48 protein-coding genes and 1 tRNA gene (2 of these 49 cut by a window edge) are annotated in these 57,272 nt (G+C 68.2%); 25 read left to right on the top strand and 24 right to left on the bottom strand.

Translation table 11 applies throughout. The features are described 5' to 3' along the window. A protein-coding gene (locus V5F75_RS13415) for an apolipoprotein A-IV repeat region-like domain-containing protein (protein ID WP_509212074.1) crosses the window boundary here: on the top strand, positions 1-2,260 show its 3' portion. 2,711 nt of this gene lie to the left of the window's left edge; the window shows 2,260 of its 4,971 coding nt (coding positions 2,712-4,971); its start codon lies off the left edge, out of view; its stop codon occupies positions 2,258-2,260. A gap of 129 nt (positions 2,261-2,389) precedes the next feature. Continuing rightward, complete coding sequence (locus V5F75_RS13410; RefSeq protein ID WP_394034498.1) at positions 2,390-3,163, top strand: hypothetical protein; 774 nt, start codon at positions 2,390-2,392, stop codon at positions 3,161-3,163. An 86-nt stretch (positions 3,164-3,249) separates the two neighbouring features. Here the strand turns inward: V5F75_RS13410 and V5F75_RS13405 are convergent, their stop codons facing one another. The 5 genes from V5F75_RS13405 to V5F75_RS13385 form a co-directional block, all read right to left on the bottom strand. After that, complete coding sequence (locus tag V5F75_RS13405) at positions 3,250-3,855, bottom strand: hypothetical protein (RefSeq protein WP_394034499.1); 606 nt, start codon at positions 3,853-3,855, stop codon at positions 3,250-3,252. A 311-nt stretch (positions 3,856-4,166) separates the two neighbouring features. Beyond that, complete coding sequence (locus tag V5F75_RS13400; RefSeq protein WP_394034500.1) at positions 4,167-4,802, bottom strand: ABC-type transport auxiliary lipoprotein family protein; 636 nt, start codon at positions 4,800-4,802, stop codon at positions 4,167-4,169. An 8-nt stretch (positions 4,803-4,810) separates the two neighbouring features. Then, positions 4,811-5,734 carry an MlaD family protein gene (locus tag V5F75_RS13395; protein WP_394034501.1) on the bottom strand — a complete coding sequence of 308 codons (924 nt, stop codon included), beginning with the start codon at positions 5,732-5,734 and terminating at the stop codon, positions 4,811-4,813. An 18-nt stretch (positions 5,735-5,752) separates the two neighbouring features. Next, the gene (locus V5F75_RS13390) at positions 5,753-6,562 is read right to left on the bottom strand and encodes an ABC transporter ATP-binding protein (protein WP_394034502.1); all 810 of its coding nucleotides are present in this window, start codon (positions 6,560-6,562) and stop codon (positions 5,753-5,755) included. 7 nt (positions 6,563-6,569) lie between these two features. Then, positions 6,570-7,697, bottom strand: coding sequence for an MlaE family lipid ABC transporter permease subunit (locus V5F75_RS13385; protein WP_394034503.1), 1,128 nt, complete (start codon positions 7,695-7,697; stop codon positions 6,570-6,572). Positions 7,698-7,977: 280 nt separating this feature from the next. Here V5F75_RS13385 and dgcA point away from each other — a divergent pair, with 280 nt between their 5' ends. Next, positions 7,978-8,955 carry an N-acetyl-D-Glu racemase DgcA gene (gene dgcA / locus V5F75_RS13380; RefSeq protein WP_394034504.1) on the top strand — a complete coding sequence of 326 codons (978 nt, stop codon included), beginning with the start codon at positions 7,978-7,980 and terminating at the stop codon, positions 8,953-8,955. Here the strand turns inward: dgcA and V5F75_RS13375 are convergent. The 4 genes from V5F75_RS13375 to V5F75_RS13360 form a co-directional block, all read right to left on the bottom strand. Then, positions 8,925-10,145 (bottom strand): MFS transporter, encoded by a 1,221-nt coding sequence (locus V5F75_RS13375; protein ID WP_509212073.1) that lies wholly within the window; start codon positions 10,143-10,145, stop codon positions 8,925-8,927. The genes dgcA and V5F75_RS13375 overlap by 31 nt on opposite strands. A 178-nt stretch (positions 10,146-10,323) precedes the next feature. After that, the gene (locus V5F75_RS13370) at positions 10,324-11,307 is read right to left on the bottom strand and encodes a threonine ammonia-lyase (RefSeq protein ID WP_394034505.1); all 984 of its coding nucleotides are present in this window, start codon (positions 11,305-11,307) and stop codon (positions 10,324-10,326) included. After that, on the bottom strand, positions 11,304-12,371 hold the full coding sequence (locus V5F75_RS13365; RefSeq protein WP_394034506.1) for a glycosyltransferase family 4 protein: 1,068 nt from the start codon (positions 12,369-12,371) through the stop codon (positions 11,304-11,306). Before V5F75_RS13365 ends, V5F75_RS13370 begins: the two co-directional genes overlap by 4 nt. After that, positions 12,371-13,183 (bottom strand): UDP-2,3-diacylglucosamine diphosphatase, encoded by an 813-nt coding sequence (locus V5F75_RS13360; protein ID WP_394034507.1) that lies wholly within the window; start codon positions 13,181-13,183, stop codon positions 12,371-12,373. The genes V5F75_RS13365 and V5F75_RS13360 overlap by 1 nt, the downstream gene beginning before the upstream one ends. A gap of 563 nt (positions 13,184-13,746) precedes the next feature. Here V5F75_RS13360 and V5F75_RS13355 point away from each other — a divergent pair. Next, positions 13,747-14,595 carry a fumarylacetoacetate hydrolase family protein gene (locus V5F75_RS13355; protein WP_394034508.1) on the top strand — a complete coding sequence of 283 codons (849 nt, stop codon included), beginning with the start codon at positions 13,747-13,749 and terminating at the stop codon, positions 14,593-14,595. Between the two features lie 45 nt (positions 14,596-14,640). On the opposite strand, the gene V5F75_RS13350 is transcribed toward V5F75_RS13355, so the two are convergent. From V5F75_RS13350 to V5F75_RS13340, 3 genes are all read right to left on the bottom strand, one after another. Then, positions 14,641-15,762, bottom strand: coding sequence for a carboxylate-amine ligase (locus V5F75_RS13350; RefSeq protein WP_394034509.1), 1,122 nt, complete (start codon positions 15,760-15,762; stop codon positions 14,641-14,643). A gap of 260 nt (positions 15,763-16,022) precedes the next feature. Then, positions 16,023-16,754: a 16S rRNA (uracil(1498)-N(3))-methyltransferase gene (locus V5F75_RS13345; RefSeq protein WP_394034510.1), complete on the bottom strand. Its 732-nt coding sequence runs from the start codon at positions 16,752-16,754 to the stop codon at positions 16,023-16,025. A 478-nt stretch (positions 16,755-17,232) separates the two neighbouring features. After that, a complete protein-coding gene (locus V5F75_RS13340) occupies positions 17,233-18,399 on the bottom strand; it encodes a polysaccharide deacetylase family protein (RefSeq protein WP_394034511.1) in 1,167 nt (388 codons plus the stop codon). A gap of 311 nt (positions 18,400-18,710) precedes the next feature. Here V5F75_RS13340 and V5F75_RS13335 point away from each other — a divergent pair, with 311 nt between their 5' ends. Then, positions 18,711-19,577, top strand: a complete 867-nt coding sequence (locus V5F75_RS13335) for a tRNA nucleotidyltransferase (RefSeq protein WP_394034512.1) — start codon at positions 18,711-18,713, stop codon at positions 19,575-19,577. A 172-nt stretch (positions 19,578-19,749) separates the two neighbouring features. Here the strand turns inward: V5F75_RS13335 and V5F75_RS13330 are convergent, their stop codons facing one another. Next, positions 19,750-20,781, bottom strand: coding sequence for an ABC transporter substrate-binding protein (locus V5F75_RS13330; RefSeq protein ID WP_394034513.1), 1,032 nt, complete (start codon positions 20,779-20,781; stop codon positions 19,750-19,752). A gap of 440 nt (positions 20,782-21,221) precedes the next feature. Between V5F75_RS13330 and V5F75_RS13325 the strand changes: the two genes are divergently transcribed. The 13 genes from V5F75_RS13325 to V5F75_RS13265 all read left to right on the top strand — a co-directional run bounded on the left by V5F75_RS13325 (position 21,222) and on the right by V5F75_RS13265 (position 33,218). Further along, complete coding sequence (locus V5F75_RS13325) at positions 21,222-21,617, top strand: carboxymuconolactone decarboxylase family protein (RefSeq protein WP_394034514.1); 396 nt, start codon at positions 21,222-21,224, stop codon at positions 21,615-21,617. Positions 21,618-21,889: 272 nt separating this feature from the next. Then, the gene (locus tag V5F75_RS13320) at positions 21,890-22,900 is read left to right on the top strand and encodes an ABC transporter substrate-binding protein (protein ID WP_394034515.1); all 1,011 of its coding nucleotides are present in this window, start codon (positions 21,890-21,892) and stop codon (positions 22,898-22,900) included. Positions 22,901-22,938: 38 nt separating this feature from the next. Then, positions 22,939-23,775 (top strand): ABC transporter ATP-binding protein, encoded by an 837-nt coding sequence (locus V5F75_RS13315; RefSeq protein WP_394034708.1) that lies wholly within the window; start codon positions 22,939-22,941, stop codon positions 23,773-23,775. Continuing rightward, on the top strand, positions 23,768-24,667 hold the full coding sequence (locus V5F75_RS13310; protein ID WP_394034516.1) for an ABC transporter permease: 900 nt from the start codon (positions 23,768-23,770) through the stop codon (positions 24,665-24,667). The genes V5F75_RS13315 and V5F75_RS13310 overlap by 8 nt, the downstream gene beginning before the upstream one ends. A gap of 20 nt (positions 24,668-24,687) precedes the next feature. Further along, positions 24,688-25,581, top strand: a complete 894-nt coding sequence (locus V5F75_RS13305) for a LysR family transcriptional regulator (protein WP_394034517.1) — start codon at positions 24,688-24,690, stop codon at positions 25,579-25,581. A gap of 145 nt (positions 25,582-25,726) precedes the next feature. Continuing rightward, positions 25,727-26,515 (top strand): RraA family protein, encoded by a 789-nt coding sequence (locus tag V5F75_RS13300; RefSeq protein WP_394034518.1) that lies wholly within the window; start codon positions 25,727-25,729, stop codon positions 26,513-26,515. After that, positions 26,515-27,456, top strand: coding sequence for a DUF1932 domain-containing protein (locus tag V5F75_RS13295; RefSeq protein WP_394034519.1), 942 nt, complete (start codon positions 26,515-26,517; stop codon positions 27,454-27,456). The genes V5F75_RS13300 and V5F75_RS13295 overlap by 1 nt, the downstream gene beginning before the upstream one ends. Before the next feature lie 53 nt (positions 27,457-27,509). Further along, a complete protein-coding gene (locus V5F75_RS13290; RefSeq protein ID WP_394034520.1) occupies positions 27,510-28,199 on the top strand; it encodes a 4-carboxy-4-hydroxy-2-oxoadipate aldolase/oxaloacetate decarboxylase in 690 nt (229 codons plus the stop codon). Between the two features lie 17 nt (positions 28,200-28,216). Continuing rightward, complete coding sequence (locus V5F75_RS13285) at positions 28,217-29,191, top strand: quinone oxidoreductase family protein (protein ID WP_394034521.1); 975 nt, start codon at positions 28,217-28,219, stop codon at positions 29,189-29,191. A gap of 45 nt (positions 29,192-29,236) precedes the next feature. After that, the gene (locus V5F75_RS13280; protein WP_394034522.1) at positions 29,237-30,427 is read left to right on the top strand and encodes a mandelate racemase/muconate lactonizing enzyme family protein; all 1,191 of its coding nucleotides are present in this window, start codon (positions 29,237-29,239) and stop codon (positions 30,425-30,427) included. 24 nt (positions 30,428-30,451) lie between these two features. Further along, complete coding sequence (locus V5F75_RS13275; RefSeq protein ID WP_394034523.1) at positions 30,452-31,105, top strand: 4-carboxy-4-hydroxy-2-oxoadipate aldolase/oxaloacetate decarboxylase; 654 nt, start codon at positions 30,452-30,454, stop codon at positions 31,103-31,105. 22 nt (positions 31,106-31,127) lie between these two features. Beyond that, positions 31,128-32,507: an FAD-binding oxidoreductase gene (locus tag V5F75_RS13270; RefSeq protein ID WP_394034524.1), complete on the top strand. Its 1,380-nt coding sequence runs from the start codon at positions 31,128-31,130 to the stop codon at positions 32,505-32,507. 21 nt (positions 32,508-32,528) lie between these two features. Continuing rightward, entirely contained in the window at positions 32,529-33,218 is a 690-nt protein-coding gene (locus V5F75_RS13265) for an RraA family protein (protein WP_394034525.1), read from the top strand. Between the two features lie 131 nt (positions 33,219-33,349). Here V5F75_RS13265 and V5F75_RS13260 read toward each other — a convergent pair whose 3' ends face one another. Then, positions 33,350-33,748, bottom strand: a complete 399-nt coding sequence (locus V5F75_RS13260) for a RidA family protein (RefSeq protein WP_394034526.1) — start codon at positions 33,746-33,748, stop codon at positions 33,350-33,352. Positions 33,749-33,907: 159 nt separating this feature from the next. Between V5F75_RS13260 and V5F75_RS13255 the strand changes: the two genes are divergently transcribed. The 5 genes from V5F75_RS13255 (at position 33,908) to V5F75_RS13235 (ending at position 41,865) form a co-directional block, all read left to right on the top strand. After that, complete coding sequence (locus V5F75_RS13255) at positions 33,908-34,501, top strand: TetR/AcrR family transcriptional regulator (RefSeq protein WP_394034527.1); 594 nt, start codon at positions 33,908-33,910, stop codon at positions 34,499-34,501. Between the two features lie 176 nt (positions 34,502-34,677). Then, positions 34,678-35,766, top strand: a complete 1,089-nt coding sequence (gene recA / locus V5F75_RS13250; protein ID WP_394034528.1) for a recombinase RecA — start codon at positions 34,678-34,680, stop codon at positions 35,764-35,766. Positions 35,767-35,962: 196 nt separating this feature from the next. Continuing rightward, complete coding sequence (alaS, locus tag V5F75_RS13245; protein WP_394034529.1) at positions 35,963-38,620, top strand: alanine--tRNA ligase; 2,658 nt, start codon at positions 35,963-35,965, stop codon at positions 38,618-38,620. A 277-nt stretch (positions 38,621-38,897) separates the two neighbouring features. Then, positions 38,898-40,616 (top strand): cation:proton antiporter domain-containing protein, encoded by a 1,719-nt coding sequence (locus tag V5F75_RS13240; RefSeq protein WP_394034530.1) that lies wholly within the window; start codon positions 38,898-38,900, stop codon positions 40,614-40,616. Positions 40,617-40,665: 49 nt separating this feature from the next. Continuing rightward, positions 40,666-41,865, top strand: coding sequence for a cyclic nucleotide-gated ion channel (locus V5F75_RS13235; RefSeq protein WP_394034531.1), 1,200 nt, complete (start codon positions 40,666-40,668; stop codon positions 41,863-41,865). 79 nt (positions 41,866-41,944) lie between these two features. Here the strand turns inward: V5F75_RS13235 and V5F75_RS13230 are convergent, their stop codons facing one another. Continuing rightward, positions 41,945-43,159 (bottom strand): NADP-dependent isocitrate dehydrogenase, encoded by a 1,215-nt coding sequence (locus V5F75_RS13230; protein WP_394034532.1) that lies wholly within the window; start codon positions 43,157-43,159, stop codon positions 41,945-41,947. A 257-nt stretch (positions 43,160-43,416) separates the two neighbouring features. On the opposite strand from V5F75_RS13230, the gene V5F75_RS13225 reads away from it, so the two are divergent. Then, complete coding sequence (locus V5F75_RS13225) at positions 43,417-44,274, top strand: RNA methyltransferase (RefSeq protein WP_394034533.1); 858 nt, start codon at positions 43,417-43,419, stop codon at positions 44,272-44,274. Between the two features lie 409 nt (positions 44,275-44,683). Continuing rightward, positions 44,684-44,760, top strand: a tRNA-Met gene (locus V5F75_RS13220). A 169-nt stretch (positions 44,761-44,929) separates the two neighbouring features. On the opposite strand, the gene V5F75_RS13215 is transcribed toward V5F75_RS13220, so the two are convergent. The 9 genes from V5F75_RS13215 to V5F75_RS13175 all read right to left on the bottom strand — a co-directional run. Next, positions 44,930-46,537 carry a B12-binding domain-containing radical SAM protein gene (locus V5F75_RS13215; RefSeq protein ID WP_394034534.1) on the bottom strand — a complete coding sequence of 536 codons (1,608 nt, stop codon included), beginning with the start codon at positions 46,535-46,537 and terminating at the stop codon, positions 44,930-44,932. Continuing rightward, the gene (locus tag V5F75_RS13210; RefSeq protein WP_509212072.1) at positions 46,534-47,196 is read right to left on the bottom strand and encodes a WbqC family protein; all 663 of its coding nucleotides are present in this window, start codon (positions 47,194-47,196) and stop codon (positions 46,534-46,536) included. Before V5F75_RS13210 ends, V5F75_RS13215 begins: the two co-directional genes overlap by 4 nt. 26 nt (positions 47,197-47,222) lie before the next feature. Next, positions 47,223-48,140 (bottom strand): hypothetical protein, encoded by a 918-nt coding sequence (locus V5F75_RS13205; protein ID WP_394034536.1) that lies wholly within the window; start codon positions 48,138-48,140, stop codon positions 47,223-47,225. Positions 48,141-48,144: 4 nt separating this feature from the next. Further along, on the bottom strand, positions 48,145-49,020 hold the full coding sequence (locus V5F75_RS13200) for a glycoside hydrolase family protein (protein WP_509212071.1): 876 nt from the start codon (positions 49,018-49,020) through the stop codon (positions 48,145-48,147). 77 nt (positions 49,021-49,097) lie between these two features. Further along, on the bottom strand, positions 49,098-49,760 hold the full coding sequence (locus V5F75_RS13195; protein WP_394034538.1) for an acetyltransferase: 663 nt from the start codon (positions 49,758-49,760) through the stop codon (positions 49,098-49,100). After that, positions 49,753-51,543, bottom strand: a complete 1,791-nt coding sequence (locus V5F75_RS13190; RefSeq protein ID WP_394034539.1) for a DegT/DnrJ/EryC1/StrS family aminotransferase — start codon at positions 51,541-51,543, stop codon at positions 49,753-49,755. Before V5F75_RS13190 ends, V5F75_RS13195 begins: the two co-directional genes overlap by 8 nt. 246 nt (positions 51,544-51,789) lie before the next feature. Continuing rightward, positions 51,790-53,619 (bottom strand): sulfotransferase family protein, encoded by a 1,830-nt coding sequence (locus V5F75_RS13185; protein ID WP_394034540.1) that lies wholly within the window; start codon positions 53,617-53,619, stop codon positions 51,790-51,792. A gap of 65 nt (positions 53,620-53,684) precedes the next feature. Then, the gene (locus V5F75_RS13180; protein WP_394034541.1) at positions 53,685-55,346 is read right to left on the bottom strand and encodes a hypothetical protein; all 1,662 of its coding nucleotides are present in this window, start codon (positions 55,344-55,346) and stop codon (positions 53,685-53,687) included. Next, a protein-coding gene (locus tag V5F75_RS13175; RefSeq protein WP_394034542.1) for a glycosyltransferase crosses the window boundary here: on the bottom strand, positions 55,343-57,272 show its 3' portion. It continues 2,441 nt past the right edge of the window; 1,930 of the gene's 4,371 nt are visible here — the last part of the coding sequence; the start codon falls outside the window, past its right edge; the stop codon is at positions 55,343-55,345. The genes V5F75_RS13180 and V5F75_RS13175 overlap by 4 nt, the downstream gene beginning before the upstream one ends.

The raw sequence follows: 57,272 nt of genomic DNA, 5'->3' as shown, positions 1-57,272 counted from the left end.
CGACCAGCGCATCGCCCGCATCGAGCAGACCTTGGACCAGCGCGCCCAGAGCCTCACCGAGACCCTGGCGAGCCGCACCGTCAACCTTGCCCGCACGCTGGCGGACGGCACCGCCAGCGCCACCGCCGCCCTCGACAAGTCGGTGGACACGCTGGACGGCTTCTTCGCCAGCCGCAACAAGGTCCTGGGCGAGGTGCTCATGGAGCGCGCCGAGGTGGTGCACCGCGCCCTCGGCGGTCGCGCCCAGGAGATCGCCAGCCTGCTGGACGGCCGCGTCCACCGCATCGAGGAGCTGGTGCTCGGCCGCCTCGACGGCGTGGCCAAGGAGCTGGAAGTCCGCGGCGGCGCCATCGCCGACACCCTGGCGAGCCGCGTGGAGAGCGTCTCCGGCACGCTGAAGACCAATGCGGCCGAGGTGGAGCGCTCGCTCACCGACCTGTCGCTCAATGTCGGCCAGGCCCTCACCGGCCACGCCGAGAAGGTGGCGGACGCGCTCGGCACCCGGCTGAACGAGATCGCCCACCTCATCGACGACAAGAACGGCGCCTTCCTGGTGGCCCTGGAGCGCACCAGCCAGCGTGCCGTGTCGGAGATCACCGCCACCAACACCGCCCTCAAGGGCGATGTGCAGGCCATCATCGAGCGCCTGGGCGAGGCCAACTCCACCTTCCAGAACGCCATGTCCGGCGCCGTGAGCAACCTCGGCGACTTCTCCGGCACCTTCGCCCGGCAGGTGGAGGACTTCGGCTCCACGGTGGAGAGCATCGGCCGCACGGCCGACGCCACCGCCCAGCGCTTCGACACCCAGATCACCGCCCTCAAGGGCCTGTCCGGCACCACGCTCTCGGAGATCAACACCCTCACCGAGCGCCTGGAGCAGCAGGGCCGCTCCCTGGGCGAGGCCTCCCAGGCCCTGGGCACCACCCAGGAGCGGGTCGAGGCCACCCTCAACGCCCGCCGCGCCGCCCTGGAGGAGCTCGGCGGCGCCATGACCGCCCGCGTCGCCGACATGGACGGCCGCATGCAGCACTTCCATGCCATGCTGGAGGATGCCTTCAAGGCCGCCCAGGACCGCGCCCGCGAGATCGCCGGCGTGGTGTCCGAGGCCGCTTCAGGCTCCACCAAGGCCATGGAAGGCCAGATCGACCTGATGCGCGAGGCCGCCGACACCGAGCGCACGCGCATGGCCGCCGCCCTGAAGCAGACCTACGAGGCCGCGCTCCAGGACGTGCAGCGCATGTTCGGTGACACCGGCGCCCAGTTCACCTCCGCCGCGCGGGAGCTGAAGCGCACCACGGAGGAGGTTCAGCAGGCCATCGAGCTCGCTCGCGCCGAAATGAAGCGCGGCATCCTGGAGCTGCCCGCCGAGACCGAGGCGAGCGCCGCCACCATGCGCCGCGCCGTGGCCGAGCAGATCAAGGCCCTCGCCGAGCTGAACGAGATCGTCGCCCGCCAGGGCCACGCCTTCGACGTGGTGGAGGCCGGCGCCCGCGCTTCGGTGCAGGATCTCGCCCTCGCCTCGGTGGCGCGCGAGGTGGAGCACGCGCTCCCCGTCCAGGCCGAGCCGGCGGAGCGTCCCGCCCCGGGCCGCCGCATCCCCACCCTGCCCCGCCGCGCCGAGGCGGAAGCCGCGCCCCTGCCGGCGGCGCCCGCCGCCCCCGAGGTGCATGCGCCCGTGGCCGAGGTCCAGACCCCGGCCGAGGCCGCGGCACCCCTCACCGACCACGAGGAGCTGCTGAGCGAGCTGCTCGCCGTGGCGGCCGGTGACCTGCGGCAGGAGGAGGCTCGCCGGGAGGAAACCCACGAGCCCGAGCCCGAGACCCGGCAGGAAGAGACCCGTCTCGAGGCCGCGCCCCGCCGCCGGCCAGAGAGCTTGGTGCCTCCGCGCCGCCCGGCCGCCCGCCCGGCCCCGCGGCCGGCGCCCGAGACCATCGAGGCGCTGACCGCCGACATCGGCCGCGTCATCGACACCGCCGCGGCCGCCGAGTGCTGGGACCGCCGCCTGAAGGGCCAGCGCGGCGCCTTCACCCGGCGCATCTACACCCTCCACGGCCTCCAGGCCTTCGAGGCGATCCGCCGGCGCCACCAGGAAGAGCCCGGCTTCCGCGAAGAGGTGAACCGCTACATCGGCGATTTCGATCGCCTGCTGGAACAGGCCAGCGCCGGTGAGCGGGGCGATGTGCTCGCCCGCACCTACCTCACATCGGACTCGGGCAAGGTCTACACCCTGCTCGCCCATGTGGCCGGCCGCCTCGACTGAGGCGGCACAGGGCCCCCGGCGCGTGGTGCCGGGGGCATCGACTTCAAAGTGTAAAGGACTTTCGGTACAATTTTCCGGCAGTCCGCCGCCAGAGCGCCGCCTCCGACCCAGTCAGGGAGCCTCCCACGCATGAAGACCTATATCTGCGCCGCTTACGCCGGCGGCCAAGGCAAGACGACCCTTGCACAGATGGTGTTCTCCGCCCTCAGGAAGCGTGAGCTGTCCTATAAGCTCGTCGCGGCGGACTTCACCGACGGGACCGGCCATTCCAAGATCGGAAAGTTCTTCCCCACCAAGGTGCTGGAGCTGGGCATCGGCTCGCAGCTCGCCTCGTCCAAGACCGAGAACGACGCTAACGCCCCGCTGCGCTACTGGGATCGCTTCGGCGGCCTGCTGCTGACCGGCGGCGCGGTCCTGGACCTCGGCGCCAACGTGGTACCCCAGCTCGTGCAGTGGGCGCACCATCGCCGCGTCGCGCACATCATGCAGCAGCGCAACTCGCCGGAGATCGACCTTCTGGTCATCACCAAGCCGGAGAGCCACTCCATCGAGAATGTCGCCACCCTCATCGAGGACGTGGTGGTGGGCGGCGCGCTGCCGGTCTCCAGCATCATCGTGGTGCGCAACGCCGTGGGCGGCACCTTCGAAACCCAGGGCTTCGAGCGCATCGAGAAGGTGGGCGCGGGGCGGAACCTCCACTTCGTCAACCTGCCGCGCTGCACCTCCGAGCTGTGGCCCCACCTTGAGCGCACCTACACCCCGGTGGAAGACGCCCTGGCCGCGACCGAGAACGAGCTTGCCGAGAAGTTCGGCATCGAGATCTGGTCCGCTTATGCGGGCCTGATGGACCTGCGCACCTGGGCCGACGAGGTTTATGCCGAGCTCAACAAGGTCGGCATCTGACAGCGCGGTACGCGCTCTCGCGACGAAAACACCCGCCGGAGGTTGCACGCCGGCGGGTTTTTTTTGCGTCCAGGACCTTCGCGGCGCTATTTGCCGACAGGGCACCAATTGACGGGCGCCTTCGCCAGCTTGACGGCCTTGGCGAGAACCGCGCTTGCATCGTTGAGCAGCTCAACGCTCGCACCGGACCAATAGCGGTCCTTGCAGGTTCCGCCATCGCAGCCGCCGCCGAGGGTGACCCACGCCGCGGTATCGGTCTTCACATCGCAGGTGCACACCGCCTTGCCGGGATCGGCCGGATCAACCGTGCAGACCTTGTTGAGGCACAAGGTCCAAGGCGTGCCGCCAGGACAGGTCAGCACCTTCTTGCCGGCCTCGAACTGCTTGAAGGAAAAGGTGGAGTAGATGGTGCGCACGCCGCGGGCATCGGTGCTGGGCGCCAGCGTCGGGCACGCCTGTGTCCCCAGGCTGGGGCCGTTCTCCACGGTGCAGTTGCAGACCGCCTTGGCCGGGTCGCCCGGCATTGGCACGCACGGCGCCGAAGTACACAGCGCGTACGGCTGGTTGCACACGATCATGCCGGTGGCTCCGGCTTCCGCCTGGCTCTGCGCGCTCCCCATCATGACCAGCATCGCGCACGCGGGCAGCATGCGCTTCATCAGATTCGTGAGATATCCTATGGATCGGATCATGTGCTCCTCCAACTGAACACCGTGGACAGCGCCTGCTCGCGCCCGTTGCCTGCGGTGAACGGCTGCCCATGCCGGCAGCACGTCGGGTCGCCATGTCCGGTGCGGATCCGGCCCTTCACGCAGCGGCAGGGCGCGACCGCGCGACGGCTGCATTGAAGCACCACTTCGCGTAAGGGTACTTGTCATTGTGTGTCAGCCCGGCGGGGCCCTGCTGGTCAAAGACGCCGCAGGCCGGCCGGATACGCAGAGCCAGTGGGAGACGCCCGGCGCGCGCCCGGTGCAATTCCGCAACCGCGGGCAGAGGCCGGGGCTCAGAACTTGGCCGCAGCCCAGCGCACCATCGCGACCAGAACCTGATCCGATGCCTTGTCGAGCGCGGCCGTCGCATCCGGCCCGGAGCTGCTCGCCGCCGGCACATGGGCCTTGAACACCTGCGCCGCGAGGATGCGCCCGCTCTGGTTGCCGATCAGCTTCGCGGAAAGCTCCACCACCGCCACCGGGCCCTCGGGCGTGATGCGCAGGCCGAACACGCGGATATCCGTGACAAGCTGGTATTCCGCCACGACCCCCTCGCCGGGGCGGGCGACCCGCTTGAGCCTGCTGCCGTTCTCGAACGCCTGGATAATGCGCGCCTGCAGCAGCGAGGGGAGGCTGTCGCCCCACTGGGCGTCGCCCAAATAGGCGATCTGGCCGGGCGCCGGCTCCACGAAGATCTTGTCGGTGTTGAGGGCGGCGAGCGCATAGGGCGGCGCCACCACGAGCTGCCCCTCCCCATGCCCCCCGGCGCTGAAGCCCTGGGGCGCGGAAAGGTTGTAGGTGGGCGTCGGCGTGGAGCCGCAGGCCGCCAGCATCAGGCCGAGGCCGAGAACCGCCGCGCGAACGCCCCAGGCCCCGCCAGCCTTGAGGCCGCCCAGGAAATCGAAACGGCTCCCGCGCGCGTCGGTCATGCTGCTGCTCATCGCCTGTAGGTGGGCACGGAGGTGCCGCCGCCCATAATGAATTGCTGCGGGTTGCGCTCGATGCTGCGCAGCACGCGCTCGATCTCGCCCAGGGTGCGCCGGCCATCCACCGCCAGCGCCTCGTACTGGCGCAGGCCGGGGCCGGTGAAGCGGCTGATCTCGTTCGTGAGCACAGCGGTGCGCTGGTCGAGATTTTCGGCGAGCTGGCGCACGGAGGTCGCGGCGTCCGTGGCCTGGGCCAGAAGGCCGTTCTTGTCCTCGGTCGCCGCCTTCAGGTTCGCCACCACGGTATCCACCTTGCCGGCGACGTCGTTGAGCTGGGTCACCAGCGACTTGGACTGCTCGATGAGGGTCGCGACGTCATTGGAGCGGTCCGCCACCGCCTTCGAGAACAGGTCCACGTTCTTGATGATGGACGCGATCTCGTCGGGGTTGATGGCCTGGAGCACCAGATCGATCTTGCGGGCGACGCCCTGCGCGGAGCTGATGAGACCGGACATGCCGGCGCCGCCATCGGAGGGAATGCGCGGAATGCCGTGCGGCCCCATCGGAAGCGGCCCGGCGTCCGGCTTGCCGCCGCGGATGCCCACCGCGACGATGCCGGTGATGCCCTGGGATTCGAGCCCTGCCCGCGCGTCGGAGAGGATGGGCACGGACTTGTCGATGCTCACGCGCACCAGCACCTGTCCGGGCTCGTTGGGCACGAGATTGAGGCTCTGCACCTGCCCCACGGGGATGCCGTTGAACAGCACCGAATTGCCCTGGCGCAGGCCCGCGACGGAACCGTCGAAGACGATTTCATAGAGCTTGCGGCCGCTGGAATCCTCCGGCCCGGCGAACCAGTACACGAAGCCGAACGCCGCCACGATGACGGCGAGCGTGAAGGCTCCGATGATGGTGTAGTTGGCCCGTGTTTCCATGCCTTGCTCTCGGTTCCCCTAGCCGCGCCCCTGCTGCACGGCACGCGCGCGCGCGCCGTGGAAATAGGCGCGCAGCCACGGATGCGTCGCCTGCATCATGGTCTCGATTGTGCCTTGCGCGATCACTTTCCCCTCTGCCAGGGCCGCGATGCGATCGCAAACCGTGTGCAGGCTATCCAGATCGTGGGTTACCATGAAAACGGTAAGGCCCAAAGTCTGCTGCAAGGTGCGGATGAGCTCGTCGAAATCGCCCGCGCCGATGGGGTCGAGGCCCGAGGTGGGCTCGTCGAGGAACAGGATTTCCGGGTCGAGCGCCAGGGAGCGGGCGAGCGCCGCGCGCTTGATCATGCCGCCGGAAAGCTCGGACGGCAGCTTTTCCGCCACATCCGGCTTCAGGCCCACCATCTCGATCTTGGCGAAGGCGATGTCGTCCATCAGCCGCTGGGAGAGCTTCAGATTCTCCCGCAGCGGGAACTGGATGTTCTGCTTCACCGTGAGCGAGGAGAAAAGCGCGCCCTGCTGGAACAGCACGCCCCAGCGCCGCTCCACCGCCGAGCGCTGGCTCTCGCTGAGGTCGTCGAGGTTCTCGCCGAACACCTCCACCACGCCGGAGCGCTTGGGCACCAGGCCCAGGATGGTGCGCGTGAGCACCGACTTGCCGCCGCCGGACGTGCCCACGAAACCGAGGATCTCGCCGCGGTACACGTCGAGGTCGAGGTGATTGAGGATGATCCTGTCACCGAAGCCCACGACGATGTCCTGGACCTTGATGATGGCCTCCTTGCCGTTGGCGGCGGAGGCGCCGGCGGGCGTGGTGCGTGCGTCCATCCCCGCCTCACATGTTGATGGACGCGAAGAACATGGCGAACACGCCGTCCATCACGATCACCAGGAAGATGGCCTTCACCACAGAGGCGGTGGTGTGCGCGCCCAGGGATTCCGCGCTGCCGCCCACCCGCATGCCCTCCAGGCAGGCCACGATGCCGATGGTGGCCGCCATGAAGGGCGCCTTGATCATGCCCACGTTGAACTGGTCGATGTCGATGGCGCTCTTCAGGCGCTGCATGAAGATCTCGGGCGTGATGCCGCCATAGCCCCAGGACACCAGCCCCGCCCCGAAGATGGCCGCCATGGAGCCGATGAAGGTGAGCAGCGGCAGCGCGATGACGAGGGCCATGATGCGCGGCACCACCAGCACCTCGATGGGATCGAAGCCCATGACGCGCAGGGCGTCGATCTCCTCGCGCATGCGCATGGAGCCGAGCTCGGCCGTGTAGGCGCTGCCCGAGCGGCCGGCGATCATGATGGCGACGATGAGCACGCCCAGCTCGCGCAGCACGAGCACGCCCACCATGTCCACCACGTAGATCTCGGCTCCGAACCTTCGGAAGTTGAAGATGCCCTGCTGGGCCAGGATGCAGCCGATGAGGAAGGTGATGAGGATGATGATGGGCACCGCCCGGAAGCCGACCCGGTCGAGCTGGTTCACCATGGCGGTGAAACGGAAGGTGCGCGGTCGCATCACCACCCGCAGCATGGCCGCGATGGTGGCGCCGATGAAATTGAGCAGGGCGAGGGCGTCGGAGCCGGTGTTCACCACCTCGTGGCCGAACCGCTCCACGATGGCCTCCTGCCGGCGGGCGGCCGGGCGCGGATCGCGCCCCGCGCGGGCCATCTCCTCCAGCAGGATCTTGTAGCGAGGGGCGAGGCCCCTGATGGAGGTGGCGATGCCCTTTTCGTCCCAGGCCCGGCGCAGCCGCTCGAACAGCAGCGCGCCGAAGGTGTCCATGCGCTCCACGCCCGCGAGGTCGAAGTCCACGCCCTGCGGGGAGGGGTATGTGGAAACCGCTTCGCCGACGGCCTGCTCCAGCTCGTCCGCATGCTCGGATGTCCAGGCACCCCGGCCCGCCACGGTCAGGCGGTCATCCTGGGTATGCACGGAAATCAACGAGGTGTGGGGCAACGCGACCTCTCCAGGACCCGGTTGTCTTTCAGCCGCCGACGGAATGCGGTCACCCCCGTGAGCCCATTCCCTCGCGCGAACCTGACAATCTGCGTTCGACCATCCGCAACGGCCATGGCCACGGGCGCTCCGAATCGGCTTGCGATTCCCTGGCTGCGCCGCCACAACGGGTCTTGCTTACCACATTGCGCCCGCAGGCAGATGCCCCCTCGCGCGGCCACCCCGCCGATTTTCGCCGATATCGGCATTTGAGGCACACCTCGAGGATGTCCGGTACGCCATGCCCGCCCTTTCCGTAACCGTCGAGCGCTTCCCCATCAACGGAACCTTCACCATCGCCCGCGGCTCGAAGACCGAGGCCGTGGTGGTGGTGGCACGGATAGAAGACCGCGGCGCCGCCGGCCGCGGCGAGTGCGTGCCCTACGCGCGGTATGGAGAGACGGTGGAGGATGTGGCCGCCGCCATCTCCGCCCTGGGCCCCGATATCGCCGCCGGGCTCGACCGCGCGGGCCTGCAGGGCCGCCTGCCCGCCGGCGCGGCGCGCAACGCGCTCGATTGCGCCTTCTGGGACCTGGAGGCGAAGCGGAGCGGCGTTCGGGCCGCCATCGCCGCCGGCCTGCCCGCCCTGCGGCCGCTGGAGACGGCCTTCACCTTGAGCCTCGACAGCCCGGAAGCCATGGCGCAGGCCGCCGCGCGCGCAGGCCGCCCCCTGCTCAAGCTGAAGCTGGGCGCGCCCGGAGACCCCGAGCGGCTCGCCGCCGTGCGGGCGGCCGCGCCCGGCGCGCGGCTCATCGTGGATGCCAACGAGGGCTGGGACGAGGCCGCCCTGCCCGGCCTTCTCGCCGCCTGCGCCGCCGTGGGCGTGGAGCTGGTGGAGCAGCCCCTGCCCGCCGCCGACGACGGCGCCCTCGCGCGCCTGCCCCACCCCGTGCCCATCTGCGCCGACGAGAGCACGCACGCCCGCGCCGGGCTCGCCGAGCTGCGCGGGCGCTATGACGCCGTGAACATCAAGCTCGACAAGACCGGCGGCCTCACCGAGGCCCTCGCCATGGCCGAGGAAGCCGAGCGCCTGGGCTTCGAGCTGATGGTGGGCTGCATGCTGGCAAGCTCGCTGGCCATGGCGCCGGCCCTGCTGGTGGCGCAGCGCGCCCGCGTGGTGGACCTCGATGGGCCCCTGCTGCTCGCCCGCGACCGCGTGCCCGGCCTCCGCTACGAGGGCGCGACCGTCTATCCGCCGCCGCCCGAGCTGTGGGGCTGAGACCACCGCGTCGCCAGCGCCACCGCCGCGCCGAGCGCGCCCAGCGCCGCCGAAACCACGAACGCCTGCGCGCCCATGGCCACCCACAGCGGGCCGGACACCACCGTGGCCGCCGACATGAAGATGTTCACCGTCCACGCGGCGAGCGACTGGCCGGCGCCGGAACGATGGGCGCTGACCCCGCGCGACACCATCTCCACCATGCCGAGATAGGTGGCGCCGAAGGTGAAGCCGTGCAGCAGCTGCAGCGCGAACAGCAGCCCCAGAGGCGGATCGAACGCCATGGCCCCGAACCGCGCCACGGCCGCAAGCCCCCCCAGCACGATGAGACGGCGGGGACCGAACCGGATCATCAGCCGCGTGCCGAAGCGGAACAGCACGATCTCCGCCGCCACGCCCGCCGCCCACAGCAGGCCGATCACGGTCAGCGACCAGCCTTCCGCCCGCCAATGCACCGAGGCGAAGGCATAGAGCAGCGCGTGGCTCGCCTGCACTAGCGCCACCGCGACCACGCCGAGCGCGAGCGCCACCGGCACCCGCCCGCGCCCCTCCTCCCGCGCCGCCGGGCGCGGCGGGGCGGGCAGCTCCGGCAGCAGGAGCGAGGCGGCGAGATAGGAGAGATGGCCGAGCACCATCCACAGCACCACCGAGCCGGCGCCCGTGAGCGTGATGAGGAAGCCGCCCGCCACATTGGCCACCAGGAAGGCGCCCGAACCCCACTGCCGCGCGCGCCCATAATCCGCCCGCCCCGCCCGCGCCTGGCGCGAGGCATAGGAATCGAGCAGCGCGAAACTGGGGTTCCAGCTCAGGGCGATGACACCCAGCACCACGAAGATGACGAACGGATCGATGCTGAGCGCCAGCAGGCCCGTGGTGAGCACGCTCATGGCGCCGAGCACCGTCAGCGTCGCGCGCGGGCGGCCCATCCGGTCGGAGAGGATACCCACCACCGGCGTGGCGAACAGGCGCGCGACCAGCGGCACGGCGATGGCGATGCCGATCTCCTGCGGATCGAGCCCCCGGTACTGCAGCCACAAGGGCAAATAGGGCATCTGGATGCCCAGCGGCAGGTAGAAGGTGGCGAAGGCCGCCGCCAGCGCCGCCTTCAGGTCGGCACGCGAACGGCGCGGCGCATCCTCTCCCGCCTGGGGGGCGGAACCGGCATCCGGCGAAGGCGAGGCGGAAGACATGGAATCGGAGCGTCTCGTTTCAGCCTGCGGCGGCGCTGCATCATGGCATTGCCATATAGCGCCGCTGGTCCTGCTTCTCGACCGGCGCCGGGTGGATTTCGGCCAGACGCGGCGCGGGCTCGCGCTTCAAGCTGACGGTCCGCGGGCAGTCCCCGGCAGGACCGCGCCCGCAAAAAACTCAGGCGCGCAAACAGCGGGTGAAGGTTTCGGCGTCCACATTGCCGCCGGAGAGCACGATCACCACCGTTCCGGCAGCGTTCAGGCGGCCTTCCAGCAGCGCGGCCAGGGCCACCGCCCCGCCCGGCTCCACCACCAGCTTCAGCTCGGTGAAGGCATAGGCCACGGCGCGGGCCACTTCCGTGTCGTCCGCGGCGGCCGCCTCGCCCACCAGATCGCGGGTGATGGCGAAGGTGATCTCGCCCGGCGTCGGCGCCAGAAGGGCGTCGCAGAAGGAGCCGGTGGGCGCGGCATTGCGCTCGCGCACGCCGGAGCGGAACGAGCGGGCGTGATCCTCGAAGCCCGCCGGCTCGCAGGCCACCACGCGGGCCCCCGGCGCGCGCGACTTCACCGCCAAGGCGATGCCCGCCGCGAGCCCGCCGCCGGAAGCGTTGGTCGCCACCAGATCGGGCGCAAGCCCCTGGGCCGCCAGATCCTCCATGATCTCCAGGCCCACCGTGCCCTGGCCGGCGATCACGTCCGGATCGTCATAGGGCGGCACCATCACGGCGCCGCGCTCGGCGGCGATGGCGCGGGCGATGGCGTCGCGGTCCTCGGTGGCGCGGTCATAGCCCACCACCTGGGCACCGAGCGCAAGTGTACGCTCCCGCTTCAGGGCCGGCGCGTCGTGGGGCATCACGATCACCGCCGGCATGCCCAGCAGCCGCGCGGCGGCGGCCACGCCCTGCGCGTGGTTGCCCGAGGAGCAGGCCACCACCCCGGCGGCGCGCGTCCCCGGCGGAACCTGCGCGATGCGATTGTAGGCGCCGCGGAACTTGAAGGAGCCGGTGCGTTGCAGCGTCTCCGGCTTCAGGAACACGCGGGCGCCCGCGCGATCGCTCAGCACGGGCGAAAAGACGAGCGGAGTGCGCACCGCCACGCCCTTCAGGCGCTGGGCTGCGGCATCCACATCGGCGGCGGTGGGAAGGCGAACAGGGGCAGTCATGCCCCGGAAGCTACCCGACGCCGCAGACGAAGGCGATAGCGCCGCGCGATGGGGCCGATGTCATGGGCGATGAGCACGTTGTCCAGGAACTGCCGCGCGCTCTCGCGCCACGTGTAGCGCTCGCCGAAGCGGCGCGCGGCGGCGGGGGAAAGCTCCAGCGCCTTCAGGCAGGCGGTCCGCAGGTCCTCGTCCAGCACGCCCACCGGCTCTGTGGCGCCTTCGAGCACGTCCAGCGGGCCGGTGACGGGATAGGCGGCGACCGGCAGGCCGCTGGCCATCGCCTCCAGCAGCACGATGCCGAAGGTGTCGGTGCGGCTCGGGAAGCAGAAGACGTCGCAGGCGGCATAGACCTGCGCCAGATCCTCCCCCTCCTTCGGGCCAAGGAAATGCACATCGGGATAGCGCGCCCTCAGGCTTTCCAGCGCCGGGCCGCTGCCCACCACCACCTTGGAGCCGGGCAGGTCGAGATCGAGGAACGCCTCGATGTTCTTCTCCACCGCCACGCGGCCCACGAACAGGAAGGCGGGGCGCGGAATGTTCAGCGTCGCCTCCGGGCGGGGGCGGAACAGGTCCGCATCCACCCCGCGCGACCAGCGCATGAGGCGCTTGAAGCCGCGCGCCGCGAGGTCCCGCTCCAGGGTCGCGGTGGAAACCATGACGCCGCCCGCCGCATTGTGGAACGAGCGCAGCCACGCATAGGTCCAGCGCTCGGGCACCGGGGCGCGGGCGGAAAGGTATTCCGGGAACTTCGTGTGGTAGGAGGTGGTGAAGGTGCGGCGCGAGGCGATGCAGGCGCGGCGCACCAGGATGCCGATGGGCCCCTCGGTGGCGATGTGCACGAAATCCGGCTGCATCGCCTCGATGCGTCGCATGATCATGCGCGGCGTGGCGAGCGAGAGGCGGATCTCGCGATACGTGGGCATGGGGACGGTGCGGAATTCCTGCGGGGTCAGGAACAGGATCTCCGCCCCGAGGTGCTCCGCCTCGCGCGCGGTGTACTCCAGGGAGCGCACCACGCCGTTGATCTGCGGATGCCAGGCGTCCGTCGCGACAAGAACGCGCATCAGGCGGCCGCCCGGGCCTGTCCTTCCACCAGATCCGACTCGCTGTTCGGCGCGGCTTTCAGGTTGCGTGTCCAGCAGATGATCTCCAGGCGGCCGTCGTCGTGCTCGGCGATGGCGGTGCAGCTTTCCACCCAGTCGCCGCAATTCACATAGCGCACGCCGAACTGATCGTGAATGACCGCGTGGTGGATATGTCCGCAGATGACGCCGTCGACGGAATTGCGCTTGGCCTCGTCGGCCACCGCCTCCTCGAACTTGCCGATGTAGTTCACCGCGTTCTTCACCTTCAGCTTCGCCCACTGGCTCAGCGACCAGTAGGTGAGACCGAGCTTGCGGCGCACGCGGTTCACGTAGGTGTTCGCCATCAGCGCGGTGGAATAGGCCCAGTCGCCCATGAAGGCGAGCCACTTGGCGTGACGCACCACCACGTCGAACACGTCGCCGTGGATGACGAGGTAGCGCTTGCCGTCCGCCGCCTCGTGGATGGCGGTCTCCTGCACCTCGATGCCGCCGAAATGGCTGCCGTAATAGTCGCGCAGGAATTCGTCGTGGTTGCCCGGCAGGTAAACGATGCGGGTGCCCTTGCGCCCCTTGCGCAACAGCTTCTGCACCACGTCGTTGTGCTTCTGCGGCCAATACCACGAGGAGCGCAGGCGCCACCCGTCGACGATGTCGCCGACCAGATAGATCACATCGGCATCATGGTACTTGAGGAAGTCGATAAGCAGTTCCGCCTGACAACCCTTGGTGCCCAGGTGAATGTCAGAAAGAAACAGGGCGCGAAAGCGTCGCGCATCCGGACTCTCGCTCACGCCAGGACCTCCACACTTCGGAACCCGACCATGGCCACCCCCCAAGAGTCACCTCCGGGGCATCCGAAGATGCCTCGCCGCAGCCGCTGCACGGGCCTTGAGCGGATGCGGCTTGCAGTTACCCGGAGTCGTGATTCCTTTTTATGACGCTACCGCGAAAAACGGAAGCGCGAATGCCCGAATCCATACCCTGCCCGAAAGGCCGGCAGTATTGGAGGGGGACAAGGAAGGCGGCTAATAGTCTTTGGTTGAATATCGCCCCCCTCTACCCGCAGGAATGAAGCAAATGGCCGTCAGCCGCTCCGATGAGAGCCACGCCCGGCCAGCCGCGAACTTTTCGCATGCCCGCCCCCCTTGGCGCGGGCATGCCAATTCCATGACATTGCCATGCGCCGCACGGGGATCAGCGCTCGCCGACTCGCGTGACGGCCGCGCGGCGCGTGCAATGCAACAGTGCCTTCGGCGCCGCACGCGGCATTGACCGGGACACCGCCGCGGGCCAGCGTGCGCACCCTCCCGCACGGCAGTTCCCGCCGGCGGCGCGGGACGAAGGAGCATGTGGCATGAAACTGGTTCGTTTCGGCGCGAAGGGCGCGGAGAAGCCCGGCCTCATCGATGCGGCGGGGCGCGTGCGCGACCTTTCCGGCCATGTCCCCGAGCTTTCGGGCGCGGCGCTTTCCCCCGCGGGCCTCGCGCGCCTTGCGGCACTCGACCCTGAGGCGCTGCCGCTGGCGCCGGCGGGCGCGCGCCTGGGCCCGTGCGTGCCGCAGCCCGGCAACTTCATCGCCATCGGCCTCAATTTCGCGGACCACGCCGCCGAGACCGGAAACCCCATCCCCGCCGAGCCCGTGGTGTTCAACAAAGCGCCGAACTGCATCAGCGGGCCGAACGACGACATCATCACCCCCAAGGATTCCACCAAGCTCGACTGGGAAGTGGAGCTCGCCTTCGTCATCGGCACCCGCGCGCGCCATGTGGAGGAAAAGGATGCCCTTTCCCACATCGCCGGCTATTGCATCTGCAACGATGTCTCCGAGCGCGGCTTCCAGATGGAGCGCGCCGGACAGTGGACCAAGGGGAAGGGCTGCGAGAGCTTCGGGCCGGTGGGCCCCTGGCTGGTGACGCCGGACGAGCTGGGCGACACCGCCGACCTCACCATGAAGCTCGATGTGAACGGAGCGCGGATGCAGGACGGCTCCACCCGCACCATGATCTTCCGGGTGCCGTTCCTGCTCAGCTATCTCAGCCGGTTCATGGTGCTCGACCCCGGCGACATCGTCACCACCGGCACCCCGCCGGGCGTGGGCCTCGGCTACAAGCCGCCGCGCTTCCTGAAGGCGGGCGACGTGGTGACCCTCTCGGTGGCCGGGCTGGGCGAGCAGCGCCAGACGGTGGTGCCGTTCCAGCCCTGAGGCGCGAAGCCGGCGGAGCGCCAAGCGGCCCTCCGCCGGCCGGTTTCACTGCAGCGTCGCTTCCGCGAGCCAGGTCTTCACCGCCTTGAGCGCCTCGGAGCGGTTGCCGGTCCGGTGCTGGGCCTCCTGGTAGACGGCGATCTGCACATCGGCGCTGGTGCCGACTTCCGCGATGGTGCGCACGTGCATCAGCGCGTCGAGGCAATCGAGCGCCTCCGCGTCTTCCGCCACCAGGTTGACGAGCCCCTCCACCGCATCGCGCACAGAGACCGCGCGCCGCTGGGCGAGGTCCACGAACGAGCCGTGGACGCCATAGCGCTGGGCGCGCCACTTGTTCTCGTCGGCGATGGCCCGGTCCACGGCGCCCACGTCGCGATTATGGTGGGGATTGCGCACCAGGAACCGCGCCAGGGCGCGATAAAGGGCGGCGATGGCCACCGAATCCTCGATGCGGGTGCAGCTGTCCGGCGCGCGCAGCTCCAAGGTCGGCAGCTTGCGGGAGGGCCGGATGGCCCACCACACATAGCTCGAATCCTCGATCGCCCGCGCCGACACCAGCGCATCCACGTAGCGCTCGTAGGCGGCGTTGTTCTCGAACATGTCCGGCAGGCCGGTGCGGGGCAGCTCGTCATAGGCGGCGAGGCGATAACCCATCAGGCCGGTCTGCTTGGAGCCCCAGAAGGGCGAGGACGTGGCGAGCGCGATGAAATGCGGCACGTAGGGCACCAGCCGGCGCATCACGTCCACCCGGTCGTCTGGGTCCGGCAGCTCCACATGCACGTGCAGGCCGCACACCATATTGCGCTCGCCCAGCATCTTCAGGTCGTTCATCAGGCCGTCGTAGCGGTCGATGCGGGTGGCGCGGGCGCCGTCCCAGGTGGCGGTGGGGTGGGTGCCGGCGGCGATGAAGCCCAGGCCGTGGCGCGCGGCCACCGCGCCCGCCGTCTGGCGCAGCTGGCGCAGTTCCTCGTGCGCATCGCCCGCCGTGGTCACGGGCTGGGTGCAGATCTCAAGCTGCGACTGGAGCAGCTCGACCGTGACCGAGGTTCCGAGTTCCTCCCTCAAGGCCTCGTAGAAGCCCGGCGGCATCCGCCGCTGCACGGCCTTGGTGTCGGCGTCGATGACAAAGAACTCCTCCTCGATCCCGAATCGGTAGTGCTGCGACATCGCCTCCTCCAAAAAATTATAATGAAACGATTGTCTGGTCGCCCCCGCGGACCTCAACAGCGCCGAAAGACTGACGCAAAATCCGACAAAAATGGGGCGCGGGCACCGAGGTTGCCCGAATTGGAAACGAGGAAAAGGGCGTGCGATGCAGCATAATCGACCACAAAACGAGGGCTCGACCTGTTTTTGCACTGCATGAAAAAGGTGCAATAGAATAATTTCTAATTACACCCTAACCTCTGCTATCGGCGCGATACAGACTACATAACGCCCCGCGCGGCCTCCACCAGGGCCAGCGCGGCGATCGCCGCCGTATCCGCCCGCAAAATCCGCGGCCCCAGTGAAAGCGTCACCGCGCGCGGCAGCAGCAGCGCCCGCTCCTCCGGCGCGAAGCCGCCCTCCGGCCCCACCAGCACGCTGACCGGCCCCGCCGGTGCGCCTCGCAGCGCGGCGACAGGGTCGCTCGCCGCCGCGTCTTCATCGCAGAAGGCGAGCACGCGCCCGGCCGGGAGCTGCGCCACCCACTCGGCGAGCGGGCGCGGCGGATTGACCTGCGGCAGGGTCAGGATTCCGCATTGTTCCGCTGCTTCAACGGCGTTCGCGGCCATCCGTTCCAGGTTCACGCGGGAAACCTGGGTGTAGCGGGTTACGACCGGGCTCAGGATGCCCGCCCCCATCTCCACCGCCTTCTGCACCATGTAGTCGAGCCGGGCATGCTTGAGCGGGGCGAAGGCATATTCCACCGAGAGGGCCGCCGGCTGGGGGCGCAGGCGCTCCAGCACCTCGAGCTTCACATCCCGCTTGCCGGCCGCGATCCGGCGCGCGCGCCACTCCCCATCCCGTCCGTTGAACAGCAGAAGCTCTCCATCCATGGCGAGGCGGATGACGTTGGCGACATAATGGGCCTGCTCCGGCGGCAACGCCACGACCGCGCCTTCGAGCAGGTCGTCTCTCACACACAGGCGCTGCGCGTTGAAATCGTGATCGGGCATGGCAGGTTCCTTTCTCGCCCGCGAGGCTCAGCACGAGCCCGCGACGATGACAAGCACCCACGCCCGCGATTTCGGAGAGGCTTCCTCGGCGCCGCCAAGAAGCGATGCACTGCGGGTGCTTCTCCAGGGAAGCCCGACCCGCAGTGCATCCCGGCAGCCGTCGTCGCCCCCGGCCGACGCCGCCACGCCTGACCGGCTCCGCCAGCTTGCCGCATCATGGCACCGCCGGCATCCCCCAAATGAGAGATGCGCACCGGAACCCTTCATGAATGCGTCAGGCTGGACACGGGGAGGTTGCGGCAGCTCACGGCAGCGGGCCGCGCATTCCGCTACGGGGCACATTGCCCCTCATGCGAGCGCGATCAAGCGAATGTCGGAGCCCGGCCCGCTGGACTGAACGCCCGACTCGTTCCCCACGCGGTGGCTCCGGGGGCAAGCGCCGGCGAGCCCGCAGGCTCGCCGGGAAAGCAGAAGGCGATCAGAACAGGCTGGTGCCGTTCGAGGCGGAAACCGGAGCCGGACGCTTCACGGTGGCCGCGGGACGCGGCGCATCGGCGGCACCCATGGCCTGCCCGGAGGCCGACGCCGGCTTCGCCGGCTTGGCACTGGCAGCCGCCTGGGGCTTCGGCTTCTTGCGCGGGGCCTGCGCCGCGGGGGTGAGCGATGCCACCTGCTTCGGCGGCGCGGGCTTGTTCATGGCGATCAGCTCGGAAACCGTCACGAACTTGTAGCCCTTCGCCAGCAGCGCATCGAGCACGCGCGGAACAGCCGCCACCGTGGTGGCGTGAATGTCGTGCATCAGGATGATGCCGCCCGGCCGGGTCTGCGCCATCACCTTGTCATAGATGGCCTGCGCGTCGCGGTTCTTCCAGTCGAGGGAGTCGGCCGACCAATACACCATGGTGAGGCCGAAGGTGTCCTCGATGTGCTTGCGCAGCGCCGGCGTCATCGCGCCATAGGGCGGGCGCAGGTAGATCGGGTCCTTGCCGATGGCCTTGCGGATGGCCGCGGACGTATCCGCCAGCTGCCGGTCCGCCTCCGCGACGGAGACCTTCGGCAGCTGCGGATGGTTCCACGAATGATTGCCGATCTCGTGCCCCGCCGCGGCCATGCGCTGCAGCAGCTCCGGATTCTCCGTCGCGCGCGTGCCGACCACGAAGAAGGTGGCCTTGATGCCGCGCGCTTCCAGGATCTTCAGCAGCTTGGGCGTGGTTTCCGGGTTGGGGCCGTCGTCGAAGGTGATGGCGATATAGGGCCCATCCACCTCGCACGAGGTATAGGCGAGGAAGCGGTGGCCGGTGGCCGCGGCGGCGCTGGGCGCCTGCATGCCAGCGCCCACGGGCGTGCTCATGGGGCCGGGTGTCGCGGCCGCCGGCGCGGGTGGCGTCGCAGCGGGAGACGGGGCAGCGGGCGCCGCCAGCAGCGCGGCGGCGGCCTGCGCCGATGCAGCCGAGGGAGAAGCCGGGGCAGCAGCGGGAGCCCCCGCCTGGGCGAGCCGCACCAGCGGCGCCGGAGGCGCGACGGCAGGCTGGGCGGCACTGGAGACGACCGGCACCGCAGCGACATCCCCCACCGGAGCGGACGACACCATCTGGCTCCACGCGAGGCCAAGGCCCAACGCGCCGGTCGCCAGAAACGCAGACATGGCCACTAAAGCTCTCACAATGCCGGCTTCCTGAATTGTTCGGCGGGACAATAACGCAATCTCACCCGCTTCTATGGACAAATTGTGTACGGCTGCCGCGCGGAGGTGCGGAAAATCCCGAGCCGATGCGCTCCGGCCACAGGTGGCCAGATGGGGCGGCGACAGGCGCCGACGCGGCCTTTCACGCCCCTCCCCGCCCGAGGCCGCCGCCCGGCGCATGGGTGCGATGCGGCAAGGTCGCGGCAGGCGCGGGCGAAGACGCGACACTCTTCACCTTGCGCGGCGGGGTCATACGGTGGTCCACTTGGAAAATGGACCGCGCCCCGCCCTCATTCCCCTCCGATCTGGTGCAGCTTGAGCCCGGCCTCGGCCTGCTGCGCTTCGCCGCCCTGCTTTCGGAGGGCGCGGAAGCGGACGACGACACCCTCGACGCCATGTTCGAGCAGATGGAGATCGGCGCGCTCGACCGGATCGCGCCGGCCGACATCTGGAGGGAGCTGTCCGCCGGAGTGATGGGTCCCCGCCCTTCCGCCATGCTGAAGGCGCTGCGCGCGTGCGGCGTGCTCGAAGTCGTGCTGTCGGAAGTCCATGACCTGTTCGGCGTGCCGCAGATCTCCGATGAACCCGGCGAGGTGGACCTGGGCGAGCTGCTGCTGCGGTCCCTGGACGAGGCCGCGGCGCTGGATGCGCCCCTCGACGTGCGTTTCGCGCTGCTCACCATGAATGTCGGCAAGGCCGATTCCCCGCGTGAGCACCTGCCCGCCCACTACCGCCACATGGAGCGCGGCGCGCCGCGCATCGCCGCCATCGCCGCGCGCTTCGGCGTCGCGCCCGCCTGTCGCGACTTCGCCTTGCTGGCCTTACGGGAATGCGAGCGGGTGCACCGCACCTCCGAGGTGCGCGCAGGACCTGTCGCGGCGATGCTCATGCGCCTCGACGCCTTCGACGACCCCGAACGCTTCGCGCGCCTGATGATGGTCGCGCGCTGCGATTATTTCGGCCATGGCGGGCGCGCGGAGACGACCTATCCCAAGGCCCAGCTCCTCGCCCGCGCGCTCGATGCGTGCGCGGATATCGACCCAGCGGGGCTCGACACGGCCGACGACCTGATGGCCGCCCGCGCTGCCGCCATCGCCCGCGCCTTCCGCTCCCAGCGCTGGTCCGACGAAACCGCCTGAAGGCGCGGATTGCATTATCGGCTTGTGACGGCCCAAGCCGGAGATGGCCGGATTCTGCAGGGGACCATTCCCCATGGGCCAGCGCGGCGGGACCGCAAAGCGCCCGGCGCCTGACGGCGCTCAGGTGGAGCGGTTCAGCCCCCTCCTCCCCGGAGGCAGGAGCACCGGCAGCTCAGCTGCCGGGCCCCTCGCTCACCGGCGGGAAGAACACCTCGCGCCAGGAGGCGATGGGTGTCTTCAACTCGCCCATGCGCACCAGGAAGTCCGCCGCCTCCTGGATGCCGTTCGGCACCGTGGAATATTCGTCGCGATTGCGCGCGATCACATCCCGCATCTGCTCGATGGGCAGGGACGACGGCTCGGCCTCCAGGTAGATGGTGGTCACCTCATCGGGATTGGCGTGAATGTAGGCATTGGCCTTGTTCAGCGCGGCGATCACCACCGGCAGGATATCCGCATTGTCGTTCACGAACGACTGGATGGCGCCGAGATAGGCGTTGGTGGTGTCGGGATTGCTGAAGTCCCGCGAGGAGGCGATCTGGTGCACCGCCGGATCGGCCGAAACGATTTCCGCGAACGGGGAAATGCTCACATAGGCCTGGATCGACCTGGCCTTGGTCAGCGCCACCACGGATTCGGAGTGCGGCAGCAGCACCAGCTGGTTGGCGAAGCGGTTCACCTCATCCTTGCCGAAATAGTGCTCGGCCGCGCGCTTCAGGTAGAGCACCTGCGCGCTCTTGGGGCCCTGCACCGCGATCTTGTCGGTGGGGCGGATATCCCGGATGCTCTTCACCTCGGGCTGGTTGGAGAAGATGGGGAACTGCCCCTTCCAATAGGCGCACACCCCCTTCAGGTGATAATCGCCCTTGGTCTTCTCATAGGCGTTGAGCAGCGCCTGGCTGCCGAGGGTGCCGAGCTGCACGTTGCGGCTGAGGATGGCGTCGATGAGGGCGGTGGCCACCGAGAAGCGGCGCAGTTGGAAGGTGGCGCCGGGAATGCCGGCATCCCGCGCGGCGGCGTCGAAATAGCCCAGCTTGTCGGCGACGATGAACGGCAGGAACGGCAGGCCGTAATTGATGCCGATGACGAACTCGCGCGAGGCCGCCAACGCCGGGCGCGAGAGCGCCGGCGACAGGGCGGACAAGGCGCCCAGCGCCGCCGCCCCCGCCTTGAGGATGCTGCGCCGATCCAGCAACGTGTTCATGATGTTTCCCCGCGGATGCCGCACCCTGGCGGCCCCTGAATGATGACTATTTTGAGCGATTTGCTTCACGATAGTCCAGCGTCGGAAATCCGCCGGGCGATTGGAAGCGAAGATTTTCGATTGCCGGGTATCGCCATTCCCCACCGGCAGCCGCACGACCGTGCCGCCTCGGCCGGAGAAAGCCGGATACGGGAGCAGCTTATCCGCCCCACCCACCGGACCGCGGCTCCGGCACATAATTCCATTTATCGATCGATATAGATAAAATTAATTCGCTCTTTTCGATCGACGCGCCGTGGCAGATTTCGCTGGAGCTGCGCGGGGCGCCCCGCGATCGCCGCGGGAGACGGCGGCCCGCGCGTCGGGCACCATCCCACCCGTGGAGGGCGGTCCGTCGCGAACGGCGCCGGACCGCCGAACGCGGAAGGAGAAACGAGGCCATGGCGAAGCCAAAACCGGTCGCCTATTCCGACGCGCCGGACACCGTGAAGGCGGTCTTCGACGACATCATGAAGACCCGGAACCTGAGCGATGTGAACAATTTCTGGAAGTACCTGGCCAACGACCCGGCGACGCTCGAGCGGACCTGGGCGAGCCTGAAGCAGGTGATGGCGCCCGGCGCCCTCGATCCCCTGACGAAGGAGCTGATCTATGTCGCGGTCAGCATCACCAACGGCTGCGGCTACTGCATCGCCAGCCACAGCGCCGCCGCCGCCAGGGCCGGCATGAGCGAGGCGCAGTTCGCGGAGCTGGTGGCGGTGGTGGGCATGGCGAACGAGACCAACCGCCTCGTCAACGGGTACCGGGTGCCCGTCGATCCCGCCTTCGAGGAATAGCCGCTTCGACGGGATGCGCGGGCGTTCCCGCGCATCCCGCGATGCCCCCGGCGGTTGCGCTCCGTCCACCGGTTTCGAGGGCTTCTCGCGCCATAAATCACGTGAAAATTTTGTTTTTAAGGCAGATGGACAAACATTAAAAGTTAATCGATAGATTAGATGAATTTTGTGAATTGATCCGTGCCCCTCCGGTGAAGCCAAGCGCTCATGAGGGGAGGGCTCAGCGGGCTGATCGCCCGCCGGCGAAAAGGCAGATCCGAGGACAGGCCCACATGACGCTCATCACCCGCCGCCAGGGCCTCGCCCTTCTCGCCGCCGCCGCGGCCACGCCCTTCATGCCCCACGTCGCGCGGGCGCAGGCGAAGCCCCTGGTCCTGGGCGTGCAGTTTGGCCTGCCCTACCTCGGGTTCCTGGTCGCGGAGAGCCGGGGCCTGTTCAGGAAGCACGCGGAAGCCGAGGGCGCGGACGTGAGCTTCGAGATCAAGCGCCTCAGCGGGCCCACCGCCCTCACCGAAGGCCTGCTCAGCAACACCATCCACATCGCCGCCCTGGGCATGCTCCCGCTGCTGATCGGCTACAACAAGAGCCGCGGCAGCTACGACATGGGCGGCATCAGCGGCTACTGGAAGGGCACCTACACCATCTTCGCCAATGATCCGGCGATCCACTCGGTGGCGGACATCCGCCCGACGGACAAGATCGCGGTGCCCGGCCCCAATTCCTCACAGGCCCTGGTGCTGCGGCGCGCGGCGGCGAAGCTGTTCGGCCCCGGCGAAGCCAAGCGCTTCGATCGCCAGCTCGTCTCCCTGCCGCACCCCGACGCGGTCGCCGCGCTGACCACGGGCAATACGGTGCAGGTCTATTTCGCGACCTCGCCCTTCGCGGAGATCCTCGCGTCGTCGCCGAACGTGCACGTCATCGGCACCTCGCGGGAGTTCAACCCGCCGGGCATGAGCAATGGCGTGGTGGCCGGCCTTTCCGCCACAGTGCGCGACAATCCCAAGGCCATCAGGGCGTTCCTCGCCGCCCTCGATGAAGGCAACCGCTTCATTCCGGCCAATCCGGAGGAGACCGCGCGCATCTATTTCGCCGCCGAGCCCTCCAGCCTCACCGATGCGCAGAAGATCGAGGTGATCCGCAACAACGTGGATGAATACGCCATCACGCCCAACGGCGTCATCGAGACCGCCAGTTTCATGGTGAGTCTCGGCCAGCTGCCCCAGGCTCCGGCCCGCTGGCAGGACGTGTTCTTCCCGCCCGTCAACGCCGGCGCCGGTAGCTGACGCCGGCCGTGCCCCAACCGAGCGCGCCCGCCATGAACATGACCCGGCCCCTGGCCCACACCCTGGCGACCGCCACCCCCCTGCCCCGGCAGCCCCTGCTGCTGGAAGTGGACGGCGTGACGCTGCAATACGCCACCCGCGAGCGCATCGTCACCGCGACCCACCGGGTCTCGTTCGACATGCTGGAGCACGACCGCTTCGTGCTCCTCGGCCCCTCGGGCTGCGGCAAGTCCACGCTGCTGAAGAGCATCGGCGGCTTCCTGGACCCGGTGGAAGGAGAGATCCGGCTGAACGGGCGCAAGGTGAAGGGGCCGGGCGCCGACCGCATGTTCGTGTTCCAGGAGTTCGACCAGCTCCTGCCCTGGTACACGGTGCTCGAGAACGTGATCTTCCCCATGCGCTCCACCCGCCGCTTCCCGCGCGCGGAATGGCGCGATCGCGCGCGGCGGGCGGTGGAGAAGGTGGGGCTCGGCAAGTTCGCGGATGCTTTCCCCCACACCCTTTCCGGCGGCATGAAGCAGCGCGTCGCCATCGCCCGCGCGCTCGCCATGGAGCCGAAGGTGCTGCTGATGGACGAGCCCTTCGCCGCCCTCGACGCCCTCACGCGCCGGCGCATGCAGCAGGAGCTGCTGGACCTGTGGCAGGAGGTGCGCTTCTCGCTGGTGTTCGTCACCCACTCCATCGAGGAGGCGATCGTTCTCGCCAACCGCATCGTGGTGATGACCCCGCATCCCGGCCAGATCATCGCCGAGCTGGACGCCACCCGCTTCGGCCACGCCCATTCCGGAAGCGACGAGTTCGTCGCCTTCACCAGGAAGATCAACGCCATGCTGTTCGGCACGCAGGATACGGCGAAGGACACCGCCCATGGCTGAGAACGCCCTTTCCGGCCCCGCCGACCCCTTCGAGCTGCCCGAGCGGGCCGACATCACCCGCCCGCTCGCCCCGGCGGGCGAGATCGGCGACATCTCCCAACGGATCAGCCCGTGGCGGCGCCTCGCCGACACCACCGCCCTGCGGCGCGCCCTGGTGCTCCTGGTGCTGGCGGTGGCGTGGGAGGCCTACGCCCGCTACGCCTCCAATCCGCTGATGTTCCCCTCCTTCACCGACACCCTGGCGGCGTGGTGGGCGGGCATGCGCTCCGGCGAGCTGGTGCTGGCGGTGGCCGGCACCATGAAGGTGCTGCTGCTGGGCTACGGCGTCGCGGTGGCGCTGGCGGCGGTGCTCACCACCTTCGCCATCACCACGCGCTTCGGCACCGACGCGCTCGCCACCATGACCGCCATGTTCAATCCGCTGCCGGCCATTGCCATCCTGCCGCTGGCGCTGCTCTGGTTCGGGCTCGGGATCGAAAGCCTGGTGTTCGTCATCGTCCATTCGGTGCTGTGGGCGGTGTCGCTCAACACCCTCACGGGCTTCCAGTCGGTCAGCCAGACCCAGCGCATGGTGGGGCGCAACTATGAGCTGGGGCGCATCGGCTTCGTGGCCTTCATCCTCATTCCCGCGGCCTTCCCCTCCATCCTGTCCGGCCTCAAGATCGGCTGGGCGTTCGCCTGGCGCACCCTGATCGCGGCCGAGCTGGTGTTCGGCGTCTCCGGCAATTCGGCGGGCCTGGGCTGGTACATCTTCCAGAATCGCAACGCGCTGGAAACCGCGAACGTCTTCGCCGGCCTGTTCACTGTCATCCTCATCGGCCTCGCGGTGGAGGGCATCATCTTCCGCACCCTGGAGGCCGCCACCGTGCGCCGCTGGGGCATGCAGGGCTGAGCCGGGCGGCGGAACGCATCATGGTGACCCTGAAGCAGATCGAGGCCGTGCACTGGGTGGAGAAGCTCGGCAGCTTCCACGCGGCGGCCGAGCGGCTCAACACCACCCAGTCCACCATCTCCAAGCGGGTGCAGGAGCTGGAGGGCAGCCTCGGCATCCCCCTGTTCGACCGCACCAGCAACGGCACCCAGCTCACCCTGCGCGGCCGCGAGCTGCTGGGGGATTTCTCGGCCATGCTGCGCCTGCGGCAGAACATCCTCCAGAAGGCGGGCATCGACACCAGCTATTCCGGCCATTTCCGGCTCGGCGTCACCGAAATGGTGGCGCTCACCTGGCTGCCGCAGCTCATCCGCTCCATCCGGGCGCTCTATCCGGACATCGTGCTGTCCACCAGCGTCGATCTCACGCAGAACCTGCTGAAGAAGCTCGGCGCCTACAAGCTGGACCTCGCCCTGTGCCCGGCGGTGCATGTGGAGGAGGCGGCCGCCTTTCCCAGCCTGCGCCTCAGCGCCCTGGAATCGGCCTGGATGTGCGCGCCCGACCTCGCCCACGGCCGGCGCGGTCTGCTGACCGCGAGCGACATCGCCGCCATGCCTCTGCTCACCTTCGCGGAAGGCTCGCTGCTGCACCAGACCATCGCCAAGGCGCTGAACGAGCGCGGTTTTTCTCCGAAACACACGATCACCTGCTCCAGCATGATCGCCCTCGCCGAGCTGGCACGCGCGGGGCTCGGAGTGTCGTTCCTGCCGCGGGACTATTTCCACGGCTTCGGCGCGGGATCGCTCTCCGTGCTGCAGACCAACCTCGTCATCCCGCCCCTGGAATATGCCGCCGTCTACCGGGAGGACTTCATCGCGCTCCAGATCGCCGATCTGGCGCGCGAGCACTGCAACTTCGCCTATCCACGACCATGACCGCGCCGTGCGCCCGGAACGTGGCGCATGCGAAAAGCCGATCGGCGCGCGCGAAAATAATTCCCTTTCATGTTTCCCGTGTTTCGCAAGAATTCGCCGCACGATGAAAGTCGCTCACGACAGGTGGCGGCCGGACGAGAAGAAAATGAGCACCCAAGACACGGATATCCGCGAGCAGCTCAGGGCCTATGAGGGCCGGCTGCTCGGCCTCATCCCGGCCGAGCGCATCCGCGCCCTCGCTTTTCCGCGGCCGGCGGCGGGCCTTATCGCCCGCTATCGCGCGCTGCCGGATCTCACGTCCTCCATCGCCGACATCCTGGACACCCACGGCGTGGACACGGCCATTCCCACCACCCTTCTCGCGCCGATCGCGCCCGGCCAGCGCATGGTGGGTCCGGCGGTGACGGTGAAGCACGGCCCGGCCCGGCGCAACGCCGGCTACAACGTCGCCAACGGCACCTCCCCCAAGCTCGGCGCGCTCGATGAGGTCACGCTCTCGCAGCCCGGCGACGTGATGGTCATCGACGGCAGCGCGGTGCCCGGCGCCTCCAACATCGGCGGCATCATGGCCACCGCCGTGGCCCGCCACGGCTTCGCCGGCGTGGTGGTGGACGGCTGCGTGCGCGATACCGACAACATGCGCCGCATGGGTCTGCCGGTGTGGGCGCGCGGCGCCACCCCGCGCACCGGCAAGCATCGCCTGGAGCTGATCGAGTTCAACGGCACCGTGGACATCGCCGGCGTGCAGGTGCGCCCCGGGGACCTGGTGCTGGGCGACAGCGACGGCATCATCGTCGTGCCCCTCGACCTCGCGGAGGAGGTGGTGACGCGGGCCGAGGAGGTGGCGGCGCGCGAGAGCGTGCTCATCAAGGCCCTCTCCACCGGTGCCTCGGCGCAGGACAGCGCGGCCATCATCGCCCCGGAGAAGTGGTGATGACCTCCTTCGACGAAAACCGGGACCTCGGCCTCGCCTTCGTCGGCTTCGGCGAGGCGGCCTCGCATATCGCTTCCGGCCTGCGCGGCGCTGGCGTGGACGGCATGAGCGCCTACGACGTCGCGATCGCGGGCGGCCCGCGCCGGCCGCTGCTGGAGGCGCGCGCCGCCGCCGCCGGCGTGCGGCTGCTCGCCTCCCCTGCCGGCCTCGCGGAGGCACGCCACGTGCTCGCCCTGGTGCAGCCGCTGGCAAGCGTGGAAGCCGCGCGGATGGCGGCGCCGCACCTTGCGACGGGCGCGCTCTACGTGGATCTGTCCTCCGCCGCCCCACAGGCCAAGCGCGAGGGCGCCGCCATCGTCGAGGCCGTCGGCGCGCGGTTCGTGGATGGCGCCATCATCGGCTCCGCGCCCACCTCGGGCCATCGCGTGCCAATCCTCGCGTCCGGGGATGGGGCGCAGGCGTTCGGGGCGCGCTTTCGCGCCCATGGCATGGACATCACGCCCGTGACGGGCGGCATCGGCGCGGCGGCGGGCATCAAGCTGGTGCGCTCCATCCTGGCCAAGGGGCTGGAGGCGCTCTACGTGGAAGCGCTGCTGGTCGCGGAACGGGCGGGCGTCACCGACGCCGTGCTCGACACCTTCTGCGCCTTCCTGGACGCCCGCCCGGCCCGCGACACCGCCGCCATGCTTTTGAAATCCCACGTGGTTCACGCCGCGCGACGGGCCGACGAGGTGCGCATGTCGCGCGATCTGGCGCGTGCCGCCGGCCTTTCCCCGCTGATGACCGACGCCATCATCGCGGTGATGGAGCGGACCGCCGCGACCGGGGTGGCAAGCACCCTCGACGGGCGCCAGCCGCCGACGTTGGAGGCCGCGTTGCACGGGCTCAATGCCGCCCTGAACCCGCCTCCCGACCGCACGCCCGAGACCCGCGCCCCCTGAACGCGCCGGCAGCACGACGGGCAAGACAACCGACAGGACAACAGGAGCCACCCATGGCCCAGGCCCATCCCACCCCCGCAGCCCAGGACGCCGGGCACGACCTGAAGGACATCGCCGCCCGGCTGCTCGCCTTCGGCTCGGCCCTGGTGTTCGATTCCCAGGGCCGCACCGGCGCCCTGCAATCGAACATCAAGCCGCTGTCCCTCGACATGCGGATCGCCGGCCCCGCCTTCACCTGCGTGTGCGAGCCGGGCGACAACCTCACCCTCCACGCCGCCCTGAAGATGGCGCGGCCCGGCGACGTCTTGGTGTGCGACGCCCAGGGCGCCACCGAGCAGGGCATGTTCGGGGACGTGATGGCGAGCTGCGCCAAGGGGCGCGGCCTTGCCGGCCTCGTCACCGACGGCGGCGTGCGCGACCGGAGCACCATCATCGAGGTGGGCCTGCCGGTGTTCGCGGGGAATGTCTGCATGAAGGGCACCGTGAAGGAGGTGCTCGGCCCCATCAACGCGCCGGTGACACTCGGCGGGGTGGAGGTGCGGCCCGGCGACCTCGTGATCGGCGATGCGGACGGCGTGGTGGTGGTCGCGGCCGCGCGTGCGGCCGAGGTGCTGGAGGCCTGCCAGGCCCGCGCCGCCAGGGAAGCCTCCCTCATCGCCGCGCTCAAGGACGGCAAGACCCCGTGGGAGCTGAACAACCTCAGCGCCTTCCTCGCCGCCAAGGGCGTGGCGGTGGATTTCTGAGCCGCCGGGGGGACACCATGAGCAACGCGATCCTGATCCGCGCCACCGGCGGCCCCGAGGTGCTGGAATGGGCCGAAGTGGCGGTTCCGGAACCCGGCCCCGGCATGGCCCTGGTGCGGCACACCGCCATCGGCCTCAACTTCATCGACATCTATGTGCGCACCGGCCTCTACACGCTCGGCGCGCTGCCGGTTTCCCCCGGCATGGAGGCGGCCGGCGTGGTGGAGGCGGTGGGCGCCGGCGTCAGCGGCCTCGCGCCCGGTGATCGCGTCGCCTATGTCTCGCCCACGCCCGGCGCTTATGCGGAGCGGCGCGTTCTCGATGCCGACCTGCTGGTGAAGCTGCCGGCGGACATCCCGGACGAGGCCGCCGCCGCGCTGCTGCTGAAGGGCATGACGGCCGAGGTGCTGCTGCACCGCATGACCCGCCCCAAGGCCGGCGACACGGTGCTGGTGCATGCCGCGGCCGGCGGCGTGGGGCAGATCCTGTGCGCCTGGGGCGCCGCGCTCGGCCTCACCGTGATCGGCACCGTCTCCACCGATGCCAAGGCGGAGGAGGCCCGCGCCGCCGGCGCACGGCACGTCATCGTCACGGCGCGGGAGGACATCGCGGCGCGGGTCGCGGAGATCACCGGCGGGCGGGGCTGCGCCTGCGTCTATGACGGGGTCGGCGCCGCGACCTTCGCCGCCTCCCTGGAGGCGGTGGCGCCGTTCGGCGCGATCGCGAGCTTCGGCAACGCTTCCGGGCCCGTGCCTCCGGTGAACATCGCGACGCTGGGGCCGAAGTGCATCACGCTCTCGCGGCCGTCCCTGTTCCCCTTCCTGAAGGATCGCGGCCGGCTGGAGGCGATCTCCGCCAGCCTGTTCCAGGCCGTGCGCGCGGGCATCGTGCGCGCAGGGGTGGGCCGCACCTTCGCCCTCAGGGAGGCGGCGGACGCCCACCGCGCCCTCGAAAGCCGCGCCACCACCGGCCAGACCCTGCTCATCCCCTGACCCCAGCGCCGGCACGCGCCGGAAGAACGCCCCGAGACGACCGCCATGAAGATCGAACGGATCGAAACCTTCCTGTTCCACCCCGGCAGCGGCAAGAACCTCCTGTTCGTGCGCATCGAGACGGACACCGGCCTCCACGGCTGGGGCGAGGCCTATGTGGGGGTGAAGAAGGAGAAGATCGTCCAGAAGTATGTGGAGGCCATGGCCCCCTACCTCGTGGGCCGCAGCGCCTTCACCATCCGCCACATGGCGCAGGTGATGTTCGACGACTTCGCCATCCGCCGCACGTCGGTGGATTTCCTGTGCGCGTGGAGCGCCATCGAGATCGCCCTGTGGGACCTCGTGGGCAAGGCCGCCGGCCAGCCGGTCTACAACCTGCTCGGCGGGCCCTGCCGCGAGCAGGTGCGCATCTATGCCAACGGCTGGTGGTATGGTGTCACCAACATCGAGCAGACGGTGGAAAAGGCGCTGCAGGTGAAGGCCATGGGCTTCACCGCCCTGAAGTGGGACCCCTTCCCCGGCCCGTGGCGCACCTTCATCAGCCGCGCCGAGGAGGATTACGCGGTCGAGAACGTGCGCGCCGTGCGCGAGGCGCTCGGGCCGGATGTGGACCTGCTCATCGACGCCCACCGCCGGGTGGCGCCGCACCATGCCGCGCGGGTGGCCCGCCGGCTCGAGGAATTCGACATCTTCTGCTACGAGGAGCCCTGCCTCTCCGACAACATCGACCTCGTGGCCGAGGTGCGCCACGCCATCTCGACCCCGGTGGTGACGGGCGAGACGCTCTATACCAAGGAGCAGTTCGCCCAGGTGTTCGAGAAGCGCGCCGCCGATATCCTGAACCCGGATGTGTGCGCGGTGGGCGGCATCCTGCAGATGCTCGACATCGCCGCCATGGCCCAGCCGCACGCGGTGGCCATCAGCCCGCACAATTACAACAGCCCCATCGTCGGCCTCGCCGCCACGGTGCACCTTTCGGCGCTGATCCCGAACTTCCTCATCGCCGAGTGCTTCATCAACCTCTCGGAGGCCTGCGCGGAGATCGCCGCGCCGGGGCTTTCCATGAGCGCGGGCTGGGTGGACCTGCCCACCGCGCCCGGCCTCGGGGTGGATATCGATGTCGAGGCGCTGCGCAGGCGGCCCTACCAGGACTTTCCCCACAAGGACATGCGCCAGTATTGGGAAGAATTTCCGCGCAAGAACTACGTATGGGGCGTGGCCAACGTCACCCGCTGACAGCATATCGCGAAGGATTTCACCATGACCGCCGATACATTCGATCTTCTTGCCGCCTATAAGGGCGTCACAGCCGCCACCGCGCACGAGGCCATGGGCCGCAAGGGCGCGCTCGATTCCGCCATCAAGCCGATCCGCTCGGGCATGAAGGTGCTGGGCACCGCCTTCACCTGCTCCTGCCCGCCCGGCGACAACCTGACCCTGCATGCGGCGCTGAAGCTCGCGCAGCCCGGCGACGTGCTGGTGGCCGCCGCCGCCGGCTTCACCGAACAGGGCCTGTTCGGCGACGTGATGGCGAGCTGCGCCAAGGGCAGGGGCCTCGCCGGCCTGGTGGTGGACGGCGGCGTGCGCGATGCCGCCGAGATCGACGCCATGGGCTTTCCCGTGTTCGCCCGCGCCATCTCCATCAAGGGCGCGGTGAAGGAGACGCTGGGCGCCATCAATACGCCGGTGGTGGTGGGCGGAGAGCTGGTCTCGCCCGGCGACCTCGTGATCGGCGACGACGACGGCGTGGTGATCGTGCCCCGGGCGCTGATCGCGGAAACCGCGCGCGCCTGCGTCGAGCGCGAGCAGAAGGAGATCCGCTTCCGCGCGGCCCTGCTGGAGGGCAATACCACCTGGGAGATGCTGAACCTCAACGCCCTCATGGAAAAGAAGGGGCTGTCGTTCCGGCTCTGAGCCGGGCGGCAGGGGGATGGGCATGACGCGCGCCATCGACACCACCATCGCCGGGCTGGAAGCCCTGTTCGGACCGCAGGTCACCCGGTCCGAATCCGCCCGCCGGCTCCATGGCGACGATCTCTCCTATTTGCCGGCCATGCTGCCGGACGCGGTGTTCTTCGCCCGCTCCACCGCCGAGGTGAGCCGGGCGCTGGCGCTGTGCAATGCCCATGGCACGCCGGTGATCCCGTTCGGCACCGGCACCTCCATCGAGGGGCAGACCCATGCGGTGAAGGGCGGCATCTCCATCGACCTTTCGGCCATGAACGCGGTGCTGGCCGTGCACGCGGAGGATTTCGACGCGGTGGTGCAGCCGGGCGTGACCCGCAAGCAGCTCAACGCCTATCTCAGGGATTCGGGCCTCAGCTTCCCGGTGGACCCCGGCGCCGATGCCTCCATCGGCGGCATGGCCTCCACCCGCGCCTCAGGCACCAATGCGGTGCGCTACGGCACCATGCGCGAGAACGTGCTGGCGCTGGAGGTGGTGCTGCCCGACGGCGAGGTGATCCGCACCGGCAGCCGCGCCCGCAAGTCCTCCACCGGCTACGATCTCACCAAGATGTTCGTGGGGGCGGAGGGCACGCTGGGCATCATCACCGAGGCGACGGTGCGCCTGCACCCCATTCCGCAGGCCATCTCCTCGGCGGTGTGCACCTTCGCGACCGTGAAGGGCGCGGTGGATGCGGTCATCGCCACCATGCAGTCGGGCGTGCCGGTGGCGCGCATCGAGTTCCTGGACGAGGTGGCCATCGAGGCCGCGAACAACTACTCGAAGCTCAGCCTCAAGGTGGCGCCTACCCTGTTCATCGAGTTCCACGGCACCGAGGCCGGCATCGCCGAGCAGGCGGGCATCGTCGAGGCGCTGGCTGGCGATTTCGGCGGCGCGGGCTTCCAGTGGGCCACCCGGCCGGAGGATCGCGAGCGGCTGTGGAAGGCGCGGCACGATTCCAACCCCGCCACCCGCGCCCTGCGACCCGGCAGCGCCACCTTCGCCACCGATGCCTGCGTGCCCATCTCCGCGCTGGCCGACAACATCCTCGCCGCCCGCGCCGATGCCGACGCCTCCTTCCTGCGGGCCAAGATCAACGGCCACGTGGGCGACGGCAATTTCCATGTGAGCTATTTGGTGATGCCCGGCGCGGAAGAGGAAATCCGCGAGGCCGAGCGCCTGGCCGCCGGCGTGGTGGAGCGGGCGCTCGCGAGCGGCGGCACCGCCAGCGGCGAGCACGGCGTGGGCCTCGGCAAGCTCAGGTTCCTGCGCGCCGAGCACGGCCCCGCCTTGAAGCTGATGCGGACCCTGAAGGCCAGCATCGATCCCAACGGCATCATGAACCCCGGCAAGCTCGGCACCCTCGCCTGAACGCCGCCCAGAGAGGTCCCCATGTCCTTGTCCTCGCTCGCCGATTTCGGCGACCCGCTGCTCGCGGCCCTCGCCGGCTTCCAGGCCGCCACCATTTCCGATGCCATGCTCGGCCTCGGCCTGAAGGACACCGCCCTCGACCCCAAGGTGCGGCTGCTGGCGGGCCGGCGCATCCTCGGGCGCGCCCGCACCATCGGCCGCACCCCGCTGGCCACGAACGCCGGACAGGCGGAAATGGCGCCCGACCACGGCTTCGCCATCCAGGAGGTGATCGACGGATCGACGCCGGGCACGGTGATCGTCATCGCCACCCAGGGCATCGCGAGCCATGCCAACTGGGGCGGCAACATGGCCCACCGGGCGCGGCTTGCCGGCGCGGTGGGTGTCGTCACCGACGGCGCCATCCGCGACCGCGACGAAATGGACGATTTCGGCATGACGGTGTTCGCCCAGGGTACCGCCGTGCGCGCCGGCCAGCACCGCTTCGCCACCACGGTGAAGAACGGTCCGGTGCATTGCGCGGGCGTCTACATCCGCCCCGGCGACATCATCGTCGGCGATGGCGACGGGGTCATTGTGGTGCCGCCGGAAGTGGCGCTCGACGTGGCCGAAAAATCCCGCGCGCTCATCAGGACCGAAGCCGAGATGCAGGCCTACATGAGCGCCGGCCACTCCCTCTACGAGGCGGTGAAGACCTACAAGGTGCGCTGATGGTTACGTCATCTCTCCGTGTCGTTTCCCGGCTTTGCTGGTCGTTTTATCCGATATTTGACGGGTCCGCGCTGGACCTCGCGAAGCCGGAAATTATTGGACATCGCCGCATTTAGGCGGTGTCCGACGGATCAGGATCTGTCAGGCACGCGGGCGATCACCTTGATCTCGAAGTCGAAGCCGGCGAGCCAATTGACTCCGACAGCAGTCCAGTTCGGGTACGGGGCGTGAGCGAACACGGCGTTCTTCACGGCCATGATCGTGTTGAATTGCCTCTCCGGATCGGTGTGGAAGGACGTCACGTCGACAATGTCATCAAAAGTGCACCCTCCTGCCGCGAGCGTTGCCTCCAGATTGGCGAACGCCAGCCGCACCTGCGCCTCGAAATCCGGTTCAGGCGAGCCATCGGTGCGGCTCCCGACCTGGCCCGAAACGAACAGCAGATCACCGGAGCGGATCGCGGCAGAATATCCATGCTGCTCGTACAGAGCGTGGCGGTCCTTGGGGAATATGGCATCACGTGTCGGCATCGAAGCAATCCCTTCACTGCGCTCAGCCGCGCGATATCGGTTCGCAGCCTGAACGGGCCGGCGACCTGATATTGACATACGTTCCGTATGTGAGAATATTGCATACGATACGCATGTCAACTCACATACGCCACGCATCTGAAAATGAGGCGCATGATAATGGCGAAGCGGCGGATCGACACGATGGAGGAGAACCGGGCCAGGCTGATATCAGCCGCGCGCAAGGCTTTCGCCGTAAGCGGATTCTCCGCAGCGTCCATGGATGAGTTGACTGCGGCTGCCGGCCTGACCCGCGGCGCGCTTTATCATAATTTTGGTGACAAGAAGGGGCTGCTGGCCGCTGTTGTCGCCCAGATCGATGGAGAGATGGCCGCACGCGCGAAGGAGGCGGGCGCTTCAGCGAAGGATGATTGGGACGCGCTGCTTGTTGAAGGCGAAGCCTATATTGAAATGGCGCTGAATCCAGAGGTGCAGCGGATCGTGCTGCTCGATGGCCCCGCCTTTCTCGGCGATCCTTCACAATGGCCAAGTCAGAACGCCTGCCTTGAGGTCACAAAGCAAAAGATCGCAGGCCTCATCTCTGATCATGTCCTGAAGCCCGTTGATGTTGAAGCGGCGGCGCGCCTGCTCAGCGGAGCCGCGCTGAATGCTGCCTTGTGGGTGGCCGCAAGCGACAATCCCCACTCGGCTCTGCCAAAGGCCGTTGAAACGTTCAGGCTGATGGCAGCGGGGCTGTTGGCGGAACGATGCTGAATTCCCACTCTTGCGGAACGGCCCGCGGGTTACGTCATCTCTCCCTGTCGCTGGAAGGGCGATTGCCCTTCCATTAATGCCCCGGAGCCCGCAATAAGAACATATTGCGAACATCGAACAAACCGTGTACGACGAAAGCCAATCATTTCCCCTTGCGCCAGCATTGGAGCGCGGCGATGACTCAGGCGACACTCCGACTCGTCGAAGGTTCTTCCATGGACAAGACCAAAGCTCTGGATGCCGCGCTTTCCCAGATCGAACGCCACTTCGGCAAAGGCTCGATCATGCGCCTCGGCAAGGGCGGCAAGGCGCTGGAAATCGAGAGCATTCCCTCCGGGTCCCTGGGCCTCGACATCGCCCTGGGCATCGGTGGGCTGCCCAAGGGCCGCATCGTCGAGATCTTCGGGCCTGAATCCTCGGGCAAGACCACGCTCGCGCTGCATGTGATCGCAGAAGCGCAGAAGCGCGGCGGCACCTGCGCCTTCATCGATGCCGAGCACGCGCTCGACCCCGTCTACGCCCGCAAGCTCGGCGTCAACCTCGATGATCTCCTGATCTCCCAGCCCGACGCCGGCGAGCAGGCCCTCGAGATCGCGGACACGCTGGTCCGGTCGGGCGCCATCGACGTGCTGGTGGTGGATTCGGTCGCCGCCCTCACCCCCCGCGCGGAGCTGGAGGGCGAGATGGGCGACAACCAGCCCGGCATGCAGGCGCGCCTCATGAGCCAGGCGCTGCGCAAGCTCACGGCCTCCATCTCCAAGTCCAACACCATGGTGATCTTCATCAACCAGATTCGGATGAAGATCGGCGTGATGTACGGCTCGCCGGAGACCACGACGGGCGGCAACGCGCTCAAGTTCTATGCCTCGGTGCGCCTCGACATCCGCCGCTTCGGCTCCATCAAGGAGCGCGACGAGATGGTAGGCAACCAGACCCGCGTGAAGGTGGTCAAGAACAAGCTCGCGCCGCCCTTCAAGCAGGTCGAGTTCGACATCATGTACGGCGAGGGCATCTCCAAGATGGGAGAGCTGCTCGACCTCGGCGTGCGCGCCGGCGTGGTGGAGAAGTCCGGCGCATGGTTCTCCTACGACAGCCAGCGCCTGGGCCAGGGCAGGGAGAACGCCAAGACCTTCCTGCGGCAGAACACCGAGGTGGCCGGGCGCATCGAGGCCGCCATCCGGCAGAATGCCGGCCTGATCGCCGAGAAGATCCTCGCGGGCGAGCCGGAGGAAGATGCGGATGGCCAGGAGCCCACGGAGGGCTGACGCCTTCGCGCGCTTCCGGAAGCGGCATGCCTTTCTGGACAAGCGCCGGCCCCACCGGTAAACGAACCCGGTTCCGGTTCGCCGTTCAGGTCCATCCAGGGCGGCCACGGAACCGGGCGGCCGTTGGCGGTACGTCCGAGGTGATCATCGCCGGCTGCGCCTTGCGCGTCCGGCTCTTAAGGGTAGTGGCCGGCACATGAGCGGCGTCAACGAGATCCGGTCGACTTTCATCGACTACTTCGTCAAGCACGGGCACGAGGCTGTCCCCTCATCCCCGTTGGTGCCGCAGAATGACCCCACCCTGATGTTCACCAACGCGGGGATGGTGCAGTTCAAGAACGTCTTCACCGGCATGGAGAAGCGTGCCTACTCGCGCGCCGCGACGGCACAGAAGTGCGTGCGCGCGGGCGGCAAGCACAACGATCTCGACAACGTCGGCTATACGGCGCGGCATCACACCTTCTTCGAGATGCTGGGCAATTTCTCGTTCGGCGACTATTTCAAGGACCGCGCCATCGAGCTCGCCTGGAATCTCATCACCGGAACCTTCGATCTGCCGAAGGAGCGGCTGCTCGTCACCGTCTACAACGAGGACGAGGAAGCCTTCAATCTGTGGAAGAAGATCGCCGGACTACCGGACGAGAAGATCATCCGCATCTCGACCTCCGACAATTTCTGGTCCATGGGCGATACCGGCCCGTGCGGACCGTGCTCCGAGATCTTCTTCGATCACGGACCCCACATCCCCGGCGGCCCTCCCGGCTCCCCGGATGAGGATGGCGACCGCTTCATCGAGATCTGGAATCTCGTGTTCATGCAGTACGAGCAGCTTCCAGGCGGTGAAAGGCTGGTGCTGCCGCGTCCTTCCATCGATACCGGCATGGGGCTCGAGCGCATCTCGGCGGTGCTCCAGGGCACCCACGACAATTACGAGACCGACCTCATGCGCGCCCTCATCGGTGAGGTCGCGGAACTCACGAACGTCGATCCCGACGGTCCTCAGAAGGCCAGCCACCGCGTCATCGCCGACCATCTGCGCGCATCGGTGTTCCTCACCGCGGACGGGGTGCTGCCGTCCAACGAAGGGCGCGGCTATGTGCTGCGCCGCATCATGCGGCGTGCCATGCGCCACGCGCAGCTCCTCGGTGCTCGCGAGCCGCTGATGCACCGCCTGGTGCCTGCGCTGGTGCGGGAAATGGGGCGCGCCTACCCTGAGATCGTGCGCGCGGAGGCGCTCGCAAGCGAGACCCTGCTCCTGGAGGAAACCCGCTTCCGCCGCACCCTGGAGCGTGGCTTGACCATCCTCGAAGAGGAGACTTCAGGCCTCACCACCGGCGCGAGCTTTTCAGGCGAGGTGGCGTTCAAGCTTTACGACACCTATGGCTTCCCTCTCGATCTGACGCAGGACGCCCTGCGGGCTCGGGGCATTTCCGTTGATCTTCCGGCGTTCGATGCGGCCATGGCGCGGCAGAAGGCCGAGGCCCGCGCCAATTGGGCCGGGTCCGGTGAGGCGGCGACTGACACCGTCTGGTTCCAGGTCCGCGACAGGGTGGGTGCCACGGAGTTTCTCGGCTACGAGACCGAGAAGGCCGAAGGCGCCGTCGTCGCCTTGTTGAAGGACGGCGCCGAAGTCGCGAGCTTGCCGGCGGGTTCTCGCGGCTTTGTGGTGCTGAACCAGACCCCGTTCTATGCCGAATCTGGTGGCCAGCAGGGCGACACCGGCAGATGGAGCGGGGAAGGCGGCGTTTCGGCTCGGGTTGTCTCGACTCAGAAGAAGCTCGGCGACCTGTTCGTGCACGAGGTGGAGGTCACCGACGGCGAGCTGAAGATCGGAAACGCCCTGGTGCTGGAGGTGGATCACGCCCGCCGCTCAGCCCTGCGGGCCAACCATTCCGCCACCCACCTCCTGCATGAAGCATTGCGTCGGGTGCTCGGCGACCATGTCGCGCAGAAGGGCTCGCTGGTGGCGCCTGATCGCCTGCGATTCGATTTCTCTCACCCCAAGCCGCTGACCTCTCAGGAGATCGCGCAGGTGGAGGACATCGCCAACCGCTTCGTGCTGCGCAACGAGCCGGTGGAAACGCGTGTCATGGCGGTGGACGACGCCATCGCCTCCGGCGCGCGCGCCCTCTTCGGAGAAAAGTACGGTGATGAGGTGCGCGTCGTGTCGATGGGGACGGACGACGGCAATGGCGCGCCTTATTCCATCGAGCTGTGCGGCGGCACCCATGTGCGGCGAACCGGCGACATCGGCCTCGTCTCGGTGCTCGCGGAGAGCGCCGTGGCGTCCGGCGTCCGCCGGATCGAGGCGCTCACCGCCGACGCGGCGCGCCATCATCTCAATGCCGCCGACGCCGCTCTCCAGGGCGCTGCGGCGATCCTCAAGGCGCCCGTGGCCGAGGTTGAGGCGCGGCTCGCCAATCTGGTGGAAGAACGGCGCAAGCTGGAGCGAGAGCTGGCCGAGGTCCGCAAGAAGCTTGCCATGTCCGGCGGTGGCGACGAGGAACGCGGGCCTCGCGTCATCGAAGTGAACGGCACCAAGTACCTCGCTATCGCCATTTCCGGCGCGGATCCCAAGGATCTCAAGGCCATCGCGGACGAGGGCAAGACGAAGATCGGCTCGGGCGTGGTGGCAGTCGCCAACAACGCGGCGGACGGCAAGGCTTCTCTCGTCGTCGGCGTCACGGCGGATCTCGTAGGGCGCTTCGATGCGGTGGCGCTGGTGCGGCGCGGCGCCGAAGCGCTGGGCGGGAAGGGTGGCGGCGGCCGGCCGGACATGGCGCAGGCCGGAGGCCCGGACGGCGCCAAGGCCGACGCGGCGTTGGCCGCGATCGAAGCAGCCCTCGCCGATTGAGGCCGGGCCGCGGGCTTTCCGCGGCTCCTGATGCGCTTCGGCGAATGCGTGCAGGGCCATTGAGGCCAAAACACGCGACGCGGTTCCCCGGCGCCCCCCAAAGGGGGAGAGGGCCGGGGAAAGTGTAAGCATTGAGCCCGGTTCCCGTCGTGCCGGCGGTGGAGACATCGCAACTCTCCGTGCGATACGTTGTTTTTGATGGAGTGCGCCTTGCCTCTTGTCACGTGCCCCCTGGCGGCGCGGGTGTCGGGCGGTGGCGGCGCGAGGAGAAGCGGCTGTGGGTGACGCCTTCCTCAAGGACGGGTTTGTCTATCTTCTGGCTGCCGGTATCCTGGTGCCCCTGTTTCACCGGGCGCGCATCGGAGCCGTGGTCGGCTTCATTGTAGTAGGCGCCCTGCTCGGCCCCCATGGATTGGGAAGCTGGGCGGCGGAGCTGCCATGGCTCCGTTTCATCACCATCACGGATCCGGAGCGTGCCGCGCCTTTCGGCGAGCTGGGGGTGATCTTCCTCCTGTTCCTGCTGGGGTTGGAATTTTCAGCAAGCCGGCTGTGGGCGCTGCGGCGCGAGGTGTTCGGCATCGGCGGGCTGCAGGTGCTTTTCTGCGGAGGGGCTCTCGCGTCGGCGGTGGGGCTTTCGGGCTTCGCGGAGGCGGATGTCGCGCTTGTCCTCGGTTTCGCGCTGGCGCTGTCCTCCACGGCGGTGGTCACGCAGATCCTCGTGGAGGAACACCGCTCCCTCGCCCCGCTGGGACAGCTGGTCATCGCGGTGCTGCTGTTTCAGGACCTGATGGTGGTTCCCATCCTTCTCGCCACCGAGCTGATCGCCGGCGGCGGCAGCGTGCTGATCCTGGCGGCCACGGCGCTGGCGAAGGCAGTGGGCGCGGTGGCGCTGATCCTGGTGGCGGGGCGCTTCATCATTGCGCCGCTGGTGACCATGGCCGGCAGCACCCGCTCGCGCGAGCTCATCATGGCCATCACGCTGGTGGTGGTGGTGGGCACCGCCGCGTTCACGCGCGCCGCTGGCCTCTCGGGCGCGCTCGGCGCCTTCCTCGCCGGCATGCTGCTTTCGGAAACCGCCTATCGCCACCAGATCGAAGTGGACCTTGAGCCGTTCAAGGGACTGCTGATCGGCGTCTTCTTCGTCACCGTCGGCATGAGCGTGAATTTCCGCGCGGTGCTGCCCCACCTGCACCTGGTGCTGGCGGGAACTGTCGTCCTGCTCACGATCAAGACCGCCTTCAATTTCGCCGCGGCCCGCATGATGGGCGTTTCCAAGGCCGAATCGGCGGAAGCCGCCATCCTGCTTGCGCAGACCGGGGAATTCGCGCTGGTGGTGCTGGGGCTGATGGTGGCCAAGGGGGTGCTCGGCAGCGCGGACGCCGGCCTCGTCATCGCGGTGGTCGGCCTCGGCCTGGCGGCGACGCCGCTTCTCTCCGCCATCGGCCATCGGCTCGGGCTGCGGCTGGAGGTGAAGGCGCACGACCATCTCTCCACCCCCGCCAGCGAAGTGCCGAGCGGGCATGTCATCATCGGCGGCTTCGGGCGCGTCGGCCGCATGGTGGCGGAGGCGCTGGAGCGCGAAAATGTCCCGTTCGTCGGGGTAGACAGCAATCCCCGCCGCGTAGCGCAGGAGCGGGCCTCCGGCCGGCCCGTCTATTTTGGCGATGCCGGCCGGGAGGAGATCCTGGAGCGGCTCGGCGCGGAAGGCGCCATCGCGTTCGTGCTCACGCTCGATTCCCCCTCGGCGGCGGAGCGCATGGCCGAGGTGATCCACCGGCGCTGGGGCGGCATCCCCGTGCTCGCCCGCGCCAAGGATGCCGATCACGCCTGCCGCCTCGCCGGCCACGGGGTCTCGGGCGTCATCCCCGAAACCGTGGAGAGCAGCCTGCAACTCGTGGCGCGGCTCCTGGGCACCCTGGGCCTGCCGCCCGATGCGGTCGCCACGCGCACCGCCGAGGCGCGGGCGCGGGAAGCGGAGCGCTTCGGATGCCGGTGATGCAGGGCACCCCGCCCCTCCGCACCGCCCCCGCAGCGGGGTTCGCTTCATGACCTGGACGCAGGTGAGACAGCGCGCATTCGATGTTCTCGAACGCGACATGCCCGGCGACCTCGCCGCCGACCTGCTCCACTATTTCCTCATCGTCATCGTGCTTCTCAGCGTCGGCGGCACGGTGCTCGCGACAGTGCCCTCCCTGGAGCTGCGCGACCAGGAATGGTTCTACTGGGGCGAATGCGCGGCGCTGGCCATCTTCGCGGCTGAATACACGCTGCGCATATGGGTCGCGCCGGAGCATCCTCTGCGCCGACGCCTGCCCGCGTGGCGCGCCCGCCTGAACTATCTCTTCACGCCAGCGGCCATCATCGATCTGCTGGCGGTGGCGCCAGCGGTGGTGGCGGCGTTCGCGCCGCTCGATGTGCATGCCCTGCTGGTGCTGCGGCTGCTGCGATTCCTCAAGCTGGCGCGCTACTCGTCGGGCTTCAACGCCCTCTACCTCGCGGTGAAGCGTGAGCGCTATGCCCTGCTCGCGTGCCTCGTCATCCTGGGCACCGGGGTGCTGCTGGCGGCGACCGCCATGTATCTGGCGGAACGGACGGCGCAGCCGGACAAGTTCGGCTCCATTCCCGGCGCCATGTGGTGGGCCATCACCACCCTCACCACCGTCGGCTACGGCGATATGGTGCCGGTGAGCACCGTCGGCCGCATGATTGGCGCCGTGACCATGGTGGGCGGGCTCATCATGCTGGCGCTGCCCATCGCCATCATCGCCACCTCTTTCTCGGAGGTCATCTCGAAGCACAATTTCGTGGTGACCTTCTCCATGCTCTCGCGCCTGCCCCCGTTCTCGGACCTCGATGCGCGGGTGCTGGGCGATCTCCTGCCCCTGTTCAACTCCCGCAGCTTCGATCGCGGGCGGCAGGTGGTGCGGCCGGGAGAGCGAGCCCGGCACATGTTCGTGGTGCTGGAGGGAGAGCTGGAGGCGACCGATGCCGGCGGCTCAGTCCGTCTCGGCACCGGTGACGTGTTCGGCGTCACGCCCGGCGCCGACGGCACGTTCCCGGCCGTGCGCGCTCTGGCCAAGAGCAAGGTGCTTGCCATCGAGGAAGACGAGCTGCACATGCTGAACCTGCGCTACCCGGAAATCAGCCGCCGCCTGACGGAAATCGCCGGGCGGCCCACCGGCGGGCTCCACGCGACGCGCCGGCTGCGGTTCTCCCACCCCCACCCTCGTAAGCGGACAAGCTGAGGCGCGGCAAAAGAAAACGCCGGCTCCCTGGGAGCCGGCGTCCAATCCCGCCCACGGCGGAACGCTGGTCGAGAAGACCTCAGGCCGCGAGGGCCTTCTGGAGGTTCTCGGAGATCTTGTCCAGGAAGCCGGTGGTGGAGAGCCACTTCTGGTCGGCGCCCACCAGCAGCGCGAGATCCTTGGTCATGTAGCCGGACTCGACCGTGTCCACGCATACCTTTTCCAGGGTCTTGGCGAAGGTGGCCAGCTCCTCGTTGCCATCCAGCTTGGCGCGGTGGGAGAGGCCACGGGTCCAGGCGAAGATGGAGGCGATGGAGTTGGTGGAGGTCTCCTTGCCCTTCTGGTGCTCGCGGTAATGGCGGGTCACGGTGCCGTGGGCGGCCTCGGCCTCCACGGTCTTGCCATCGGGGGTCATGAGCACGGAGGTCATGAGGCCAAGCGAGCCGAAGCCCTGGGCCACGATGTCGGACTGCACGTCACCGTCGTAGTTCTTGCAGGCCCACACATATCCGCCGGACCACTTGAGGGCCGAGGCCACCATGTCGTCGATGAGGCGGTGCTCGTAGGTCAGGCCGCGCTTGTCGAACTCGGCCTTGAACTCGGCCTCGTAGACCTCCTGGAAGATGTCCTTGAAGCGGCCGTCATAGGCCTTCAGGATGGTGTTCTTCGTGGAGAGGTAGACCGGGTAGTTGCGCAGCAGGCCGTAGTTCAGCGAGGCGCGGGCGAACTCACGGATGGATTCGTCCAGGTTGTACATGGCCAGCGCGACGCCGGCGCCGGGGAACTTGTAGACTTCCTTCTCGATCTTGGTGCCATCCTCGCCCACGAAGGAGATGGTGAGGGTGCCCTTGCCCGGCACCTTGAAATCGGTGGCGCGGTACTGGTCGCCGAAGGCGTGGCGGCCGACGACGATGGGCTGGGTCCAGCCGGGCACGAGCCGCGGCACGTTGGTGCAGATGATGGGCTCGCGGAAGATCACGCCGCCGAGGATGTTGCGGATGGTGCCGTTCGGCGACTTCCACATCTCCTTCAGGTTGAATTCCTTCACCCGAGCCTCGTCCGGGGTGATGGTGGCGCACTTGACACCCACGCCATGCTTCTTGATGGCGTTGGCCGCGTCGACGGTCACCTGGTCATTGGTGGCGTCGCGGTTCTCGACGGACAGGTCGTAATACTCGAGGTCGATGTCGAGATACGGGTGGATCAGCTTGTCCTTGATGTACTGCCAGATGATCCGGGTCATCTCGTCGCCGTCGAGTTCGACGACCGGATTAGCCACCTTGATCTTCGCCATGTGGACGACCTTTCGGGGTGCTCTGCGCGTGGATGAATTCGTGTCAGAAGTTGCCTCAGGTCGGGGTCCGCACACCGCGCGCGGGGCGCGGTTTGGGCCTGCCTGCCCCTCGGCAATCCTCCCAGCGCGCCGCTATAGCACCGGCGCGCCACCTAGTGAAAGCGCCAATGCCCCCGCCTTTGGCATGAATTGCATGACAATGTGTACAAACTCGACGCGAAGGGCCGGCCATGCAAGACAGCCGGCGGAGTGAGAAGATGCCAGGTTCAGGTACCGACAGCACGAAACCCTGGGTCGCCGGCGGGCCGGTGGTGATCCTCGTTGAGCCCCAGCTGGGGCAGAACATCGGCTCGGCGGCGCGCGCCATGGGCAATTTCGGCCTGTCGCGCCTGCGGATCGTGAACCCGCGCGAGGGCTGGCCGAACGCGCAGGCCCGCGTCTTCAGCGCCGGGGCCGACCGCATCCTTGATACGGCCGAGCTTTACCCCGACCTGCGCACGGCCCTTGCGGGGGTCAAATATGCCTTCGCGGCGACGGCGCGCGAGCGCGGCATGGCCAAGCCGGTCGTCGGCGCCGATGGTGCCGCGCAGGAGGCCGGCAGCCATCTCGCCGCCGGGGAGGACGTGGCCCTGGTCTTCGGCCGGGAGCGCACCGGCCTCTATACGGAAGAGGTGTCGCTGTGCGACGCCATCCTCACGCTGCCGGTGAACCCCGCCTTCGCATCGCTCAATCTCGCCACCTGCGTCGCCGTGGCGGGCTACGAGTGGTTCAAGGCCGCGAGCGCGGGCACCCTGCCCTTCTCCGCGCCCGACAAATCCCCCCTCGCCGACAAGCAGGACCTGTTCGCCTTCTTCGACCACCTCGAAGGCGCGCTGGACGATGCCGGCTTCTTCCGCTCGCCGGAGAAGCGCCCCTCCACCACGCGCAACATTCGCAACATCTTCCACCGCCTGGGCCTCACCCGTCAGGACCTTGCGACGCTCCACGGCGCCGTCACCTCCCTGGTGGAGGGCCGCGCCGGACGCGAGGCCCGCAAGGCGCAGAACAACGCCGCAGCCGCCGCGCGAAAGGCGGTAAAGGCCAGTGGACGCGCGGACGATCCCCCTTCCGAATAGCCTTCGGCATCGCGGCACGTAAGGATGTGCGCCTTGCGCGCCGAGAATCGCCGCAACTCGCCGCGACCACTGGCGCGCAAAGGCTTTTGCCTGCCTGGGCGGACTGGCGCCGTGCCGCGGCCCTGCGTGCCGTCCCGGCCGTTCCGGGTGGCAGGTGAGCGTCGTCCACAGGCATGCGCATCCTGTCCGCTCACCGCGGAGCCGCCGGCCGGCAGCAGCCGGAACTCAACATGCGTAAGGCTTTGCGCGGCCTCGCCTTTGTGGCGGAGCGCCACTCATCCACAGGCCGAGGGAGCAAACATGGCTGCCATGACGTTTTTTTGGCAGTCAGACCTTTCCTTCGCCGGGGGGGATTGCTACATACGCCTCACCGAACGACGGCGCTGCCGGCAAAACAGTTCGGACTTGACGCGGGGTGGAGCAGCCCGGTAGCTCGTCAGGCTCATAACCTGAAGGTCGCAGGTTCAAATCCTGCCCCCGCAACCAAAATGCCCTTAAACGTAAGGGTTTCGAAAAGGTCGCCGCAAGGCGGCCTTTTTCGTTTTAGCCAAGCCATCGCCCTGTCGCCGGCGCTCGGCCACCATTGCGCAATGGCGGCACGCCGGAGCCGGTCTGGCGCAGGCCGGCATGGGCAACCGGACGTCACCCCCATGCCTCACCCCCGCACGCGTGTCGCCTCCCAATCGGAATCGCCCACCGCGAAGCCGTTGCGAGTCACGGACCTGCTGTAGACGAAATAGTGCCAGTGGAAGACGCAGAGGGACACGAAAACCGGGAAGGGAATGGCCTCTGCCCCCAACGGCCGGTTGTCCTTGAACCAGACCTTGGCATAAGCGGCGGCCAGGCGGCGAAAATGGCCCGCGCGCCACGCGACCCGCGCCAGGGACAGCGCCAGGCGGGCAGCGCGGAGCCGCGCCAGCCACCATGCCCTGCGGCTGGCGCCCGCCGCAGCCGGGGCGGACAGGGCGAGGGTTCGCCGGCGCAGCCCGGCCGTGGCCCTGTAGCCGTTGAAGAGACGCGAGAAATAGGTCTCAGGCTCATACAGCCGGCGCAGCAGCGTCCGGTATCCCGTCCGCAACGTCTCACGGCTCATCAGCTTCGGGTGGAAGATGACGTCGGGGTCGCTGTCGTCCAGCCGCCCCTCGGTCCGCAGGCGGTCGTGGAGAGGCGTGGTGGGGATGGGCGTCAGAAGGCTGATCATCGCATTGGCGATGCCGGCGCTCTGGATGAACTCGAACTGCTCGTCGAACACCGTCTCGTCGTCATGGTCGAAGCCGACGATGAACCCGCCGGTCACGACCAGCCCGCCCTCGTGAAGGCGCCTCAGCTTGGCCGACAAATCGTCGCCACGGACATTCTGATGCTTGCCCGTTTCAATCAGCGAGGCGCGCCGCGGGGTTTCGATGCCGACGAACAGCCCGCGGATGTTGGCCTGCACCATCAGCGTTATCAGCTCGGGATCATCCGCGAGGTTGATGGTGGCCTCGGTGTAGAAGGCTATAGGGTATCCCTTCGCCTTCTGCCACTCGATCATGGCCACCAGCAGGCTCCGCGCCTTGCGCTTGTCGCCGATGAAGTTGTCGTCCACCAGAAAGCAGGCCGTGAAGCCGGCCGCCAGGATGGCATCGAATTCCGCCAGCATCTGCGGAATGGTCTTCACCCGCGGCTTGCGGCCGAAAATGGTGATGATGTCGCAGAACTCGCACTGAAAGGGGCATCCCCGCGAGAATTGCAGCGAAGCCAGGCCGTAGTCGCGCGCGTTCAGCAGATGATATTTCGGCGGCGGCACGGTGGACATGTCGGTCTTTTCCGCCTGCTCGTAGCGCTCGGCGGTGGGCTCGCCCTGCGCCACGGCATGGAGGAACTGCGGCCACGTTTCGTCGGCCTCGCCGATGAAACGCACATCGCAGAGGTCGATGAAGGGGTCTTCCATCACCGACACATAGGGGCCGCCGACAACCACCTTGGCCGGCCCGCCCTTCAATCGGGCCAAAATCTCCAGCATGCGCTCGCGCTGGACCACCATGCCGGTCACGCCCACCACGTCGAACCGCGCCAGACGAGCGAAATCGATGTCCTGCACGTTCTCGTCGAGCAGCTCGACATCGCAATGGTCGGGGGCCAGCGCTGCCAGGGTCGGCAAGGCGCCCGTGGCGGTCCAGCAGCGCTTGCCGAGCAGTTCCAGAGCATAGCTGTAGCCCATGAAGGACGGGTTGAAGCGGGGATTGACGATACACACCGAAATTCGACGCGGCTGGGTCATGGCCGGTAGCGCCTCCCGATCTGCTCGAAAACGTCAGCGCGAATGTCTTCCACGTCTCCCGCCATCAACGACGGCAGCAGGAAGGGATGGCGGCCCTCATAGGGAGGCAGGAACGACAGCTCCAGCCCGGCGCCCTGGAAGGCTGCCGGGTCGTAAAGATCCCTGCCGCCCGGAGCATTGAGATAGCGGCTCGCCCCTGCCGTGCGGGCGATGGCGATGATCCGGTCCGCGCCCCGGAGCTGAGGCGGCAAGGCCAGCGAGGAACTTCTGACGACCGGCGTGGTCAGCCGCAGCAGTTCCGCCACCAGCCGCAGCCCCCTCTCGAGAAAATCGACCACGGTCCCCAGCGGTCCGAACAGGTGCTCGCGCACGGGGCCGGCCGCAGGCCCCGTGCCGGACCGCAGAAAGGCGTGGCGGTGCAGCCGCTCATCCAGCGCCTCGCGCGCCCCGTCGGCGAAGGCCAGATCGCGGATCGAGGTCTCCCGCGGCTGGCGGCGCAGCGGCAGGGTCAGCCATTCCGTCCCGCCGGACGGCGCCGGAACCTCGACCCGATGAACGCGGCCACGGCGATTGAACTGGACACAGTCGAGGATGACGAACAGGTCGGTGGCGGCCATCAGGCGAAAATACCCGGCATAGGGGTAGAGATAGGGCTGCATCACCGCGATGCTCGGGAAGCCGTGTTTCATTCCCATTCCACGAACGCATCCGGAATGGCCAGAACATGCTGCCGCAGCCGCTCGCTGATGATATTTCTTTTTTCGATTCCGCTGAATTCTTCGTATTTTTCGCGGTCGCAGAGAAAATTGTGGCGATCGAATTCGCCCGTTCGCAAATAATGAATGATCCGAATATCGTTTAATTCCACCAAATCATGCTGAGATATCCGGTCATCGTTGGCGCAATTATATTCATGCCCCAGGCCGATGATCTCAACCCCGTTGTCGAGCATCGCGAGGGTCAGGCCGATCTGCGCGAAGAACGGGGAGCCCGGCATCTTGTCCATCGCCAGCGCCGCATAGCGTTCATAGGCCGGGGCGATCAGCCGAAATGCCGCCGCGTTGAAGGCGACGAAGCCGTAATTGAAATAGCGCGGCGCCAAACCATGCTCGCCGTAAACGTCCAGTGAGTAGCGCTGGTCGCACAGGCTGGCGGGCTGGCCGATGGCATCCAGCAGCTGCTGCCATGTCATCTGGCTGGGTGGCACGAAGGGGCTGTAGTGCGCCTGCACCCCCGCCACCTTGGGATGCGTGCCCGCCAACATGCCCAGCAGCTCGTCGAAGCGGGCGATGGGGCAGGTGTCGGCGTCGCAGAGAATCACCACGTCGGCGACGCTGGGCGCGGTGTAGCGGCTCAGTCCCGGAGCGGCCAGCCCCAGCCGTTCGCAGACATCGCCGGGCACCGCATCCCACACGACGGGATAGCGGCTCGACCACGCATTGCGCGCCTCCACATCCGGCCCCGCGGCGCGATCGCCGACCAGGACCCGGATGTCCGCCTCGGAATAGGGAGGACCCAGCCGTTGCAGCGACAACGCGATCAGCCGCACCTGGGAGTAAAAGGCGGGAGTGGGCGAGATCGGGATGCGAAACTCCAGCCGCATGGAATCAGACCTCCTCGGAAACCGCGTACCCGAACCCCGTCGAGCCGAAGTCGTTGCCGTGATAGAACATCACCGTCCGGTTTCCATGCGGCACCGTGCACACGCAGGTCCGCATCCAGGAATCCCAATCGCCCGGCGCTGATTCTGGAACGAACACGGCGGGCGTGATATCGTCCGGCGCGATAACCCCTCCGCGCCAGGGCGCGCCGTAGACGCGGTAGGCCGCATCGGAGGGCTGACGGAATTGCTCCGGGCCGCGCGCGCTGAACCACAGGACCGGCTCGGGTTCGCGGGTATCCAGCCAGGGCCGCGTCAACCCCGCCCAGCCGGTACCATCGAGGGCCAGGACGGGACTGTCGGCCGCACCCCAGGCGATGCCGTCCGGCGACGTGCGGTGCTGAATGTCGTAATAGGGGTCCAGGGCGCCCTCGGGGCCGGTGGCGCGCCAGTCGGTGCAGCGCGAGTACCACATCTCGAAGCCACGGGCGGAACGGCGGACACAGGGAGAGGTGACGAACCGCCCTGCCCCGCCCGACGGGAGGACCGGTCCCTCCCCCTGCTTCTCGAAGGAAAGGCCCCCGTCCCGGCTCACGGCGAGGCCGATGGCCAGGGCGTAGGGCCACGGGCGGTCCAGGCGCATGCCGGTATACCACATCATCACCCGCCCCTCCGCCTCCAGCACGGCGGATGGCCACAGGCCAGCGCTGTCAAAGGCGCCATCAGGCCCCAGATCGAGCCCCGGAACGTCGCGCAAGGCCAGAACCCGCATGCCATCGCCCGGATCCACGTCGATGCAGAGGGGGCGAGAGCGGCGCTGCGCGTCGCGACCGCCGAACCAGATGCGCCAAAGTCGATCGCCGAGGGGCAGGCAGGTGGGCATGCCGGCGTGGCTTCTCCACCACGCGTGCCCGGAAGGGGCGCCGTCCACCAACAGGCCCTTGCGGCGCCAGAGGGTCGTCACAGCAGGCGCCTCAGGCGCATGCTCGAATACGGCGCCACCGGCGATCCCTCGATCCGCACCACGCTCTCCCGCGGCAGGCTCTTCGCGATGAAGGTGCAGGTCCCCAGATAGCTGTCGGCACCCACCGTCACCCCGTATTCGATGCCGACCTGCCCGGAGAGAAAGCACCCAGGCTCGATGACGACATTGCTGGACAGGCCGATCTGCGAGGACAGAAAGCAATGGTCTCCGATCTTGGAATGGTGGCCGATGTGGTTGTTGCTCCACATGATGACATTGTCGCCGATGGTGACGAAAGGCTGCAGGGTATTGTTTTCGAGGATGAAGCAATTCTCCCCGATCTTGTCGGCATGATTGGAGCAGCTGGGATGAACGAAAGTGGCGAAGGAATAGCCGCGCGCCCTGCCCTCCTCGTAGCGGCTTCGGCGGAACGCGTTCAGCCGGCGGAAGCTCAACGGCCCCAGCAGCTTCACCCGCTCTGGCGGGAAATGCCGCTCCAGGGTCTCCCAATCCACCAGGGGGCGGCCGGCAAACCTGTCGGCTTTCCGGTGGGCGGCGTCCACGGTGAAGCCGACGATGCGGTCCGGTCCGCAGGCGTCGATATAGACCCTGGCGACATCCGCGATCTGCCCCGCGCCGAACACGACGATGTCAGCCAATTTCGCCTCCACGGGACGTCAGGCATCGCGCGATAGCCTCGACCACGCGTTCCACATCGGCTTCCGGAAGGTCCATCGCCATCGGCAGCCCCAGCAGCCGGCGGCCCAGCGCCTCGGCGTTGGGAAGGGCATCGCGGGCCATGTTCCGGTAAAATGGCTCGTGGTGGAGACCGAAGCCGTACCAGCGGCGGGTTTCGATGCCGGCCGCCGCCAGGACTTCCTCCACGGCGGCGCACTCGGCCCCGTCGCGACCGTTGAACAAGCAGTAGCACGAGGCGACATCGGGCGCGGCGACGATGCGGTCGGCAATGCCCCGCATCGCGGCTGCGCGTGCATAGGACCGGGCGACATTGCCGAATGCCGCCTTCTTCGACGGCCACCGCTCCAGCTCGCTCAGGCCGATGGCCGCATGGTACTCGCTCATCTTGCCGTTGGTTCCGGCGGCAGCACATTCCCGCCGGCCCAGGAAGCCGAAATTCAGGGCGGCCCAGGTCTTCTCCAGCATCTTCTGGTCGGTGCACACCACCGCCCCGCCCTCGGCGGTGCTGAACGCCTTGGTGGCGTGCAGGCTGAGAACCACCGGAATCTCGCCGACGTATCGTTGCGGATCGGCGGTCAGCGCCTCGAAGGCGGCGGCACCGTCGATCACCACCTTCACGCCGGTGGCCTGGGAAAAAGCGCGCCATTCCGCCTGCGGCACCGGCCGCCCGTAGGGTGCGGTCACCGCCACGAGGCCGACCCGCCCCAGCTCCGGATGGGCGGCGACCACCGCGGGGTCCAGCGCCCAGCTTTCGGCATCCACGTCCAAAGCGTGGGGCCGGTATCCGGCGAGCTCGATGGCCGAGGCCGTGGCCACGAAGGTGTGGGCGGAACAGAGGGCCAGGGGCCGCGCGTCACTCGCCCGCCCTGCCTCCGCGAGGATCACGCCCAAAAGCCCCGCCGTGCCGGAAGCGGCCAAGCAAACCCCCGCCCCCAGCGCGACGCGCAGGCGCGCGGACAGCGCATCGGCCAGCGGACCATGATTGGTGTAGCGCCGGCCTTGGTCCAGAGCCCTGAGATAGGGGCGCAGCTGGTCCGCCGTGGGAAGGGAGGGCCGGCACACCGGCACGATGTGGGACGAGGCGGCGGCTGGCATCTCGACAGGAACCGGCTTCAGGGCATAGGCCATCAGCTCATACAGACCGTAGTCGGCGCGGAAGCCGATGAAGCGCCCGGCGAGGCCGTGGAGAAAACGCGCCAGCTCGTCATAGGAAACGTGGAACAGGTCGGCCCGCTCCCAGTCCACGATCTTGGACATGACGTTGAAGACGATCCCGCGCCGCACCCGCGGCCAGATGCCCTCCAGGGTGGCGGCCATGAATGCCCACATGTCTTCGTGGGCGGCCGCGCCCTTCACGGTGAACAGGCCGTTTGCGAACACGAAGTCGCAATCGATACGCGCCAGATCGGCGGGCGCGCCCGCGTCCGCCACCTCGAAGCGCGCCTCGGGGAACTTGGCCCGCGCCATGGCGATCGCCGCGGGCGACTGGTCCAGCCCCACATAGGCGATGTTGTCGAAGGCGCGGTCGCGAATGCGGCGGTAGAGCTCGCCGGTCCCGCAGCCCAGGTCACACAGAACCACCTGCGCGCCGGCCGCCGCCTGCTGGATGATGTCCAAGCCCACATCGAAGCGGATCAGCCGCCCGGTCTCGTCCAGCCAATCGGCACCCCGCGCGGTATCCCCGTGCGTCGACAGGCACTGGCTGTAATGCTCATGCAAACACGCGGCGACATCAGAGGCCATCACTTGCAATGCCTGTTCCCGCGAGCATCACCTGGCCACCGCAGCGCGAACTGGCGCCGCCGATACCGCGCATCCCCTGGTACTCGACGCGGGCATGTTCCAGCAAGATATCGAAAATGACATCTTAATGGCAGATTCCACAACCCTTCGGTGTGGCGCGGCATACTCCCCCGCAGATCCAGCCACATCGGCGGTCCAATGAACACACCCAAGCACCTTGGGAACGCGGATCGAACGCGCCCGCCGCTACCGCGCAGGCAATTCATCGATACCGTGCTGCGCGTGCCAATGGTATTCGCCCTCCGGATCGATCGCGATGCAGCGCATGAACGCTGTTCGCGCTTCCTGTGCCCGGCCGAGGTCTCGCAAGGCCACGCCCCAGAAAAACCAGGCATTGCCCCGGTTCGGGGCATAGACGACGGCATTGCGGTATGCGCTTTCAGCCAAGGAATGTCGCTTCATTTCCCGGTAGCAATGCCCCAAGCCCACCCACGCTCCGAACAGCGATGGGTCGATGCCCAGCGCCTCCATGTAAAACTTCTCGGCACATGCCCAGTCTTTTTCAAGCAAGAGCCGGTCGCCCGAAGACACGCACCGCGCCAACCTGCGCTCAGCACGCCTTTTTCTTATTTTATTTATTCTACGCGAAAAATTATTACGTTCCTGAAAACCGTCACTCTCAGCCAGAAAAACAGACATCGGCTCGTATAGAGCACTAACATCGTACAGTCTTTTTTGTCTTTCGAGCGCCTCTCTTGCAACCCCGAGCTCTTTGATACTCCCATCCAGACTGGTGCTGAGATCCACATTCCGTGCAGAGAGCACGCGCGCCGTTTCATCACCGGCCGCCTTTATTGCTTCAAGCTCACCGGAAATCGCGGTCAGAGCGTCGTCCTTGCCGGCGAGCTCCCGCGTCACACCGTCGAGGCGCGCGGCCAGATCATGTTCCCGCTCCTGTGCAGCCAGAGCCTCCGCCGCACAGCGCTTCTCGGTTTCAAGCCGCAACTGCGCGAGGCCCGCCTCGCCGGCGGCCTTCAGATCCACCAACTCCCGCGCGCGCGCATCGAGGGTTTCGTTGAGCTGAGCCATCTGGGCGGCAAGTTCCCCGATCCGTTTTTCAAGCGCGCTCCTGACCTTCGCAAGCTCGGCTTCGGCTTTTCGGACCTTCGCAGCCGCACTTCGTCCCGTATCGATCAGCCGCGCAAAGCTCGGCACGCTTTGGCGGAACTCATGCGCAATCCGGTCCAGCGCGGCATGGTCTTCGATGCGCTCGCCGTCCTGCGACCAGCGCTGCAGGATGCGGTAGGTCTCCCGGACCCAGCTCGACACGAGTGGATCGTCGAGCACATGCTCCTCCGGCCGGGCATGGTGGCGCAGGGCCGGAGACATGAAAGCGGCAATATCCGCCGCCGTCCCGCTGGACAGCCGCGGCCAGCCGAAGCCGAGATCGTGGCTGATGCGCTCAGCCACGCGCGCCCAGTTGCCGATCAGCTGATCGTAGGATGTGAAGCTGCGCACCATGCCGCGGCTGTCGTGCTCGGCGCTCAGGACATGGCAGAGCCAAAGCAGCTGGACGAAGTCAGGATCCATCCTGTCGCGGCTGTGGAGCGACTGGGCAACGTCAAATGGATTGCGGTGGGTGTGGACGACGACAGGGCGGATATCGGCCGCCGCGAACACACCCTTCCAGAACGGCAGGAACCGGCAGATGCGCGGGTCCTTCAAGACGAACAGGCACGAGGCGCCGAACTCGTCCTTGAGAACTTCGCCGGCGCGCGCGGCAAATTCGGCGGCGCGCGGCGAATCGAACCAAGCGGGGTTGAAGGGCTGCCAGTCGTCCCAGCTCGATCCGGCCGAAGCCAGGATGTCGTCGTTCAGCCGGCATATGGCGACAGACTCGAAAAAGCCCTTGGGGTTGGTCTCATGCGGAGGCATGAGCGTCTTGGGGGAGTCGCAGCCGAGCTGCGACAGGAGCCCTCCCATCGCCGACGTCCCGGAGCGATGCATGCCCAGGACGAGAACCGCAGTCCGCCCCTGGCCCTGCTGTACGGGAAATGTCCTCTCGATCGTGTCCATCACCCTGCCATTCTCTCGTGCCCCTTCGCTGTAACAAAAAATTAGCCGGCAACAATACGTCGGCGTCAGCCAACCCGAAAGGGCGACTTCTCGCGTTCCGCGGCCTCTCCGCTTCTCGCCAGATGGTCGCCGATCCTGCCGATGACGCGCGCCTGGCTTCTTCGGATGGTGGGCTCCAGCGAGGCGTTGGTGGTGAAGTGCCTGCCGTCCCGGCTCCACAGGGTGGAGGAGAGGCCGCCGGCGTGTTCCACCAGGGGCGGAAAAACCGTCACGCAGCTCAGGGGCTGCGCCTCCAGATAGCGATCGATGGTGTGCCGCATGGTGTCGTCACCGGCGACGCGATACGCGGCCAGCATCTGCAGCGCCCGGCGGCTGTAGATGCCGAACACCATGCCGATGACCTGGTCGACGCGGGCGAACAGGTCGCCCCCATGGAGTTCCACGGACATCACCCGCATGCGCTCGGAAATGTCGCTCAGGAGGCCGGAGAAGACATCCCAGGGCAACGGGCTGCGCTCCAGATAGTCGAGGACATTCGCGAGGCGGGCGGCGAAGGCGTCGTCCAGCGCCGCATCGTCCTCCCATACGACGAGCCGCTCGCGCCCCGCGAGAAGGGCGCGCCGCGCCAGATATCGGTAGCTGAGCGCCGTCCCCTTCCAGCCGTCCACCGCCCGCAAGCTGGGAAACAGGGTCGCGCCGTGGCGCACGCCGAGGCGCGCGTTCCGCAGGCGCTCGCCGTCTTCCGGAAAGCAGAGGATGAAACGCTCGCCTTCGAGCCTCGTTCCCTGCGTCAGCCGCTCGAAGGCGTCATCGTCCAGCACGCCGCAGCCGTGCAGGGCGCGCAGCAGCATATGGCGCGTGCCGAAGCAGGATGAGTCACCGCCTTGCAGCGGCACCAGGAAGGTCTGGTAGAGGTTGATGCCCTGTTCGTGCAGTTGCCTGATCTGCGCCTCTCCGGCGGAGAACACCGCGAGGGAGCGGGCAAGATCGGCGATGCCGGGTCCCTCGGCTGTGCCCGCCGGTGCATCCCCCTCCGCCAGGAGCATGATCCGCCGGTCGGCGGGCGGCAGGCATGGGAAGTCCTGCGGCGCGAGGACGAGGTAGAGGTCGGCCGGAAACTCCTGCGGCATGGTGTCCAGGAGCGCGCAGCGGAACGGCGCCTGGCGCAGGCAATCGGCGATCAGCCCGGCCACGGCCTGCAGGCGCGGCGGCGCGACGATCGCCATGGCGCCGATCGCGGCAAGGCGGCCCTCCGCCAGCAGGCTCCGCATGCGGTCGTGGTAGGCTTCCAGGGAGTTGACGAACGTATCGGCGGGCGGCTCATCCGCCTGCACGAGGGGCACATCCGGCGCGGCGAGGCGGCGCGCGTCGGCGGCGAGGCGCCGGCGCCCCAGGGCGCGCATCCAGCCGCGCGGCCGGCCGTTCCTGTGAAAGGCGAGCCACCGCCACAGCCGCGTCGTCGGCCCCCTGCGTTCCGTCGCCCTTCTGAGCTCGGCATCCCGCTGGGCCAGCGCCTCCTCCAGGCACGCGATTTCGCGCTCGCGCGCAGCGAGCGCTTCCGCATGGTCCGCCCGCATGGCCTCGATCTCGTCGCGCAGTGCCACGAGCTGCAGCTCCTGCTCATCGAGCTGCCGCTCCCGCTCCGCGCCTGCGCGATTGAAATAGGCGAGCGCCCGGCCAAGGGTTTCGAGGGCGAGCTGCACCCTGCTGTCGAGTTTCTCCGTCATGACGCGGCAATACCGGCAGCCGCGAGCACGGCCCTGGGAAGGTCCTCCGGCTGCGGCACCCGATGGTGCCGGGCCTTGCCCCGCAGCGCTTCGAGCCGCGCGTCGTCGAGGCAGAGCGCGGTGATCTCCCGCTGCCAGGCCGGCAGGTCATAGGGGTCGAGCGCCGGCATGTTTCCCCCCGAGGCCTCGATCAGCGCCGGCGCGGTGGAGACCACCACGGGCGTTCCCACCGCGAGGCTCTCCGCCACCGGCAGGCCGAAGCCCTCGGTGAAGGAGGGGAACACCGTGAAGCGCGCCTTGCGATAGAGCCAGAGCAGGTTCTCGTCGCGCAGGTTCTCGCAGACCTGGACATGGGGCGCGAGGCGCCAGTTGCGTTCCATCATCAGCCGCACCGTGTCCACATACCAGCCCCAGCGGCCGGCCATCACGAGGCGGGGCAGCCGCTCGGGCGGCAGCGCCTCGCGCAGGCGGTCCCACAGATTGAGCAGCATGACGTGGTTCTTGCGCACCTCGATGGTGGAGCAATAGAGCACGAAGGGCCGGCTGGCATCGAAGCCGGGCGGCGGCGCCCCGCGCGGCGCGGCCCCTGGCGGCAGGCCCGCCGGATGGGCGACGGGGAGAGGCGGAACCGGGCGGCCAAGCTCCGCGAACGCCCTGCCCACCACCGCCGCCGTGGCTTTCGAGACGCAGACGAGATGATCGGCCTGCGCCAGCACCGAGAGCATGTTGGCCGAATAGTCGCGCGGGTCGCGCCCCGCCGTCCATTGCGGCGCGTCCCACACCATGAGGTCGTGCACCACGAGCACGCAGCGCGCGCCCTTCGCTCGCAGCTCCTCGAAGGTGCCGGCGGGCACGTAGTCCCACGGATTCGAGACGCTGACGAGCACGTCGCCTGCGCGCGGCTCCAGCGCTTCCGCGGCCTGACGGCTCGCCCGTGGCACGGCACCGAGGTGCGCCTGAAGCTCGCGCGAGGCCAGCGCGCCGATGCCGTCGCCCCGGTTGGCGAGGAATTCCAGCTCATGGGGCGCGAGGCGCCGATAGCCCCCGCCCTCGGTGTCGCGCCGCGCCAGCCGCACGGGCGCGGCGCTCCGGGACAGCATGTCGCCCACATCCGCCTCGACACGGCTCATGCCCACCGGCGTGTGCCATCCCATCTCCAGGGAAAGAGACACGTCGAGGATCACGCCGGGCGCGCCGTCCGGAGCCGGGAGCGGGCCGGAATCCGGCTGGCGCGCTAGCCACCCGCCATCGAGCACCGTGGTGAGCCGCGCGCGCACCACATCCGCCGCGAACTCCCGCACGGCGCGCGCGTATCCGTTCCGGCCCAGCCGCTCGGCGAGCTCGGGATCGCGGTGCAGCCGGATCATGGCCTCGGCCAGCCCGGCGACATCCCCCTCATCCACCAGCAGGCCGTCCACCTCATGGCGGATCAACCGGGCCGGCGCCCCGGCGGCGAAGGCGATCACGGGGCGGCCATGCGCCCACGCCTCGATGATGGAGCGGCCGAAGGTCTCCGGGCCCCCATTGTCGGAGATGGAAGTGACGAGCACCGCGCGCGCCCGCCGCAGCAGGGGCTCGGGATCATCGACGTGATCGTGCAGGCTGAGCACCGGCCCGGCGCCGACCTCCTCCGCATGCCGCTGGATGTCCCGGTAAAATTCCGGGATCGGCCTGTGCCCGTAGGAGGCGATGCGGATGTCGGGGCAGCTCCGGCCCAGCATGGCCGCCGCATCCGCCAGCAGCGCGTGCCCCTTGATGGGGTTGACCGTGGCGAGGTGGAGAAAGGGCGCGCCGGCCGCAGGCGGCTCAGGCGGTTCGGGGGGAATACGGACCGGATTGGGGAGCACCAGCGCGCGGAGGGGCCCGTGAGGCCACGCATGGCGGCTGATGTAGTCCGGCTTGTCGAGCACCGAGCGGTCGGGCACC

Source organism: Xanthobacter albus (assembly GCF_043194895.2).
Taxonomy (GTDB): domain Bacteria; phylum Pseudomonadota; class Alphaproteobacteria; order Rhizobiales; family Xanthobacteraceae; genus Xanthobacter.
Note: the sequence above shows the minus strand (reverse complement) of the source record. Positions and strands in the feature narration are given on the sequence as shown.

Excerpts from the sequence above, each read along its gene's own strand:
- V5F75_RS13410 (WP_394034498.1), top strand. The coding sequence starts at position 2,390 with ATGAAGACCTATATCTGCGCCGCTTACGCCGGCGGCCAAGGCAAGACG.
- V5F75_RS13405 (WP_394034499.1), bottom strand. The coding sequence starts at position 3,855 with ATGATCCGATCCATAGGATATCTCACGAATCTGATGAAGCGCATGCTG.
- V5F75_RS13400 (WP_394034500.1), bottom strand. The coding sequence starts at position 4,802 with ATGACCGACGCGCGCGGGAGCCGTTTCGATTTCCTGGGCGGCCTCAAG.
- V5F75_RS13395 (WP_394034501.1), bottom strand. The coding sequence starts at position 5,734 with ATGGAAACACGGGCCAACTACACCATCATCGGAGCCTTCACGCTCGCC.
- V5F75_RS13390 (WP_394034502.1), bottom strand. The coding sequence starts at position 6,562 with ATGGACGCACGCACCACGCCCGCCGGCGCCTCCGCCGCCAACGGCAAG.
- dgcA (WP_394034504.1), top strand. The coding sequence starts at position 7,978 with ATGCCCGCCCTTTCCGTAACCGTCGAGCGCTTCCCCATCAACGGAACC.
- V5F75_RS13375 (WP_509212073.1), bottom strand. The coding sequence starts at position 10,145 with ATGTCTTCCGCCTCGCCTTCGCCGGATGCCGGTTCCGCCCCCCAGGCG.
- V5F75_RS13370 (WP_394034505.1), bottom strand. The coding sequence starts at position 11,307 with ATGACTGCCCCTGTTCGCCTTCCCACCGCCGCCGATGTGGATGCCGCA.
- V5F75_RS13365 (WP_394034506.1), bottom strand. The coding sequence starts at position 12,371 with ATGCGCGTTCTTGTCGCGACGGACGCCTGGCATCCGCAGATCAACGGC.
- V5F75_RS13355 (WP_394034508.1), top strand. The coding sequence starts at position 13,747 with ATGAAACTGGTTCGTTTCGGCGCGAAGGGCGCGGAGAAGCCCGGCCTC.
- V5F75_RS13350 (WP_394034509.1), bottom strand. The coding sequence starts at position 15,762 with ATGTCGCAGCACTACCGATTCGGGATCGAGGAGGAGTTCTTTGTCATC.
- V5F75_RS13345 (WP_394034510.1), bottom strand. The coding sequence starts at position 16,754 with ATGCCCGATCACGATTTCAACGCGCAGCGCCTGTGTGTGAGAGACGAC.
- V5F75_RS13340 (WP_394034511.1), bottom strand. The coding sequence starts at position 18,399 with ATGTCTGCGTTTCTGGCGACCGGCGCGTTGGGCCTTGGCCTCGCGTGG.
- V5F75_RS13335 (WP_394034512.1), top strand. The coding sequence starts at position 18,711 with ATGGACCGCGCCCCGCCCTCATTCCCCTCCGATCTGGTGCAGCTTGAG.
- V5F75_RS13330 (WP_394034513.1), bottom strand. The coding sequence starts at position 20,781 with ATGAACACGTTGCTGGATCGGCGCAGCATCCTCAAGGCGGGGGCGGCG.
- V5F75_RS13325 (WP_394034514.1), top strand. The coding sequence starts at position 21,222 with ATGGCGAAGCCAAAACCGGTCGCCTATTCCGACGCGCCGGACACCGTG.
- V5F75_RS13320 (WP_394034515.1), top strand. The coding sequence starts at position 21,890 with ATGACGCTCATCACCCGCCGCCAGGGCCTCGCCCTTCTCGCCGCCGCC.
- V5F75_RS13315 (WP_394034708.1), top strand. The coding sequence starts at position 22,939 with ATGACCCGGCCCCTGGCCCACACCCTGGCGACCGCCACCCCCCTGCCC.
- V5F75_RS13310 (WP_394034516.1), top strand. The coding sequence starts at position 23,768 with ATGGCTGAGAACGCCCTTTCCGGCCCCGCCGACCCCTTCGAGCTGCCC.
- V5F75_RS13305 (WP_394034517.1), top strand. The coding sequence starts at position 24,688 with ATGGTGACCCTGAAGCAGATCGAGGCCGTGCACTGGGTGGAGAAGCTC.
- V5F75_RS13300 (WP_394034518.1), top strand. The coding sequence starts at position 25,727 with ATGAGCACCCAAGACACGGATATCCGCGAGCAGCTCAGGGCCTATGAG.
- V5F75_RS13295 (WP_394034519.1), top strand. The coding sequence starts at position 26,515 with ATGACCTCCTTCGACGAAAACCGGGACCTCGGCCTCGCCTTCGTCGGC.
- V5F75_RS13290 (WP_394034520.1), top strand. The coding sequence starts at position 27,510 with ATGGCCCAGGCCCATCCCACCCCCGCAGCCCAGGACGCCGGGCACGAC.
- V5F75_RS13285 (WP_394034521.1), top strand. The coding sequence starts at position 28,217 with ATGAGCAACGCGATCCTGATCCGCGCCACCGGCGGCCCCGAGGTGCTG.
- V5F75_RS13280 (WP_394034522.1), top strand. The coding sequence starts at position 29,237 with ATGAAGATCGAACGGATCGAAACCTTCCTGTTCCACCCCGGCAGCGGC.
- V5F75_RS13275 (WP_394034523.1), top strand. The coding sequence starts at position 30,452 with ATGACCGCCGATACATTCGATCTTCTTGCCGCCTATAAGGGCGTCACA.
- V5F75_RS13270 (WP_394034524.1), top strand. The coding sequence starts at position 31,128 with ATGACGCGCGCCATCGACACCACCATCGCCGGGCTGGAAGCCCTGTTC.
- V5F75_RS13265 (WP_394034525.1), top strand. The coding sequence starts at position 32,529 with ATGTCCTTGTCCTCGCTCGCCGATTTCGGCGACCCGCTGCTCGCGGCC.
- V5F75_RS13260 (WP_394034526.1), bottom strand. The coding sequence starts at position 33,748 with ATGCCGACACGTGATGCCATATTCCCCAAGGACCGCCACGCTCTGTAC.
- V5F75_RS13255 (WP_394034527.1), top strand. The coding sequence starts at position 33,908 with ATGGCGAAGCGGCGGATCGACACGATGGAGGAGAACCGGGCCAGGCTG.
- recA (WP_394034528.1), top strand. The coding sequence starts at position 34,678 with ATGACTCAGGCGACACTCCGACTCGTCGAAGGTTCTTCCATGGACAAG.
- alaS (WP_394034529.1), top strand. The coding sequence starts at position 35,963 with ATGAGCGGCGTCAACGAGATCCGGTCGACTTTCATCGACTACTTCGTC.
- V5F75_RS13235 (WP_394034531.1), top strand. The coding sequence starts at position 40,666 with ATGACCTGGACGCAGGTGAGACAGCGCGCATTCGATGTTCTCGAACGC.
- V5F75_RS13230 (WP_394034532.1), bottom strand. The coding sequence starts at position 43,159 with ATGGCGAAGATCAAGGTGGCTAATCCGGTCGTCGAACTCGACGGCGAC.
- V5F75_RS13225 (WP_394034533.1), top strand. The coding sequence starts at position 43,417 with ATGCCAGGTTCAGGTACCGACAGCACGAAACCCTGGGTCGCCGGCGGG.
- V5F75_RS13215 (WP_394034534.1), bottom strand. The coding sequence starts at position 46,537 with ATGACCCAGCCGCGTCGAATTTCGGTGTGTATCGTCAATCCCCGCTTC.
- V5F75_RS13210 (WP_509212072.1), bottom strand. The coding sequence starts at position 47,196 with ATGCAGCCCTATCTCTACCCCTATGCCGGGTATTTTCGCCTGATGGCC.
- V5F75_RS13205 (WP_394034536.1), bottom strand. The coding sequence starts at position 48,140 with ATGCGGCTGGAGTTTCGCATCCCGATCTCGCCCACTCCCGCCTTTTAC.
- V5F75_RS13200 (WP_509212071.1), bottom strand. The coding sequence starts at position 49,020 with ATGCCCACCTGCCTGCCCCTCGGCGATCGACTTTGGCGCATCTGGTTC.
- V5F75_RS13190 (WP_394034539.1), bottom strand. The coding sequence starts at position 51,543 with ATGGCCTCTGATGTCGCCGCGTGTTTGCATGAGCATTACAGCCAGTGC.
- V5F75_RS13185 (WP_394034540.1), bottom strand. The coding sequence starts at position 53,619 with ATGGACACGATCGAGAGGACATTTCCCGTACAGCAGGGCCAGGGGCGG.
- V5F75_RS13180 (WP_394034541.1), bottom strand. The coding sequence starts at position 55,346 with ATGACGGAGAAACTCGACAGCAGGGTGCAGCTCGCCCTCGAAACCCTT.